A 40,411-nucleotide genomic window follows, 5' to 3' on the forward strand; every position below is an offset into this window, starting at 1 on the left:
CTACAACAAACTATCTGTTTTCTAAAAATTTAATGCTTCATAAACGTTTGTTTCTAAAGAATTAGAATTTTGTTCTATTTTTTAAGAATCCTTACAGTGTCAGCTTTCTTGCCTTTTCTACTCCCCGATTTGCATATCTTGTTCTGAAAATTTAGAATTCGTTTTGAACCCGGATATTTCCTCCACCCGTGTATCCATTGGGATTTCTAGCTTTTACAGCTTTTGTTTATGCTGCCTATTTTGGCATGCCGCTTGCTTCTGTTTCGGGTGTGTACACAAATTCCCGCTGTACGCAAACACGGTTGTTATACAAAGCGAGAGGGTATGCAACGTGTGGCTAAACAGCGGGCCACCGCCACAACACATAATTTTGGGGAGGTAGACCATGAAAGCAGCGTTAATGTTCATCCTGATCGTAGTAATATGTCTCATCGGTATTTTGGCAGGCAGAAAGGTAAAAAGTGCCGCCCAATGGGCAAACGGCGGTAAGAATCTGAACTGGGTAACTGTAGGTATCCTGCTGGTTACATTTCAAATTGGCGGGACTTCTACTATTGGTGCGACCCAGAATGGGTATACCCTGGGTATCGGCGGTGCATGGTATGGCATTGCCGGCACTGTAGCCATGATTCTGTCTATGTTCTTCATTACCCACCTGCGTAAATACATTACAGAAGACACCATTTCCAACTTCATGAAGAACCGCTATTCCTCCGGCATTAGCAACCTCTACTCCTATTCCTATCTGATTATGGGTTTTATCTACATTCCCATTCAGCTTTTCACCGTTACCACTGTATTCCGCACCATTATTCCTGCTCTGGACCTGACCTGGGCCTGCATCATCGGCCTGGTGTTGGCCATTTCTTATACTGTGGTCTCTGGTGTCAACGGTGCTAACTACGTCAGCAAGGTGGGTTGTATCCTGATGTATGTCGCCATGGCCATCGGCTTGGTGCTGGTAATGAACCAGACCGGCGGCTTTGCCACACTGACCAACACCCTGGACGCAAGCTACTTCAACCTCTTTACCATGCCCCCCAAGACCTGGTTTAGCTGGTTTCTGACCTGTTTTGTGGCCTTCCTCACCATGCAGGCCGCCATTCAGCCTTCCCTCATCGCTAAGGATGACGCTTCCGCCAGAAAGGGTATCTTTTTTGGTGCCGTACTCAACCTTCCATGCGGTTTCATCTGCGCTCTGCTGGGTATGGTGTGTATCGCCATGAACCTGGACGTGGGCGGCAGCAGTTCTCTAGCTTTCGCCACCGTTATTAACACTTACTGCCCAAACTGGCTCACCGCACTTATTTTTGCGTCCATTGCCCTGATTGTTATCTGTACCCTGGCCGGACAGCTGCTGGCCATCTGCACCATCATACGTCAGCTACTGTTGCCTGTTTATGAGAAGAGGCAGGTCTCCGAACGCACCCAGCTGACCTATACCCGGCTCATCGCTTTTGCATACGGATTTATCACCATTATCCCAACCTTTATGATCCAACAGTCTTTCCTCAATGAGCTGGTCACGGTACTCATAGCCTGCGTTACCGGTCCCATGTTCTTTGCCTTAGTAGCCGGAATGTTCTGGAAGAAAATGAATGCGAGGGCCGCAGGCTGGAGCATCGTTTCTGGCATTCTGGTGGGTATTGTCTGGGTTCTCACTGGTATGAGCGTCTCCTGGCACCCTGTCTATATCATTCTGCCGGTTTCTTCTCTGGTAGGTTTTGTGGTATGTAAGCTCACTGCAGGAAACACCATCCAGAAGACCTAACTCGTCTCTGTTATCCACCTAAAACTGCTTATCTGAGAAGAAAGGACCGAAACACCCATGAAATATGTGCTCGATCATACTGACAAGCCCTATGCCAAGCTGTTTGAAGATATTTCCGCTATTCCTCGGGGTAGCTTTAAGGAAGAAAAAATTGCCGATTTTGTGTGCAGCTTTGCCGAGAATTTGGGACTGGAATATACCCGGGATAGTGCCAACAATGTTGTAGTACGTAAGCCCGCTACACCCGGCTACGAGGCCCATGAGGTAGTTATGCTCCAAGGGCACATGGACATGATCTGGAACAAGCGCCCGGACAGCACATTTGACTTTGAGCACGAAGGCATTAAACTAAAGGTCACTGACGACGGTTATCTGATGGCAGAGGAGACCACCTGCGGCTCCGATGATGGCGTAGCCGTGGCTTATATGCTGGCCATTTTGCAGGACAAGAGCCTGAAGCACCCGGAATTAGAGTGTGTCTTTACCACGGCGGAGGAACCCGGTCTGTACGGCGTTCAGAAATTTGATTGCTCCCAGCTGAAGGCCCGGAAGTATGTTAGCATGGATGGCAACCTAGAGGGTACCAGCCTGCTCATTGCTGCCGGTGCCGCCAACGCCCGCTTCACTAAGCGCTTCCAGCGGGAAGTTCTGAAGGATGCAGCGGAGCTGGCCATCCAGGTTCACGGACTAACTGGAGCCCACGTCCAGTTTCAGGAGCGTCAACTGGCCAACGCCATTAAGACGGTGGTACGTATTGTCTATTACATCCGCAAAGAGGTGCCCTGCCGACTCATCAGTCTGAACGGCGGCAGCCAGACCACCATTCCCGTAGACTGCACCGCCCGCATAGCCTTGGCCCTTGAACACATGGACAAGGCCCGGGAGGTTGCACAGCGGGTGCTAGAAGAGGTTAAGTTTGAGCACAAGGAGAGCGACCCCAACATGACCCTCTCCCTCAGCGAGAAGGCCCATGCATCCCCCGCCATGCCGGAAGATGTCACAGACAAGGTGGTCACCCTGCTTCGTCTGCTCCCCGCAGGCCTGGTGGATACCAGCCTGGTCTTCCCCGGCCTGCCCATCTCTTCTTTCAGCCTAGAGACCATTGAGACCACAGATAGCTCTATCGGCTGGTTCTACCGCCCCACCAGCGCCATTACCTCCAAGATGCTAGATATGGATGAGCAAAGCCGACTGTTGGCCCAACTATTTGACGTGGAGTATCATGTAGAAAACTACTTCTACGGCCACAATGTAGAGGCTGGGACTCCCCTTTACAATGTGTTTGACCAAGTATGGTTCGAGCAGAATGGCGAGCATATCCGCCCCATTGGTGCCCACTATGGTAATGAGATTGGCTTTTTCCTGCGCAATATGCCTTGGCTGGATATGATTCTGCTAGTGGCCACTCATTATCAGGCCCACACTCCAGACGAAAAGCTGGATATAGCTTCCTTTGACCGTTGCTATCGCTGCTTGGTGGAGATTCTGAGGCGAGTCTAAGGCTCCGCCGAAGCACACAGTATTTCCTTTTAACCGTAGACCTCAGTCCATTGTTGCCGCGACTTTCAACAAGAAGGAGCAATTACCATGAAAACCATCCGCATCGGCAGCGGCGCCGGTTATGCCGGCGACCGTTTGGAGCCCTCTCTGGAGCTCATTGAGAAGGGCAATCTGGACTACATCAGCTACGAGTGCCTGGCCGAGCGCACCATCGCCATCGGCCAGCAGGCCAAGCTGAAAGACCCCGCCAAGGGCTATAACGGCCTTTTGGAGCACCGTATGGAGAAGGCGCTTCCCCTGGCCTGGGAGCACAAGGTGAAGGTCATTACCAACATGGGCTCCGCCAACCCCCAGGCGGCGGCCCGAAAGTGTGTGGAGATCGCCCACCGGCACGGCCTGACCGGGATGAAGATCGCCTGCGTCACCGGAGACGACCTGCTGCCCGTCATCGACAAATACAGGGATGCCGAGGTGTGGGAGACCCATGAGCCCCTGTCCAAGCTGCCCGGCGAGATCGTCTCCGCCAACGCCTACATGGGCGTGGAGGGGATCCTGAAGGCGCTGAATATGGGCGCCGACGTGGTCATCACCGGCCGTGTGTCCGACCCGGCCATCTTCCTGGCGCCCATCATCCATGAATTCGGCTGGTCCCTGGAGGACTGGGACAAGCTGGGCAAGGGCACGATGATCGGCCACCTGCTGGAGTGCGGCGGGCAGGTCACCGGCGGCTACTACGCCGAGCCGGGCAAAAAGGACGTGCCCGGCGTGGGCCATCTGGGCTTCCCCATCATCGAGGTATCCGAGGACGCTTCCTTCTTCGTCACCAAGGTGCCCGGGGCGGGCGGCATGGTCACCCCCGACACCTGCGCCGAGCAGATCTGCTACGAGATCCACGACCCCGAGGTCTACCTGACCCCCGACGTGGTGGCCAACTTCAAGCAGGTCAAGTTCACCCAGACCGCTCCCGACGTGGTGAAGGCGGAAGGCGCCACCGGAAAACCCAAGACGGAGACCTTCAAATGCTCCATCGGGTATAAGGATTGTTTCATCGGCGACGGCGAGATCAGCTACGGCGGCCCCGGTTGTGTGGAGCGTGCCAAGCTGGCCCTGGAGATCGTCAAGGAGCGGCTGGAGCTGGTGGCCGCCGGTAAGTTCGACGAGCTGAAGTTCGACCTCATCGGCTGCAACAGCCTGTATTGGAACCCGGACTACAAGTATAACGAAGCGCCCTCCGAGGTGCGGGTCCGTGTGGCCGGCCGGGCCAAGACCAAAGCGGACGCCGATCTGATCGGCAACGAAGTGGAGGCGCTCTATACCAACGGCCCCGCAGGCGGCTGCGGCGCTGTGAAGCGGACCCGCGACATCGTCTCCGTGGCCTCCATCCTGGTCAGCCGCTACGATGTGAAGCCGCAGGCCGAGCTTTTTGAAGTCTGATCGGGACAGAAAGGAAGGATGCATCATGAAACTCTGGGATATCGCGCATTCCCGTACCGGTGACAAGGGCAACATCTCCAACGTGTCCCTGATCGCCTATGACGGCAAGGATTATGAGATGCTCAAGGAGAAGGTCACCGCCGAGCGGGTGAAGGAGCACTTCAAGGGCATCGTCAAGGGCGAAGTGGTCCGCTATGAGCTGCCCAACATCCACGCGCTCAACTTCGTCATGTACGCCGCCCTGGGCGGCGGCGTGACCCGCTCCCTGTCCGTGGATATGCACGGCAAGGGCCTGAGCTCGTACCTGCTGGATCTGGACATCTGAACGGGATCGGCTGCCCCTTCCCGCAGCCCTTCCCGATCCGCCCCAAACGATGGGCCGCAAGACCGCCGCGGGGCTCCGGAATCAATCCGGAGCCCCGCGGCGGTTTTGACCGATGGAGCAAACCTGAGCGGACGCTTATGCGTCCACCACTTCGCCCCGCAGCACGGTATGGGACGAAACGGTCAGCTGGCCGTCCACACAGTCTACGGTGAGGGTCTCGCCGGGAGCGGCCTCGTCGGCAATGATCCTGCGGCTGATGAGCGTCTCCACCGTATGCTGCACGAAGCGGCGCAGGGGCCGGGCACCGAAGGCGGGGTCGTAGGCGCTGTCGATGATGAAGCGCCGGGCGCTGTCGGTAAGGGTCACGGTGAGCTGTTTCTCCGCCAGGCGGCCGTTGAGCTCGGCTGTCAGCAGGTCGATGATGCGGGTGATGTTCTCCTTGGTCAGGGGTTTATAGAAAACGATCTCGTCCAACCGGTTCAAAAACTCGGGACGGAAGGAGTGATGCAGCAATTCCGTGACGGCCTTCCGGGCCGCTTCGGTAATTTCCCCGCCGGCGTCGATGCCGTCCAGCAGATACTGGGAGCCCAGGTTGGACGTCAGGATGATGATGGTATTCTTGAAGTCCACCGTGCGGCCCTGGCTGTCTGTGATACGCCCGTCGTCCAGGACCTGGAGCAGTACGTTGAACACGTCGGGGTGGGCCTTCTCCACTTCGTCGAACAGCACCACGGAATAGGGATGGCGGCGCACCGCCTCGGTGAGCTGGCCGCCCTCCTCGTAGCCCACGTATCCCGGAGGGGCGCCAATGAGCCGGGAGACGCTGAACTTCTCCATATATTCGCTCATGTCGATGCGCACCAGGTTCTTCTCACTGTCGAACAGAGCTTCGGCCAGAGCCTTGGCCAGTTCCGTCTTGCCTACGCCGGTAGGGCCCAGGAACAGGAAGGAGCCGATGGGGCGGTCCGGGTCGGCGATCCCCGCCCGGGAGCGGAGGATGGCCTCGCTGACCAGGCGCACGGCCTCGTCCTGACCCACGACCCGCCGGTGGAGGATGTCCTCCAGGTGGAGCAGCTTCTCCCGCTCGCCCTCCATCAGCTTGGCCACCGGGATGCCGGTCCAGCGCTCGATGATGCGGGCGATCTCTTCCTCCGTGACCTTATCCCGCAGCAGGGAGCGGGCTCTGCCCTCGTTGGCGATGGCCTCTTCGGCCTCCAGCTGCTTTTTCAGCTCGGGAATCCTGCCGTACTGCAGCTCCGCGGCCCGGTTCAGGTCGTACTCCCGCTGGGCCTTCTCCAGCGCGGCGTTGGCGGCCTCCAGCTCCTCGCGGAGCTTCTGGACCTTGCCGATGGCGTTTTTTTCGTTTTCCCACTGGGCCTTCTTGGCGTTGAACTCGTCCCGCAGTTCGGCCAGCTCCTTCCGGATCTCGGACAGATGCTCCTGGGACAGGGTATCATCCTCTTTTTTCAGGGCGGCCTCTTCGATTTCGTGCTGGATGATCTTCCGCTGGATCACGTCCAGCTCGGTGGGCATGGAGTCAATTTCGGTGCGGATCATGGCGCAGGCCTCATCGATCAGGTCAATGGCCTTATCGGGCAGGAAGCGGTCGGTGATATAGCGGTTGGAGAGGGTGGCGGCGGCGATGATGGCGCCGTCCTGGATCTTCACGCCGTGATAGACCTCGTAGCGCTCCTTCAGGCCGCGGAGGATGGCGATGGTGTCCTCCACCGTGGGCTCGTTCACCAGGACGGGCTGGAAGCGCCGCTCCAGCGCCGCGTCCTTCTCGATATACTGGCGGTATTCGTTGAGGGTGGTGGCGCCGATGCAGTGCAGCTCGCCCCGGGCCAGCATGGGCTTGAGCAGATTGCCCGCGTCCATGGCGCCCTCGGTCTTGCCGGCCCCCACGATGGTGTGCAGCTCGTCGATGAACAGGACGATGCGGCCTTCCGATTTTTTGACCTCGTTCAAAACGGCCTTCAGGCGCTCTTCAAACTCGCCCCGGTACTTGGCGCCCGCAATCAGGGAGCCCATATCCAGGGCAAAGATGGTCTTGTCCTTCAAAGAAGCGGGCACGTCGCCCTTCACGATGCGCTGGGCCAGCCCTTCGGCGATGGCGGTCTTGCCGACGCCGGGCTCGCCGATGAGCACGGGGTTGTTCTTGCTCTTGCGGGAGAGGATGCGGATGACGTTACGGATCTCGTCGTCCCGGCCGATGACCGGGTCCAGCTTGCTGCTCCGGGCCCGCTCCACCAGGTCGGAACCGTACTTTTTCAGCGCGTCATAGGTCTCCTCCGGATGGTCGGAAGTGACCCGCTGGTTGCCCCGGACATTGGTCAGCGCCTGAAGGACGCCCTCCCGGGTGACGTTATAGGTGCGGAAGAGCTCCTTGAGCGCCCGGTCGGCGGTATCGACCAGCGCCAGCAGCAAATGCTCCACCGAGACGTATTCATCCTTCATGCCGGCGGCGATGGACTCGGCCGTGCTCAAAGCTTTGTCGACCCCGGCGGAGACGTAGAGCTTGCCCTGCTCCCGGCCGGAACCGGAGACCCGGGGCAGTTTTTCCACCTCCGCTTTGACCGCGGCGGTGAGGGAGGGGACCGTGAGGCCCAGATTGCCCAGCAGCTGCGGGATCAGGCCGCCCTCATCGGCGAGCAGCGCGAGCAGAAGATGCGCCTGCTCGATCTGCTGGTTGCCGTATTCGGTGGTCAGAGCCTGGGCGTTCTGTACGGCCTCCAGGGATTTTTGGGTATAGTTCTGCGCGTTCATATCGCGTCACGTCCTTTCGAAAAACGAAATTGAAAAAACCGGAAACGGGGCGCCGGCCCCCCGCCGGCGCCCCGTTTCCGTAAGGTTCCGGTTGGGGATAGCGCGCAACAGGTTACTCGATGGCGATCCGGCGGCTTTCCGGCACGGCGGGAACCGTCTTGGGCAGGGTCAGCTCCAGAATGCCGCTTTTATAGGCGGCGGTGATGGCGGTCTCATCGATGCCGGTGATATCGAAGGAACGGGTGAAGCAGCCGTACCGGCGCTCCCGGCGGATGTAGCTGCCCTTGCCGTCCTTCTGGTCGCTGTGCTCCTGATGGGCGGCGGTGATGGTCAGGATACCGTCCTTCACGTCCAGGGAGATATCCTCCTTCTCAAAGCCGGGCAGCTCCGCCTCCAGGACGAATTTGTCGCCGTCGTCGCGGATGTCGGTGCGGAAGGCGGGCAGACTGGCATTGCTGCTGCGGAAGAAATTGCGGGTGAAGTTATCAAAGGTGTCAAACAGATTGTCGTCGCTGCGTTCGAAAGGAAGCATACCAAACATAAAAAACTCTCCTTTTCCAGTTGATTTGTTGGGAAAATAGATTAGCAAATAATTGAATCAAGTGCTAAACACGAAACAAAAGCATGGCGTTCAACCTCTTTCCGGGGCCATACGGCCCGCTGAATCTCTTTTTCTGATGTTTAGTATAGGGCCGTTTTGTGAACAAATATACACGTAATTGTGGCCAAATTGTAAACATTAGCACTCGTAGTTGAAGAGTGCTAACGGAAAGACGCCCTTTACGCGGCGAAGGAAAAGGGGTATAATCGGCTGGACTGCGTACAAAAGGTGGCGAATCATGCGATGAAACGAACCAATGACCTGGGCCGTGATCCTGTGTTCCCGCTGGTGTGCCGGCTGGCCATTCCAACCATGCTGGCCCAGCTGGTCAGCGTGCTTTACAGCATCGTGGACCGGATCTACATCGGCAATCTCCCGGTCATCGGGGACCTGGCCCTGGCAGGCGTGGGGGTATGCGGCCCCATCGTGACCCTGCTCTCCTCCTTTGCCACCCTGGTGGGGCTGGGAGGCGCGCCCATTCTGGCCATGCGTATGGGGGAGGGCAATCCCAAACAGGCGGGGCGGGTCCTGTCCAACTGCTTTTTGATGCTTCTGGCGCTCTCCGGCGCCCTCACGGCCCTGTTCCTGCTGAGCAAGGAGCAGCTGCTGCTGTGGTTCGGGGCCAGCGCGGATACCTTCGGCTATGCGGACACCTATCTGACGATCTACACCGCAGGCACCTTTTTTGCCCTGATGGCGGCGGGGATGAACAGCTTCCTCATCGCCCAGGGGTTCTCCGGTCTTGGGATGGCCACAGTGGTGCTGGGGGCGGTGCTCAATATCGTACTGGACCCGCTCTTTATGTTTGGACTGGATTTGGGCGTGGCCGGTGCGGCCCTGGCCACGGTGCTCTCCCAGATGGCCTCCTGCGGTTTCGTGCTGACCGCCCTGCTGCGGCCGAAGATGCCCGTCCCCCTGCGCTGGGGGGGCTTTTCCCGGTCCATCATGCTGCGTGTGCTGGCGTTCGGATTGTCGCCCTTCCTCATCATCGCCACCGACAGCATCCTGCTCATCGTCCTGAATACGGTGCTCCAGCGCTACGGCGGGGCCGAGCTGGGGGACGCCCTTATTACCTGCGCCACCATCGTGCAGAGCTATCTGCTGCTCATCACCATGCCCATGGGCGGCCTGACCCTGGGCACCCAGCCGGTGATCAGCTTCAACTACGGCGCGGCCAGAGCCGACCGGATCCGGCAGGCAATGAAGTCGATCGTGGGGCTGTGCCTGGCATTCTGTGTGGGGATGACGCTTGTGACCCACACGCTGTCCCCGTATTTTGTCCGGCTGTTTACCCAAAGCCCGGAGCTGATCGAACGCTCGGTGCGGTATATCAAGATGTTCACCGCCATGATCATCCCGCTGGCCGTCCAGTATCCTCTGGTGGATGAGACCACCGCTCTGGGCCAGGTACGGCTGGCCCTGTTCTGCTCCCTGTTCCGCAAGTCGGTCTTCCTGGCGGGGCTGCTGCTGCTGCCCGCCCTGTTTTCGGCGGAAGCGACCTTCCTGTCCGAGCCCATTGCCGACGCTGTGGCCGCGAGCGTCACCACCTGCCTGTTCCTGCGCATCATCCCCAAGGTGCTGGAGCGGCGCGTCCGTGAAGCCGGGGCAGACCCGGCGCCCCGGCCCTGAAATGAGACAAGCGGCCCGGCGCATCAGCGCCGGGCCGCTTTCCAATGGATGTAACAGGGATCAGGGTTCTTTCCGCTGGCACTTCTTGGGCGTTACGCAGGTGCCCTCAGCAATGGCCACTACGATGGGCTCGTCCAGGAAATCGGCGGCGGAGTCGCTGATGTCGGGGCGGGGAACGGCCACCTTGCGGGCCTCGAACTTCATCTTGCGGGAGGTATTGCCGATGTGGGTGATCTCGCCGTAGGCCTCGATAAAATCACCGGCATACACGGGCGCCTTGAACTCGATGTTGTTATATGCGCAGAACAGGCCCTCGTCGCCGTCGCACTTGATCAGCAGCTCGGTGGCTACATCGCCGAACAGGTGCACCATGTGGGCACCGTCCACCAGATTGCCGCCGTAGTGGGCGTCCTTTGCAGACATGCGCAGACGAATCATAGAGGTGTATTTCTTCTCATCCATGTCGATCCACTCCTACTAAAATATTTTTTGCAGGAATTCTTGCCTTCCCTATTCTACGTCTTTCCGAAGGGGTTGTCAACCGGGGAAATTCGTGCTACAATGCGCTTATCCGCTTTAAAGCGCAAAAGCGCCTGAGGGGAAAGAGAAGCAAGGGAGCTTAAAGTATGGTTTCGGAACATATGGTAAAGCTGGGGATGAACCGCAACATCATGCGGGAGATCTTCGAGCATGGAAAGCGCCGGGCCAAGGTCGTGGGCGCGGGGAACGTATTGGACTTTTCCCTGGGCAACCCCAGCGTGCCGCCCCCGGCCAAGGTGAACGACACCATCCGGGCCGTGTTGGACGGGCCGTTGCACGACAGTGTCCACGCCTATACCAGCGCCCCTGGCGACCAGGGCTGCCGGGACGCGATCGCCGCCTCGCTGACCCACCGCTTCGGGGTGTTCTGCACGGGGGACGAGCTGTATCTGACCGTGGGCGCCGCCGCCGCCCTGTGCTGCTGCCTGTTCGGCCTGCATACGCCGGGGGATGAGTTTATCGTCATCGTGCCTTATTTCACCGAATACCGGGTATTCATCGAGAGCGCCGGGGCGAAAGCGGTGGAGGTTCCCGCCGCGCCCGGCACCTTTGATCTGGACCTGGCCGCCATCGAGGCCGCCATCGGGCCCAATACGAAAGGCATCCTGATCAATTCGCCCAATAACCCCGCGGGCGTGGTCTATCCCGCCGCCACCATCCGGGGGCTGGCTGATCTGCTGCACCGCAAAAGCAGCGAGTTTGGAAATCCCATTTACCTGATCTCCGACGAACCCTACCGGGAGGTGGTCTACGACGGGGTGGAGGTACCCTGGCTGCCCGCCTATTATGAGAACACTCTGGTGTGCTACTCCTACAGCAAGTGCCTCTCCCTGCCCGGCGAACGCATCGGCTATGTGCTGGTGCCCCAGAGCGTGGAGGACTGGGCCCGCGTGTACGCCGCCGTGGCCGGCGCCGGGCGGGGCATTGGGTACATCAACGCGCCCAGCCTGTTCCAGCATGTGGCGGCCGCCTGTGACGGCCTGACCGCCGATCTGAGCGTCTATGAGACCAACCGCAACCGGCTCTACCGCGGGCTGACGGAGATGGGGTATACCTGCGTCAAGCCGGACGGCACCTTCTATTTGATCTTCCAGGCCCCGGACCTGGATTCCATGGCCTTTTCCAAGCGGGCCATGAAGTATGACCTGCTGGTGGCGCCGACCGACACCTTCGGCTGCCCCGGTTATCTTCGGGTGGCCTTCTGCGTGGATACCGGACGGGTGGAAAAGGCCCTGCCGGTCTTCCGCAGGCTGGCCCAGGAGTACGGATTGTGCAAATGAGCAGAGAACTCCCCGCGGGCGGCGCCAGCCGCCCGCGGGGAGTTCTCTGCCTTCAGGCGATTTTCAGGTGCGCACGCTTGAGGGCGGCGCGGATGACCAGGCACAGGGGCGGGGCGATGAGGATGGCCACGGCGGCGTTGAACAGGGAGGCGGGGACCTTCAGCGGCAGGATGCCCACGGCAACGGCAGGCGGAAGCCCCTCCACCAGCAGGCCGTCGTATGCGAAGCACTTGAAAAAGTAGAGCACGTAATAGGCGATGCAGCCGCATACCGCGCCGGCCAGACAACGGGGATAGCGGGGAGCCTCCCGATGGGCGGCGCTGCGCAGGACCCAACCGGCCGCCAGGCCCATGATCCCCTTGGTGAGAAAGGTGATCCAGCACTCGGCGGCAAAAAGAGGGTTGGTCAGGTCGTACAGGGCGGAGCCCAGACCGGAGGCCAGCCCGCCTGCAGGGCCCAGCAGCAGGCCGGACAGACAGCACATGATATTGGCCAGGGTAAAAGAGGTTTTGCCGCCGATGGCAATGGGCAGGATGATGCGCAGATAATTGCTGACAAAGACCAGAGCGGTCATCATTCCCAGGACAGCCAGAGAAACGGCGCTCATGCGGCGATTTTTCATGACGAAGCACTTCCCATCTCAATTCTTCGGACCCCATTATATCCGGGAACTGACTATACTTCAAATGCCAGATTTTAAAAATATAATAAGGTCAGAAAAGGTTGGAATGCGGAAGAAGCGACCGGCGTGCGGAGGAACACAGCGAGTGCCCTGCCTGTACAGGCAGGGCACTCGCTGAAAACCGGAAGCGCGCGGCCGCCGCTTTGGGCCGGGCCGGATCAATACCGTCCAAAGTCGCCGGAGCGGCCCTCGGTCACGTCGGCGCCGAACTCGTAATCCTTGCCGGGCAGGATGGCGTTGAGCGCGATGCCGGCAATGGCGGCGATGGCCAGGTTGGTCAGGGTCACATGGGCCTCGCCGATGGAGAAGGTGATACCGCTGGAAAAGCCCAGACCGCACACCAGGATGACGGCGGCGATGATCAGGTTGCGGGAGTTGGTGAAGTCCACCCGGTTTTCCACCACGTTGCGTACGCCGATGGCGGAGATCATGCCGTAGAGGATGAAGGATACGCCGCCGATGATGGCGGTGGGGATGGAGTTGACCAGGGCGGCGAAGGCGGGGGAGAAGGACAGGATCACCGCGTAAAGGGCGGCCAGACGGACCACCTTGGGATCATACACGCGGGAGAGGACCAGAACACCGGTGTTTTCCCCGTAAGTGGTGTTGGCGGGGCCGCCGAACAGGCCGGCCAGGGAGGTGGCGATACCGTCCCCGATGAGGGTGCGGTGCAGGCCGGGGTCCTGAATGAAGTTTTGGCCCACGGTGGCGGAGATGGCGGACATATCGCCGATGTGCTCCATCATGGCGGCGATGGCGATGGGAGCCATGACCAGGATGGAGGTCACGTCAAACTTGGCGATCGAGCCGCCGAAGTCGGTGATGAAGGGCTGGAAGCCAAGGATCCGGGAGGCCGCCACGGAGGAGAAGTCCATCAGAGGCACCACCTCGCCGGCGGCATTGAGGGCGGTGGCGCCCATGGCGCTGGCGATCACGGCCACGAGATAGGGGACCACCACACCCAGGAGGATGGGGATGATCTTGATCATGCCGCGGCCCCAGATGTTGCAGACCACGATGACCGCGATGGACAGGATGGCCAGCCACCAGCAGGAGGAGGCGTTGGTCACGGCGGAGGGGGCCAGGTTCAGGCCGATGAGGATGATGATGGGGCCGGTGACCACAGGGGGGAGAAAGCGCATGACCCGCTTGACGCCCACCAGCTTGATAATGGCGGCCAGGATGACGTACAGCAATCCGGCGACCACGATGCCGCCGCAGGCATATTGAAGCTTGACGGCCGGGTCCATTCCGGCGTATTTGCCGGTGTCCAGGGCCGCCACGGCGGCAAAGCCGCCCAGATAGGCGAAGGAGGAGCCCAAGAAGGCGGGCACCTTCATTTTCGTGCAGACGTGGAAGAACAGAGTGCCGATTCCGGCGAAGAACAGAGTGGTCTGGATGGACAGGGGCAGGCCGTAGCCCTGGACCAGAATGGGGACCAGGACGGTGGCGCCGAACATGGCGAACATGTGCTGAAGGCCCAGAATGAGCATCCTGGGCAGGCCCAGCCGGCGGGCGTCATAGATCGGTTCGCTTCCGGTGATGTGTTTCTTTCCCATAGTTTTCTCCTCTCTCATATCCCGTGGACGGCGCTTGTGCAGAAAAAAAGCAATCACCCTTCCCAAAGGAAAAGCAATTGCCCATCAAACGGAACAAAACGCGGGGAAAACGGGAAACAGTTTCATACACACTGCAGTCCTGTTCACGTCTGCCCGCCTCCGTCCACTCTAAAGTCTGCTCTATACTAGCAGAAATCGCGCGATATGGCAAGGGGAAATTTGCGGGATTTGTTACTTTACCAAAAGAAAGCGCGAAAGCGGGGGCGGGGTTGGAGCTTCTGCGGATTGACAGGGTCCGTGCCGGTCCGGTAAAATTGAATTTACCATTTGTTTTACTAAGGTAAGGTGAACGCCCTATGAAAAAGCCCTTCGTTACGCTGGAGCAGCTCCAAGGCATCACGCAGGCCTATCCCACGCCCTTTCACCTCTATGATGAGAAGGGAATCCGGGAGAACGCCCGACGGCTGAAGGAAGCGTTTGCGTGGAACCCGGGGTACCGGGAGTATTTTGCCGTCAAGGCCACGCCCACCCCCGCGATCCTGAAGCTGCTGCGGGAGGAGGGGTGCGGCGTGGACTGCTCCTCGCTCACCGAACTGATGCTGGCGGAGAAATGCGGCTTTTCCGGCCGTGAGATCATGTTCTCCTCCAATGAGACCCCGGCGGAGGAGTTTGCGCTGGCGGCCCGGCTGGGCGCCACCATCAATCTGGACGATTTCACCCACATCGACTTTTTGAAGCAGACCATCGGCTTTATCCCGGAGACCATCTCCTGCCGCTTTAATCCGGGCGGCGTGTTCCGCCTGGGGGAGAGCAAGGAGGGCTTCCAGGTCATGGATACGCCGGGGGATTCCAAGTACGGTTTTACCCGGGAACAGCTCTTTGAGGGATTTCGAACGCTCAGGAGCATGGGGGCCAAGCGCTTCGGGCTCCATGCGTTTCTGGCCTCCAATACCTTGTCCAACGAGTATTACCCGGCCCTGGCCGCCATCCTGTTCCGGCTGGCGGTGGAGCTGCGGGATCAGACGGGGGCCGACGTGAGGTTCATCAACCTCTCCGGCGGCGTGGGCATTCCGTACCGCCCCGACCAGAGCGAGAACGACATTGCGGTCATTGGCGCAGGCGTGCGGAAGGCCTATGAAGAGATCCTGGTGCCTGCGGGGATGGGGGACGTGGCCCTCTGCACCGAACTGGGCCGCTTCCTGCTGGGGCCCTACGGGTGCCTGGTCACCCGCGCGATCCACGCCAAGCACACCTATAAGGAGTATATCGGCGTGGACGCCTGCGCCGCCAACCTGATGCGCCCCGCCATTTACGGGGCGTACCACCACATCACCGTCATGGGCAAGGAGGACGCGCCCTGCGACCATAAGTACGACGTGGTGGGCTCCCTGTGTGAAAACTGCGACAAATTCGCCGTGGACCGTATGCTCCCCCGGATCGACAGGGGGGATCTGCTGGTCATCCATGATACCGGCGCGCACGGATTTTCCATGGGCTATAACTACAACGGCAAGCTCCGCTCGGCGGAGCTTCTGCTCCAGGCCGGCGGCGGGGTACGGCTGATCCGCCGGGCCGAGACTCCGGAGGACTATTTTGCCACGATGGTGTTTGAATGAGTGACGGGCAGCAGCGCCGGGAAGGGCGATGCCGCCCGGCGGGAACAGGGGCGCCGGCAGGCGTGCCGCCCCTGTTCTTACCGATTTCTGTGGACGCAAGGGCGGGCGGGGAGACCTGCCTGAAAGGGTGGGCTATGGGCGCATGACTCTTATTTCAGCCGTGCCAGCAGCCGTTCCAGCAGGCCGCGGCGGCGCTCTTGGGAAACAGGCGGGTGGGCGGCGGCCTCTTGAGCCTGCGTCACGGCCTCGGCCATCATGGTCGCCTGAGCGTCCAGGACGGGCGCTGCTTCGGGTCTCGGGATGGGGGAATAGCTCCCGTCGGGACCCAGCAGCCGGGCTTTTGCATTGTCGGTACAGAGCAGGGTGATATAATGGGCGATCTGCCGCCGGATGGCCGGGTCGAGGACGGGGCAGGCGATCTCCACCCGCCGTTCGGTATTGCGGGTCATAAAATCGGCCGAGCCGATATACATACTGGCGTCCTCGCCCGTACCGAAGGCAAACACGCGGGGATGCTCCAGAAAGCGCCCCACGACGGAAAAGATCCGGATATGGTCGGTCAGGCCGCTCACGCCGGGGCGCAGACAGCAGATGCCCCGTACGTTCATCACCACCTCTACGCCCGCCTGGCTGGCTTCGGCCAGCTTGTCGATGAGCTGGCGGTCGGTCACGGAGTTGACCTTGATGAAAATGTGGGCGGGGATCCCCTGACGGGCCTTGGCGATCTCCTCCTCCATCTTTTCCAGCAGCCTGGGCTTGAGGCTGCTGGGCGCCGCCAACAGGTGGTGATACGTGCCCTCCAGGTTGGATGTGGCCATGTTCTGGAAGAAGGACGCCGCGTCGGCGCCGACGGCGCTCTGGGCGGTCATCAGACAGAAGTCGGTGTAGAGCCTGGCCGTCTTCTCATTGTAGTTGCCCGTACCGATCTGAGTGATGTATTGGATGTGGGAGCGCTCCCGCCGGGTGATCAGACAGATCTTGGAGTGGACCTTGTATCCCTCAAAGCCGTAGAGCACCGTGCACCCGGCCTCCTCCAGCCGCTCTGCCCAGGCGATGTTGTTCTGCTCATCGAACCGTGCCCGCAGCTCCATGAGGACCGTCACATCCTTCCCGTTCTCTGCGGCGGCGGCCAGGTACTCCACCAGCTTGGCGGTAGAAGAGAGCCGGTAGATGGTGATCTTGATGGAGAGCACCGCGGGGTCGGCGGCGGCTTCCTTTACCAGCTTTAAAAAGGGCTCCATCGTATGGAAGGGGTAGTAGAGCAGCACGTCCCGCCGGAGGATCTGCGGGATCAGCGGCTCGCCCTTCACCAGCTCCCGGGGCCACTGGGGCGTGTACTTGGGATAGCACAGCGCGGCGACGGTCTCCGGCGGCAGGAGCGTCTCCAGCGCGTACACGTAGCCCAGCGCCAAAGGGGCGCGGGAGGAGAAGACCTGGGCGGGGGACAGCTCCAGCCGGCGGCAGAGGAAGTCGGTCAGGGCCTGGCCCGCTTCGCCCTGGATCTCCAGACGGACGGGGGAGAGGCGTGCGCGCTTTTTCAGCACCTTCTGCATGTGTACCCGAAAGTCCTCGCCCACGTCGTAATCCTCGTCCTCCGGGCTGATATCGGCGTTGCGGGTAACGGCCACGACGCATTTGGACTCCACCTCGTAGGTATCAAAGAGCGTTTCGGCATAAAACAGGACCACCTGCTCCGTAAGCACATAGCGTACGCCCCGCTCCTCCAGACGCAGGAAGGGAGGAAGCGCCCTCGGTATGGGCACCAGCCCGAAGCAGGACTGACCCTCCCGCCGGAGGGAGAGCGCCACCGTCAGGGCCTTGGAAGGCAGGTGGGGGAAGGGATGATGGGCGTCCACCACCATGGGAGAGAGCACCGGAGCCACATAATCCCGAAACCAGCGCTCCACCTGCTTGCGGCCCTTCACGTCCAGTTCCTCCACGCCCAGGCTGCAGATATTGCAGGAGCGCAGGCGCGTCTCCAGCTGTGCGAAGGTCTTGTCCCGGCGCTTGTAAAGGGGCGGTACCGCCCGGCACACAGCCTGGAGCTGTTCGGTGGGGGTCAGGCCGCTCTTGCTGTCCACATGCGCCTGCCTGGAAAGGGTCATGTCGTAAATGGAGCCGACCCGGATCATGAAAAATTCGTCCAGATTGCTGGTAAAGATGGCGGCGAACTTCAGCCGTTCAAACAGCGGCACGGATTCGTCGGTGGCCTCTTCCAGCACGCGTTCGTTGAATTTCAGCCAGGAGAGCTCCCGCTCCTGGGTATAGCGCGTATCCACGGCTTTAGTCATGCTGCGTTACCCCCATCACACGGTTCATAAGATAACCCTCCCGCACGCCGCAGGCGCTCACCGAGACGGTCTCGACCCCATAGGACTTCATCACGGCGTTGAGAATGATGAGGCCCGGCAGAATGGTATGCACCCGGTCGGGCGCGGAGCGCAGGATCTGCCGAAGCGTGTCCCGGTCCCCTTTTTTCAGCCCCTTGTAAAGGGTCTGCAGCTCTCCGGCGGGGATGATCCGGTTGTCCGGGTCCGTTCCGGCCAGGTCGTTGCACAGCTTGGCGGCGGCCCGTATGGTGCCGCCCACGCCGGTCAGGTGCCTGCACCGGACCTTGGCGGTCCTGGCGCGCTCCAGCTCGGCCTCCACCTGCTCCCGAATGGCGCGGCGCTCCTCCCGGGTGGGGAAGAGGCCCGCCACATACCTGGTGTACAGGGACAAGGAACCCATGGGAAGCGAGCAGCCGGAAGAGATGCGTCCGCCGTCATAGGCCACAAGCTCCGTCGAGCCGCCGCCGATGTCGGTCAGCAGGCCGGAAGAAGCGCCGCCTCCCGCGGCGGCGCCCTGGAAGGAAAGCGCGGCCTCGTCCGCGCCGGAGAGGACCTCCACGGTCAGGCCGGTCACCTCCCGTATGGTCTGCACAGCGTCCTCGGTGTTGACAATGTTGCGCAGAGAGGCGGTGCCGAAGACGTACAGGTCATGGAGGCCGAAGTTATCCAGCAGGGCGCGGAACCCGGCCAGCGTCCGGCAGGCCACCAGGATGCCGCTGTCGGAGAGCGCGCCGTCCTTGATATAGCCTGCCAGCCCGGCCATCACTTTTTTGTTCAGCAGCAGCTTGAACTGCGTCCCCTCCCAGCGGTAGATGGACAGCCGGATGGTGTTGGAGCCTACGTCCGCAATGCCGCATTTCATGGAAAGCACCTCGCTTTGTTCGGATTGGTTTGCATTCGCCTTAGTTTACGCGCTTTCCGGGCGGATATCAATGGGATTTACGAAAGCTTTACATGGGATCCGTGTCCGTATCCGCCGCGGCGCCGGCCTCCAGGCAGCAGGCTTCCTGTGCCGCGCGCCGGGCGGCGATCAGCGCCAGATTGTCCCCCAGCACGGTGAAAAAGGCCGCCAGTACGCCCAGCTCATCGTTGGACCGGTCCTGGGCCAGCTGGAAGGATACCAGCGCGGCGATGACCAGAAGCGCTTCTCCGGAAGGGCCCGATGTACATGCCATTTCGCCACCTCCTCTGCCCATTTTACGGCGAAAGCCGCCAAAGGTGCCGGTGGACGGGCGGGAAGCGCTGTGGTATAATAGCCGCGATACGGCTGCTATACCGCTTTGACCGGCACGGTTCGCGCCCGCCCTGCGGCCTTCCGCCGCGAAGGGGGCCGGATACCGAGAAGCGCCCCGCATTTCGCGGTATCCCGGCGGCGTTAGCGCCTGTTTCAAAACCGAAACGGCGTCGGATGACGGCCGTTTTGCCGTTGTGCGCCCCAATGGCCGCCGGTTTGGCGGACGACGAAGACGAGCGGGAGGAGTTTTTATGGAATACCGTACTTGGCCGGCGCTGGATGCCAGGGTCTCCCTGTTGGGCTTCGGCTGCATGCGCTTTCCCACGGACGATGCGGGATGCGTACAGGAGGACGCTGCCGCCGCCATGCTCCGCCGGGCGCTGGAGGCGGGGGTCAATTACATCGACACCGCCTATTTTTATCATGAGGAGCAGAGCGAGCGCGTCCTGGGCCGCGTCCTGGCGGACGTGCCCCGGGAGCGCTATTACCTGGCCACCAAGCTGCCTACCTGGAAGGTGGAGTCCCTGGAGGACGCACAGCGCTTCTTCACCACTCAGCTGGAGCGGCTGAATACGGATCACTTTGACTTCTATTTGCTGCATACCCTCAACCGGGACCGCTGGCGAGCGATGGTGGAGCTGGGCGTGGTGGACTGGTGTGTCCAAAAGCAGCGGGAAGGGGCGATCTGCCGCTTCGGGTTTTCGTTCCACGACGGGTATGACGTCTTCGAGGAGATCCTGAGTTTCCGGAAATGGGATTTCTGCCAGATCCAGTTCAACTATCTGGATACGGATATCCAGGCGGGCGAGCGGGGATATGCGCTGGCGGAGCAGCTGGGGGTGCCGCTGGTGATCATGGAGCCGGTGAAAGGGGGCGCGCTGGCCGATCTGCCGGAGGATCTGGCCGCCCGGCTGCGGCGGGCGCGTCCGGGCGCGTCGATGGCCTCCTGGGCCCTGCGCTGGGCGGCCGGCCGCGCCAATGTGCTCACCGTTCTCAGCGGGATGAGCACCCTGGAACAGGTGGAGGACAATGCGGCCACCTTTACCCGGTTCCAGCCCCTGACGCAGGCGGAACTGGCCTTGGTGGAGGAGACGGCCGCGGCCCTGCGCGCGCGGGTGAAAAACGGCTGCACCGGCTGCCGCTACTGCATGCCCTGCCCTGCCGGAGTGAATATCCCGGAAAATTTCCGACTGTGGAATCAGACGGCCAAGACCCAAAACGGCGCCTCCGCCTGGCGGCCCTGGCATGTGAATTTCGGGGAGGAGGACAAGGCAAAAAACTGCGTGCGCTGCGGCAGGTGCGTTCCGCTCTGCCCCCAGGGCATCCCCATCCCGGACGATCTGGCCCGCGCCCAGGCGGAGCTGGACGCCATCCCCAAACCGTAGAAGCGCTCGGGACCGCGTTGACGCCCTGCCGCGGCCGGAACGCCTGAAAAGCGCCCCGCCCCCTTTCCTCCGCTTCGGTTCGGAGGATGGGGGCGGGGCGCTTTTACGATCTTTTGGCAGGGGAAAACGGGCGCCTTGGCAGATCGGAACAGGGCCGGGCGCCGTTTCCGGCCCGCGTGCATATTACCGCGGGCCTTCCTCAAAGACCTCGATCAGGTTGCCGGCGTTGTCGGTGATGAATACGTCGTACGTGCCGTCGATCTCGGCGACCTTGACGATGGATACGCCCAGCGCCTCCAGCTCGGCCTTGGCTTTGGGGCCGTCCACAACGCCCAGGGCCATGTGCTTGTTTCCGTGGGTCATCAGATCCGCATTGGGAACGCTGCGCCCGGCGGGCAGAGGATGGGCGCCGGGGACCTGGAAAAGCTCCAGCTGAAAGCCGGGGCCCTGCATATGGCTGACCTTCGCGTCGATGCCGGGGATCACGGAGCGTTGGATGACGGTAAAGCCAAAGATCCGCTCATACCAGGCGATGCTCGCCTCCAGATCGGGCACGCTGATGGCAAAATGGTTGATGCCGTTGACGGCGATGGGCATAGTACCCCTCCTGTCCAGCTTACTATGGAGGTATGCTGATGCATACGGAACAAAGCCAATTGGCTTTGTTCCGGTGCAGGGTTTTTGGCAGATGAGCCGGAAAACCTTGCACCTTCCGCTGGAGCAATACGGCGCTCCAGTGGAAACACGAATAAATCGCTTGGCGGTTTATTCAGCAGACATTATTATAGCGGATCTGGGGGAAAATGTACAGAAAAAAGCGCGGCGCAGCGAGGGCGTCCCCCAAGGCCCCGGCCTTTTCCAGACGTCCCGCTGCGCCGCCCCGCTGGGGCGTCAGAAATCATACTGCCCGCCCGTCAGGCTGCGGACAAAGGCCTGCATCTCGTCCTTGGAGTTGATGGTGTGGGTATGCTCGATCAAATCCCGCTGCCGGTCGGGGGAGAGCTCGGAAAAGTAGGCCATGGCCTGGGGATACTGGGCCAGCGCCATTCCGAAGCCCATGGGCAGTTCCGCAATGGGGTTGAAGCCTTCCTGATACATAAGCAGTCTCCTTTCCTTCAGCGCTTAGTATGCGCAGAAAGGCGCGGGAGTAACCGCTATGGCGGAGGAATTGATCAAATACCCGCCCCGCCGTTCCATTTCCAGTCCCGGATCTCGGGCATGTCCTCGCCGTGGGCGGTGATATACTGCTTGTGCTCCACCAGCTTGTCCCGCATGAGCTGGATCAGGAACGCGCCCCGGTTGCCCAGCTGGGGCAGACGCTTGACGGTGTCGATGACCAGATCGAAGCGGTCGATGTTGTTCTGCACCCGCATGTCGAAGGGGGTGGTGATGGCCCCCTCCTCCTTGTAGCCCCGCACGTGCAGGTTTTTATTGCGGCGGCGGTAGGTCAGCTCATGGACCAGGGTGGGGTAGCCGTGAAACGCGAAGATGATCGGCTTATCGGCGGTGAAGATGGCGTCGTAATCCTCGTCCCGCAGGCCGTGGGGATGCTCGGTATGGGGCTGGAGCTTCATCAGGTCCACCACGTTGACGACCCGCAGCTTGATCTCGGGCAGATACTTGCGCAGGATCGTCACGGCCGCCAGGGTCTCCAGCGTGGGAGTCTCCCCGCAGCAGGCCAGCACGGCGTCGGGCTCGGCGCCCTGGTCGTTGGAGGCCCACTGCCAGATACCGATGCCGTGGGTGCAGTGCTTGACCGCCTGGTCCATCGTCAGCCACTGGGGGCGCGGGTGCTTGGAGGTGATCATGACATTGACGTAATTCCGGCTTTTGATGCAGTGGTCGAAGATCCACAGCAGGCAGTTGGCGTCGGGGGGCAGATAGAGACGCACCACGTCGGCCTTTTTGTTGGCCACATGGTCCAGAAAGCCCGGGTCCTGGTGCGTGAAACCGTTGTGGTCCTGCTGCCAGACGTTGGAGGAGAGCACATAGTTCAGCGATGCCACATCCTGCCGCCAGGGCAGCTGGGAGGCCACCTTCAGCCATTTGGCGTGCTGGGAGACCATAGAGTCCACGATGCGGATAAAGGCCTCATAGCTGTTGAAAAACCCGTGCCGCCCGGTGAGCAGATAGCCTTCCAGCCAGCCCTGACACAGGTGTTCGGAGAGCATGGCGTCCATAATGCGCCCGTCGGGGGAAAGCAGCTCGTCCCCCTCCAGCTGCTGGGCGTCCCAACGGCGGGGGCTGGCCTGGAAGGCGGCCTCCAGCCGGTTGCTCAGGGCTTCGTCCGGGGCAAAGACCCGGAAGTTCCGGGCCTTGGCGTTGAGTTTGAGCACGTCCCGCACATAGGGGCCCAACTGGGCCATATCCTCCGTCTCCACCGCGCCGGGGGCGGGCACGTCCAGAGCGTATTTGGTGAAATCCGGGGTGCGCAGGTCCCGCAGCAGCAGTCCGCCGTTGGCGTGGGGGTTGGCCCCCATGCGGCGTTCCCCATCAGGCATCAGTGCGCGGAGGATAGGGGCGGGCGCGCCGTTTGCATCGAAGAGCTCCTCCGGATGGTAGCTGTGCAGCCAGTCCTCCAGCATCTGCAGATGCTCCGGGTGGTCCTGGTCGATGGGCAGGGGGATCTGGTGGGAACGGAAGGTACCCTCTACCGGTATGCCGTCCACCCGGGCGGGGCAGGTCCAGCCCTTGGGCGAGCAAAAAACGATCATGGGCCAGCGGGGGCGCTCGGTCTCCCCGTTTTCCCGGGCGCTGACCTGGATGCGCTGGATCTCACGGATCGACCAGTCCACAGCCGCGGCCATCCTCTGGTGCATCTGCTCCGGGCTGCCGCCCTCCACAAAGCGGGGCGTCCAGCCGCAGCCTTTGAAGAAGTCCTCTGCCTCGTCCCGCGTGATGCGGGCAAAGACGGAAGGACTTGCCATCTTATAGCCGTTCAGATGCAGGATGGGCAGCACGGCGCCGTCGGTGACGGGATTCAAAAACTTGTTGGAGTGCCACGCAGCGGCCAGAGGAGCGGTCTCCGCCTCTCCGTCGCCCACCACGCAGGCGGCGATCAGGTCGGGGTTGTCCATCACCGCGCCGAACGCATGGGAAAGGGAATACCCCAGCTCGCCCCCCTCGTTAATGGAACCGGGGGTCTCGGGAGCACACTGGCAGCCCACGCCGCCGGGGAAGGAGAACTGCTTGAACAGACGGCGCATTCCCTCCTCGTCCTGGCTCACATTGGGATAGAGCTCGCTGTAGGTCCCCTCCAGGTAGGTCTGGGCCACCGCGGCGTTTCCGCCATGGCCGGGACCGCAGACGTAGATCATGTCCAGGTCATAGCGGAGGATGGCCCGGTTCAGGTGGGTGTAGATGAAATTCTGCCCCGGCACGGTGCCCCAATGCCCCACGATGTGCTTTTTCAAATGCGCGGGCTTGAGTGGTTCCCGAAGCAGGGGGTTATCCAGCAGGTAGAGCTGGCCTGCGGAGAGATAGTTGGCCGCACGCCAGTATGCGTCGATCTTTTTGAGCATGTCCTGGGTCAAGGGCCCCTTCTTAGACATGCGGGTAGAAGTTTTAGTGGTGAGCTTGGCCTTGTTGATGGCAGGTTTGGCCAAAGTAACGACCCCCTTAACCGAGATTATCATGCTGCTTATTATACATCGGGAGGATGGAAAAAGAAAGAGCCGGCTTTTGAAAAAAGGCTTGACGTGGAGTGCGCTCTAAGTGATAAGGTATTTGTATCCGGAAACTGGAGGCGGCGCCATGGAAGAGGGCGGCGGCGGCGCGATGTTTCCCCAGGGAGAGCCAAACCCCTTCGGGGGGGTTACAGGCCGGGGCGATCTGAATATGCTGGCGGAGCAGGGCGTAGCCATCGGCAGCGTGACCTTTGAGCCTGGCTGCCGTAACCACTGGCACATCTGTCATGCGCAGCGGGACGGAGGACAGATCCTGCTGTGCACCGGCGGACAGGGCTGGTATCAGGCGTGAAACGGCCGCAAAACGGGACGGATAAAACAGAGAAGGAGCAATCATAATGTCGGAAAGCGTATTACTGCTGTCGGCCAGCCCCCGCAGGGGCGGAGCAGCGGAACCAACTGGCGGCACATATGGCCGATCTGCAGGCGTCCCTGGACCGGCTCAATGATAAGATCGAGCGCTGCGAGCAGGGGCGGATGACCGGGGAGAAGCAGCTTCTGCGGCAGAATCGAACGGACTGAGGCTGAGAAAAGGCGCGGCATTGCCGCGCCTTTTCTGCCGCTTATACGCCGCCTAAGGCGGTGAGATGTAAGTGCTCCAGAGAAACAGAGGCCCCGTCGTAGCGCACGTCGGCCGTAACGGAGGCAAAATAGCACGGAGTACCCAGCCCCTGAAGGAGCACCCCCGTCCCATACACGCCGGTAAAGCTTCCGTCCCGGTAGCGATAGAAGGTCCGGTCGAGAAAACAGAGCGGAGCATCCCCGGCGGGCTCCGGATCCTGGTCTCCCAGACGGTAGGAGACGCGCTCATCCGGTAAGGCGGCGGTGACGGTACGGCTGCCGGGATCGTAGGCGTACGCCACTTGTTGGGCCAGCAGCGCGTCCGCATCGGAGTCGGTGAGTCCGCAGTCGGTCCAGCCGCCGCCCTCCTCCGGCGCATAGAAGTGCAGCTCGAACACATGGCTGCGGGTGTGGTTGCGTATCATGTACTTGACGGCCAGCTCCGATGCGCCGTCTCCGTCAAAATCCGCCCACCAGAGCTCCGGAAGAACGGGTTCCACCGCGGGGAGGTACGCCTGGTCGAAGGGGGTCAGGGTATCGCCCCGGCGCAGAAGTACGCCGGAGAAGTCGGCGTCCTCCAGGACGCTCCCGCCATAGCCATACAGGGCGATGTCCTGTTCCGGCAGTTCCGAGAGCAGATAAAACGCCTGAGCGCCTGCAAGGATCTCCTCCGGCGCGGCGGGTACGGCGGGAAGGTCGTCCACGGTGACGCCCTCCCACCAAAGCGGCTCGGGCGCGGCGGTGGGAAGCGGCGGCTCCACAGGCGCGGGGCCTGGCGTGTCCGGCGCGGGGACCGGCTGAACCGGAGACCGCGCGCAGCCGAAGAGAAGCAGGGACAGCAAAAGCAGTGGAAGCAGCAGCTTTTTCATGGCTTATTCCTCCAATCGGGCAAGCTTGGTGCGGTAGAGGCGGCGGTAAAGGACCAGGGCCAGCAGACTGGAAAAACCTTCGGCCAGGAGGAAGGACAGCCAGATCAGGCGGGGGGCGAGCAGACCCAGCACCAGCGCTGCGGGCAGGAGAAGGACCACCTGCCGCAGCAGGGAGAGGATCAGACTGAGCATGGGACAGCCCAGGGCCTGGAAGGAGGAGCTGAAGATGATGCCTACCGCCGCAAACACGAAGGAAAGGGATACCAGCCGCAGGGCGGGCACGCCGTCGGCCAGGACGGCGGCGTCGGCGTTGAACAGGCCCAACAGCGGGCCGGGAACGAGCAGGAGCAGCAGCGTGCCCGCCGCCAGGAGACCTGCGGCGATGATCAGGGCAAAGTGGATCAGGCCTGTAATCCGTTCGCGCTTTTTGGCGCCGTAATTGAAGCTGACCACCGGGATCAGGCCGTTGTTGAGGCCGTAGACCGGCATGAAAAGGAAGGACTGGAGCTTAAAATAGGCGCCCAGGATAAACACGCCGGTGGCGGAGAAAAAGGACAGGAGCTTATTCATCCCCAGGGTCATGACGGTGGCCAGAGACTGCATGACCATGGCGGGAAAGCCGATTTTCAGGATCTCCAGAATGACGGAACGCGAGGGGCGGAAACCGCGCGCCTGGAGGACGAGCACCCGGCTGCGGCGCACCAGAAGCAGACCTACGGTCATACCGACCAGCTGTCCGATCACGGTGGCCAGGGCGGCCCCGGCCACCTCCAGGCGGGGGAACGGCCCCAGACCGAAAATGAGCAGGGGGTCCAGGAGCAGATTGACCACCGCGCCGATGCCCTGGATGCACATGGGCCCCACCGCGTCTCCGCTGGCCTGGAGCACCCGCTCCCCCGAAAACTGCATACACACGCCGAGCGAGCCCGCGGTGACGATGGCAAGGTACTGACTGCCGTAGTCGACGACCTGCGGTACGTCGGAGAACAGCGCCAGAAAGGGGCGGCTGAACAGCACGCCCGGAATCAGAAAGATCAGCCAGCAGCACAGGTAGAGGAAGTAGCCGTTCATTGCCACGGCGCTGGCCTCGGCGGGGCGGCGTTCCCCCAAGCGGCGGGAGAGTATGGTGTTTACGCCGACGCCGGTCCCCACGCAGATGGAAATCATCAGGGTCTGTACCGGATAGGCCAGGGACAGCGCCACAAATCCGTCGGTGCTGAGCTGGGCCACGAACATGCTGTCCACCAGATTATACAGGGCCTGGATCAGCATGGAGAGCATCATGGGCCATGACATATGCAGCAGCAGCCTGCGTACCGGCATGACCGCCATTTTGTTTTCTTCCAAAGGAATCCCTCCGTAAAACCGGTCCGCCCCAAAGAAACATCGGGGCGCATCCATGCGCCCCGATTCCAGCCCCCGGGCGGCGTGGCGGCCCGCCCGGGGCGAACGCGTTACAGCGCTCTGGTATAGCGAAGGTCCACACAGACGGTGTCGTGGGGAAAAACGATATCCTCCCGGGTGCCGTTCCAGGAGAAGCCGTGGCGCGCATAGAAACGGCGCGCACCCTCGTTTTCCCGCAGCACCATCAGATAGACGCCGGGAAAGCCGTGTTCCCTCAGCCGCCGCAGGACCTCATCCATCAGCAGGGAACCATAGCCCCTGCGTTTCTCATCCGGGTGGGTGTAAAAAGAGATGATCTCGCCCCAGCCCTCATATCCCTCCGAACGGAAGGATACCAGGCTGTTCTGCGCAGGCCCCGGACCCATGCGGGCCGGGCCGTAGGTAGCGCAGGCCACTGGGGTATCGTCCCGGCAGAGAAGAAGGCCGCGGCAGCGGCCAGTCTCGTAATCCGCATGAAAAAAGGGGATCCAGCGCTCATCGGTGATCTCGTCGGCGATGTAGTCCGCGGGGATCGCGTCCGAATATGTGCTCCGCCAGCCCAAGGCGTGGAGCAGGCTCATGGCCGCGAAGTGCTCCCCAGTGCAGGCGTCCGTAAAATGCAGATGGTCCATAGGGATCTCCTCCTCCGCCCGGCCCAGGGCGGGCGCGCGGCTGCGCCGGGACCCTCCGCGCAGACGCCGGTGAAGCGAAACTCAGACCGGGGCGCGCTCCGCCCCGGCCTGCCGCTGAGGCTCCTGTTTGGCCAGCCCCCGGGCATTGGCCAGCATCAGCTTAATGCGGTTTTCCTGGTTGATCTTGGTGGCGCCGGGGTCGTAATCGATGGCAACGATATTGGAATTGGGGTAATCGTCCTTGAGCTTGCGGATCATGCCCTTGCCTACGATGTGATTGGGCAGGCAGCCGAAGGGCTGGGTGCAGACGATGTTGGGCGTTCCGGAGTGGATGAGCTCCAGCATCTCGGCGGTGAGCAGCCAGCCCTCGCCCATCTTGTTGCCCTCGCCCAGGTAGCCCTGGATCAGGCGGCGCAGGTCCTCAAAGGTACCGGGCGCCCGGAAGCCGCCCTTCTCCATGGCGGCGATCATGGCCCGCTGGCACTTTTCGACATAGCCCTTAAAAATCTGGCAGACCTTCTTTTTCAGCCAAAGGCCGCCGTAAATGCCCACGTCCACCTCGCGGTTATAGATCTTGAAGATGATAAAGTCGGTCAGACCGGGCACCACCGGCTCAGCTCCCTCGGAAAGGAGAAACTGCTCCAGGTTATTGTTGCCCAAAGGGGAATATTTGATGTAGATCTCGCCCACCACGCCGACCCGGGGCTTGGCCTCGCCCGCCACAGGGATCGCCTGGAAGGCGGCCACCAGCTTGTCGAAGTTTTCCACCATGCTCTGGAAGGAAAGACCCTCGCCCCGGTTCATCGCCTCCAGAAGGGCTTTTTCGCAGGCGTCGATGGTCTGGTCGGTCTGCCCGGAGGCGACCTCGTAGGGCCGCACCTGGTTGGCGCACTGGACGATGAGATCCCCGTACATCATGGCGAAGATGGCCTTGCGCAGAGTGCCAAGGCCCAGCTTGAAGCCGGGGTTGGGCTCCAGGCCGGAGAGATTGATGGAAATGACGGGGATGAAGCTCAGATCGGCTTTTTCCAAAGCCTTGCGCAGCAGATGGATGTAGTTGGACGCGCGGCAGCCGCCGCCGGTCTGGGTGATCAGCAGAGCCACCTTATGCAGGTCGTACTTGCCGCTTTTCACCGCGTCGATGAGCTGGCCGATGACCAGCAGGGCGGGATAACAGGTGTCGTTATGGACGTATTTGAGGCCCTCGTCCACGATGCCCCGATGATTGGTGGTGAGCATCTCCACCCGGAAGCCTTCGGTCTCCAGGATGCGGGCCATCAGGCCAAAGTGTACGGGCAGCATGGTGGGGAAGAGCAGGGTATATTCCCGCTTCATCTCCTTCGTGAACAGGAGGCGCCCGTTCTTGTCGTATACTAACTCAGCCATGTTTCAGGTTCCTTTCGGTATTGCGTATAAATATCCAAAGGCGGGGCGAAAACCCGCTCCGATGGCTACGTTTTGAGAAAGAATATGGCTCTGGCCGTGCGGTAAAAGGGTACGATCTCCCGGCGGAGCAATTCATCCTTCAAAAGCGCGGTGAGGTTGACCGCCAGCCCCCAGCGGCACGGTCTCCGGGCAGGGGAGAGACGGAAGGCAGAAGTGACGGGCGTCTCCGATCTCGTAGCCGAAGGGGGCCAGGCCCGCCTCGATCCGCCGGCAGTTCTGGGGGAGAAAGAGCCATTCGGCCTGTCGGGGCAGCAGGGTTTCCCCGGCCCGGGGGAGCAGACGCTCCCGGCAGGCTGCCGCCAGCTTGCCGTTTAGAACGGCGATCTCCCCAAAAGGCGTGCCGCCGCTGTACGCCCGCATTCCGGACCGATCCTGCCCGGGGAGCGCCACATTTCCCGGGCAATCAAGAAGTTCTGCGCTGCACCCGAGATCCAACGCCAGCTGTTCCCTTGCGGCGGCCCAAACGGTATCCCTATCCGTCCCTGTGTTTCCTGGCGTCCATGGCGGCCATCAGGGAGCGTACCCGGATCTTGACCGCGCCCAGGTTGCTGATGTCGTCGATCTTGAGCTGGGTGTACAGCTTGCCGCCGTTCTCCAGGATGGAGCGCATCTCGTCGGTGGTGATGGCGTCGGTACCGCAGCCGAAGCTCACCAGCTGCACCACCTGCATATCCGGCTGGGTGCAGACATACCGGGCGGCGTTGTACATGCGGGACTGGAAGGTCCACTGGTTGAGCACCTTCCGGGGGGCGTAGCCCTCCAGATAGCTCAGCGCATCCTCTGTGACCAGCACGAAACCGAACGATGTGATGAGGTCGTTGATGCCGTGGTTGATCTCCGGGTCGATGTGATAGGGCCGTCCGCAGGCCACGATGATGGGCATATCATGGGCCCGGGCGTATGCGATGTACTGCTTGCCGGTCTCCCGCACGTCATGGACATAGGCGTCGTATGCCTCATAGGCCGCCCTGGCCGCGGCGGCGGTCTCCCGCTTGGGGATGTCGAACGTATCATACATCATCTGGGCCACGCGTTTTTCAAAGTCTTTATGCCGCCACAGTCCTACATAGGGGTCCAGGAACCGGGTCTGCTTCAGGGCGGGCACATTGGCCGCCAGCAGCTCGGGATAGTAAGCCACCACAGGACAGTTGTAGTGGTTGTCTCCGATGCCCTCGTCGTTGTTGTAGGACATGCAGGGGTACCACACGGCGTCCACGCCCGCGTCCACCAGAGCCTCCACGTGGCCGTGGAGCAGCTTGGCCGGATAGCACACGGTATCCGAGGGGATGGTGTGCTGGCCCTTCAGATAGAGCTTGCGGGAAGATTCGGGAGAGAGGACCACCTCAAAGTTCAGCCGGGTGAAGAAGGCGAACCAGAAGGGCAGGTTCTCGTACATGTTCAGACCGAAGGGAATGCCGATCCGGCCGCGGACGCCGCTGCCGTTCCCCTTGCCCTGCATGGCGCGGAGCTTTTTGTACTTGTAATTCATCAGGTCGGGGTTTTCCGCCTTTTCCTTGCCCAGGGGGCGGGAGCAGCGGTTGCCCGAAAGGAAGCGCCGCCCGCCGTCGAAGGTGTTGACCGTGAGGGAGCAGTGGTTGGTGCACAGGTTGCAGGTGGCGGGCCTGGCCGTGTGGGAGAAGGTCTCCAGCGCCTGCGCGTCCAGCAGGGCGCTCTTGTCCAGGCGCAGGTCCCGGGCGGCCAGGGCGGCCCCGAAGGCCCCCATGATGCCCGCGATGGTGGGGCGGGTCACGTCCCGGCCCAGCTCCTGTTCAAAGGCCCGGAGCACCGCGTCGTTGTGGAAGGTGCCGCCCTGGACCACGATGTGCCGGCCCAGATCATCCGCGCTGGCGGCCCGGATGACCTTGTACACCGCGTTTTTGACGATGGAGATGGACAGTCCTGCCGAGATGTCCTCCACGCTGGCGCCGTCCTTTTGGGCCTGCTTGACGCTGGAGTTCATAAATACGGTGCAGCGGGAACCCAGGTTCACCGGGTGCTGAGCCAGCAGGCCCAGCTTGGCGAACTCCGCGATGTTGTAGCCCAGGGCTTTGGCAAAGGTCTCGATAAAGGAGCCGCAGCCGGAGGAGCAGGCCTCGTTGAGCAGGATGGAGTCCACCGCTCCGTTGCGGACCTTAAAGCACTTCATATCCTGGCCGCCGATGTCGATGATGAAATCCACGTCCGGGTTGAAGTGCCGGGCGGCGTTGTAGTGGGCCACCGTCTCCACCAGGCCCGCGTCGCAGGAGAAGGCGTTTTTGATCAGGTCCTCCCCATAGCCGGTGACCGCCGCACCCCGGATGGCGATCCGATTCCCGCAGAGCCGGTAGATCTCCTTGAGCTGCTCCAATACGATGGCCACGGGGTTGCCCAGATTGGAGTGGTAATAGGTATACAGCAGCCCGCCGTCGTTGGTGATGAGGGCCATCTTGGTGGTGGTGGAGCCGGCGTCGATGCCCAGCCAGGCGTCGCCCGTATAGGCGCTCACGTCCACCTCGGGGGGGTGCATGGCGTTATGGCGCGCCAAAAAGGCGTCGTATTCCGCGGGGTCGGTGAAGAGGGGAGGCATCGTGTCCACCAGGCCCACGTGGTCCACGCTCTCCTCCAGCTTTTTCAGCAGCGCGTCAAAGGGATGCTCGGCGTAATCGGAGGCGCACAGGGCCGCGCCGATGCCTGCGAAGCAGTCGCCGTCCTCCGGAAAAATCGCGTGCTCGCCGTCCAGCTGCAGGGTCTCCACAAAGCGTTCCCGCAGACCCATGAGAAAGTGCAGCGGCCCGCCCAGAAAGACGATCTTGCCCTTGAGCTGGCGGCCCTGGGTCAGGCCGGCCACCGTCTGGTCCACCACGGCCTGGAAAATGGAGGCCGCCACGTCCTCCTTCCGTCCGCCCTGGTTGAGGATGGGCTGGATGTCGCTCTTGGCGAACACGCCGCAGCGGGAGGCGATGGGGTAGATCTTCTCGTGCTTCAGGCTCAGCGCGTCCAGCTCGTTCACGCTTACGTTCATCAGGGTGGCCATCTGGTCGATGAACGCCCCGGTGCCGCCGGCGCAGGAGCCGTTCATCCGCTCCTCCAGCGCGCCGCCGAAAAAGATGATCTTGGCATCCTCGCCGCCCAGCTCGATGACGGCGTCGGTGCCCGGTATGTACTGGTTGACAGCAGCGGCGGTGGCGTACACCTCCTGCACAAAGTCGATGCCCGCCGCCTTGGCCACGCCCAGACCGGCGGAACCGGTAATGACCATGCGCACCTGCTGCCCGGCCAGCTTGTCCCGGATGGAGCGCAGGGTCTCGACGGAGCGCTCCCGGGCCTTGGAGTAATGCCGCTCATAGGAGCGGAACAGCAGCTTGTTCTGCTCGTCCAGCACCACCACCTTCACGGTGGTGGAGCCGATATCAATTCCAATGCGAAGGCTCATAGGTTCACCTTATATCCTTACAGAATTTCGTACCCCACATAATATATCAAAATCTGATTTTTTACAACCCCAAAGCCGAGAAATGCAGGAAGTTCCGCAGTCGGAAGCAATATCCGGAAAAGAGAAGGCAGACGGCTGAGCAAGCGGCGGGCCATCCGGCCCACTGGGCGTGCAAAGCGCGCAAGCGTTGCCTATGAAGTCCAAAGCGAGGCCGCGTAAGCGGCCTCCCGCGGCGAAGCGCGCCGCGGACTTCAAAGGAATTGATTTCTTCCTTTTGAAGTGCTTTGACTATAAACGGGCCCGCGCCGATTTGACGCGGGCCCAGCCAAAGCGGAGATTATTTCATTTCAACAAATTCGATTTTTACGCTGACCTGTTTTGCCCCGTTGATCACATGGAAGACGGTGGATTTGGAAACGTAGGCTACCCGCGAAACATCGCAGATCGTACTCCCGCCCGCCCGCTCCGCTGCGCCGGCTTTTTTCTCCAAGGAAAGCCCTCCTTCTCTTTGGAGAAACGTTTCTCCTTTTGCCGCAAGGCCTCTGCGGCGTGCTGCTGCATCAAACCGTAAGGAAGCGGGAGACACGGGGAAGAGCCCCGTGTGCCTCCCTTACCGTTCTGCCCAAATCAAGGTTGAGGCGGTAATTTTGAAAACGGGTAAAACAGCGGGGATGGACGCGGACGAAACGCGGAGAGCATGTGCAAGCGTCTGGATGGCCCCGGATATCCGGGAGATCCGTTCGCAGCGCAGCATGCGGGCAAGAAACGACCGGGAGGAGCGGTCTGCGGTCCTGCGGAATGCAAAAGCCCGGTCTGACATAAGGCCCAACGGAGCCCCAGACGTATGGCGTTCTGTGCCGCCGCTTTTCCATGACGGATACAGGGGATGTACAGGGGCGTTTTTACCCAATTTTAATGATTCTTGTATTTTCACCTTAAGAAAGGTGTGGTAATATCAGGATATCGTAAGAGAGCGGGAGGAAGCCATGACCGGAGAGGATTATCTGAAGCAGCTGCGCGCGCGTTTGACGGGGCGGACGGACCCGGCGGAACTGGAGCGGCTGATGTGCTACTATACGGACTATTTCGAGGAAGCGGGACCGGAAGGCGCGGATGCGGTCATCCGGGAGCTGGGGACCCCGGCGGAGCTGACCGGGCGCATCCTGGGGGAGCGGCACGGCCGGTACGAGGGGAATACCGGAGCGGCCGCCCAGCCTGCGGCGGGGCACCGGCGGGGACCGCTGGCGTGGGCGCTGGGCCTGTTGGGCGCAGTGCTGATCGGCATCCCCCTGATCGCACTGCTGGCGGGGCTGACCATCGGCCTGGCGGCGGGCGGCTTTGTGTGCGTGGCAATGGGCGTTTTTGTCCTTTTTTCCGGCTTTTCCGCCCTGTTCACCGGGGGGCTGGCCACCACCATGTACGCTGCCGGCGTAGGCCTGGCGACCTGCGGAGGCGGCGTTATGCTCCTGGCGGCGGTGGTCGCGCTGGCGTTGGGCGGCTTCCGGGGCGCGGGCCGTCTGATGCGCAATTTCTTCTGCGGAAGGAGGACGGCGGTATGAACCGGCTGACCAAGGGACTTTTGGGCGTGGGCGCGCTGCTGCTCCTGTCCGGCGGCCTGCTGGCCCTGTCCGGCTGGACCATGGGGGGACAGACGGAGCTGGACCTGAGCTGGAACGGCCATGGGGTCCGCATCGGGCCGCTGGGCATTGTCAGCCGGGACAGCGCCGCGCAGACGGAAACGGCTGCCCGCGACGGGCGGGAGGAGCTGCACCTGCAAGCCTTCCGCCGGGTGGATGTAGACGTGGATCTGGGCGATGTGACGGTAACGCAGGGGGGCGATTATGGCGTGTCCCTGAATTGGAAGGGGAAACACTACGCCCTGGAATATGAGCTGGACGGCGATACCTTGCGTGTGCGCAGCAGCGCCCAGGGGGGCCGCTTCGGCCTGGACGGCTATGGCGGGACGGTGACGGTCTATGTGCCGCAGCATCTCCGGCTGGAACAGCTGGAGGTCCGCTCTGATCTGGGCGATATATGCCTGGAGGGGATCGCCGCCGATACGGCGACGGTCACCGGAGACCTGGGCGATCTCACGTTGAGGCAGGTGCGGGCGGGAGCGCTGGAGCTGCACGAGAGTATGGGAACGATCGACGGCGCGGGCCTGACGGTGGAACGCTCCCTGAGTGTGGAAAACGATATGGGGGATGTCCGGCTGGAGGGAGATCTCCAAGGAGAACTGGAGGTCGCCGACAGCATGGGAGAGATCGAGCTGACGCTCAGCGGTCCCGTGGAGGATTACCGCTACGAGCTGAACGTGGACATGGGCGAGATCTGCGTTAACGGCGAGACGTACCGCAGTGAGGCCAGCCGGTCGGGCGGACGCCACAGCCTGAACGTGGAAAACAGCATGGGCGATATCAGCGTGACCTTCGGATAAATCAGACGGACCTCTTTCCCGCTGAGCGGGAAAGAGGTCCGTCTGATTCTTACAGCAGCTTTTTCAGTTCGGAGAGCAGCGCGTCCACGTCCTCCTGGGTGGTGTGGAAGCAGGTGACAAAGCGGATCACGGTATGCTCCGCGTCAAAGGGGCACCAGTCCTCAAAGGCGCAGACCTGCTCCAGCCTGGGCCGCAGCTCATTTTTCACGATGGGAAAGATCTGGTTGGTGCACGATTCGGTCATCAGCGGCAGGCCCAGGGCCTTGACGCCCTCCTGCAGCCGTCCGGCCAGCACGTTGGCGTGGCGGGCCATGTCAAAATAGAGGTTGTCCTTCAAAATGGCCTCAAACTGCACACCCTGGAGCCAGCCCTTTTCCATCACGGCCCCCATGCGCTTTTTCATGCGGAAAAAGTCGTGTGTCAGCTCCGGACGGGTGATGACCAGCGCCTCTCCGAACAGCGTGCCGTTTTTGGTGCCGCCCAGATAGAAGGCGTCCACCAGGCGGGCAAATTCGGGCAGGGTCAGGTCGTTGGCGTCGGAGGTCAGGGCGGCGGCCAGCCGGGCGCCGTCCACAAAAAGCAGCAGGTCGTTGGCGCGGCAGAAGTCCGACAGGGCGGTCAGCTCCGCTTTGGTATAGACGGTGCCGTTTTCCGTGGCGTTGGAGATGTAGACCAGGGCGGGACGGGTCAGGTGGGGGTCTTTGTGCCACTCCAGCACGGCCGGCAGCATCTCAGGGGTCAGCTTGCCGTCGGGCCCCACCTCCACAGGGATGATCTTGTGGCCAGTGGCCTCGAAGGCGCCCACCTCGTGGCCGTTCAGGTGGCCGGTGGCGGGGGAGATGACCGCTTCCCAGGGTTTGGTCAGAAAGGCGCAGGCCGTCACGTTGGTCTGGGTGCCGCCAATGAGAAATTCCACCATGGCGTCGGGGCACTGGCACAGCTGGCGGATCCGGTCCTTGGCCCGGTCGGAATACACATCCCCGCCGTAGCCGATGTTGCCCTCCAGGTTGGTGGCGCACAGGGCCTCCAGGACCTTGGGATGGGCGCCGAAGGAGTAATCGTTGCGGAACAGCAGCATAAGAATTCCCTCCTTATTCAATGGAAGGGGCCGCCGGAGCGGCGGCCCCTTCGTGTATCACTTGGTGACCTTGAAGCTGTCCTTGAGTCCCACGGAGCGGTTGAAGACCAGGTGCCCCGGCGCGGAATCCCGGTTGTCCACGCAGAAGTAGCCCTGGCGCAGGAACTGGAAGGAAGCGGGGGCCCGGACGTCGGCCAGACCGGCCTCCACCTTGGAACCGGTGAGGATCTCCAGGGAGTCGGGGTTCAGGCAGTCCAGAAAGCTGTTCGCGCCTGCGTCCGGGTCGGCGTCCAGGAACAGGTTGTCGTAGAGCCGTACCTCGGCATCCACGGCGGTGGCGGCGTCCACCCAGTGGATGGTGGCGCCCTTCACCTTGCGCCCGTCGGCGGGATCGCCGCCCCGGCTGTCGGGATCGTATTCGCAGAGGATCTCGGTGACGGCTCCGGAGGCGTCCTTGACGCAGCCGGTGCAGCGGATCAGATACGCGCCCTTCAGGCGGCATTCCGGGCCGTCCGGGTAGAGGCGCTTGTATTTGGGGACTGGAGTTTCCAGAAAATCCTCCGCTTCGATATACAGGTTTCGGGAGAAGGTCACGGCGCGGACGCCGTCCTCAGGGCGGTTGGGGTTGTTTTCCACCGTGACGGTCTCGCTCTGTCCCTCGGGGTAATTGATGATGGTCAGCTTTATGGGGCGCAGCACCGCCATAACGCGCCGGGCGGTCTCGTTCAGGTCTTCCCGCAGGCAATACTCCAAAAAACCATACTCCACCGTGGAAGCCGCCTTGCTCACGCCGTTGCGCTCGGAGAAATTGCGGATGGAGCGGGGGGTGTAGCCCCGGCGGCGCAGACCGCAGAGGGTGGGCATACGGGGATCGTCCCAGCCGGATACCCGGCCCTCCTCCACCAGCGCGCGCAGCTTGCGCTTGCTCATGACGGTGTAGTTGATGCCCAGACGGGCAAACTCGATCTGCCGGGGCTTGGCGGGCACGGAGCAGTTCTGGATGACCCAGTCGTACAGAGGACGGTGATCCTCAAACTCCAGGGAGCAGAGGGAGTGGGTGATCCCCTCCAGAGCGTCCTCCAGGGGGTGGGCGAAGTCGTACATGGGGTAGATGCACCATTTATCCCCCTGCCGGTGGTGGTGCATGTGGTTGATCCGATAGAGCACAGGGTCGCGCATATTGAAATTACCGCTGGCCAGGTCGATCTTGGCCCGCAGGGTGTACGTGCCGTTGGGGAATTCGCCCGCGCGCATCCGCTCGAACAGAGCGAGGGATTCCTCCGCGGGCCGGTCCCGCCAGGGGGAACGGGCGGGGGTGTTCACGTCCCCCCGGTAATCCCGGAACTGCTCGGGCGTCAGTTCGCACACGTAGGCCAGGCCCTTTTGGATGAGCTCCACGGCATAGGCGTACATCTGTTCAAAATAATCGGAGGCAAAATAGAAGCGGTCCCCCCAGTCATAGCCCAGCCAGCGGATGTCCTCCTGGATGGCCTGGACGTACTCCACGTCCTCCTTGGTGGGGTTTGTATCGTCCATACGCAGATTACACACCCCGCCATACTTTTCGGCGGTGCCGAAGTCCACGAAAATGGCCTTGGCGTGGCCGATGTGGAGGTAGCCGTTGGGCTCGGGCGGAAAGCGGGTGTGGACGGTCATGCCCTGGAACTGACCACCCTGGGCGATATCCTCATCGATGAAATCATGGATAAAGTTCTGGGTCATGACTGGATTCAGTTCGTCCGGCATGTGGTTTCACTCCTTCATATTGATACAGATAGCTATTTTAACCCGAACGCCCGGAAAAAGCAAGAGCGAGAACACCGGGTTTGACAGGGGAATGGGAGATATTTATAATTAGGGCATCACCGCACAATTCCCCACGCACGTCTTGACGGCCAATTTGCCCCACAAATGCGTTGCAAAACCTTGCAATACGCAAAGTATTCCTGCGGTTTTGCGCCTTTTTGCGGCACAAATTTTCGCGCCAATCCGCACGCGTTGAATGATGCGGTAATGCCTAAGGTCTGTAAAACAGAGCGCTCTGCGGTTCCTCCCGGCGCGCATTCGAAGCACGCGGCTTCGCATGATTTCCGCGCAGCGGGCGGCGTTTTCAGGGGCCTGAGCCCGGCGTTTTGGCCTGCGGGAATCGCAGGGAGGACAGAAACAGAAGAGGAGGCGGCGTACATGACCACGGCCCAGATGCGCTACTTCATTACGGTGGCGGAATGCCTGAGCGTTACGGAGGCCGCCGACCGGCTGTATCTCTCTCAGCCCGCCCTGAGCCGCCATATCGCGCAGATGGAGGCGGAGCTCAACGTTCCGCTTTTTCTGCGCACCCGCAATACCATCCGGCTCACGCCTGCGGGGCAGGTGCTGCTGGAGGGGCTGCGGCAGATCTATGGGGACTACCGGGGCCTTCTGGAGCGGGTGGAGGCCGTCAACGCAGGGGTGCGGGGGGAGCTGCGGCTGGGCCTTTTGGAGGAGCAGCTTCTGCCCGCGCCGGTGCGCCGGGCGCTGCGGCACATCGAGACGGAGTACCCCAACATGAAGGTGCGCCTGTCCCGGCACAGCTTCCGGGCGCTGCGGGAGGGGCTGCTGGACGGCAGCCTGGATTGTATCCTTTCCCTCGCCACGGATCTGAGGAGCCTCCCGGAGCTTACTGCCCTGGTGGTGGAACGCGCGCCGCTCTACCTGGTGGTGGGGGCGGACAGCGCGCTGGCGGCGCGGACGGAGCTGGCTCCGGCGGAGTTTCCGAGCGCACTGGGGGACCAGACCTTCATTTTTATGGCGCCGGAAGATTCGCAGGCGGCGGCGGAAGCGGCCGTGAACGCCTTTGCACGCCATGGCTTCCGGCCCCGGTATATCTGCGCGCCCAACGCCGAACTGCTTGCCCTTTGGGTGGCGGCCGGACAGGGCGTGGGGCTGCTCAACGGAAACCACGTCCTGATCCACGATCCGGAGGTGCGCTTTGTTCCCCTGCGGGGGATGGCGGTGACGGAAATGGTCCTGGCCTGGTCTGAGGGAGAAGGAAATCCGGTTGGGGGAACCTTTCTGGAGCAGGTGAGAGAGCAGCTGCAGCGGGATGGGGTTATGGCCCCATGCGAAAATACGTTTGTCTCCCCGGGACAAGGCGGTTAAACTGAAGGTAAAACAGGGACCGACAGGAGGAGACGGACATGACCGAAAAGGAGAACGCCCTGCGGGTATTTCGGAGGGAGAAGCCGGAGTGGCTTCCCCGCTTTGAAAAGTGTATGAAAGGATACTTTCCCAAGAGCATCAACGAGCGCCCTCTCAACTGGGAGGGGGACGACTGGTTCGGCATCCACTGGGTGCCCGACGCGAGCACCAACGGTCTGACCGCGCCCGCGCCGGGCCAGGCGGTGATCCGGGACCCGGAGCGTTGGCGGGAGCAGCTGGCGCTTCCGGACCTGGAGGCCATCGACTGGGCGGCGGAGGCCGAGGGGTTCCGGGCGGCCCAGAGCCCGGAGCGGCTGTCCATGATTATGATGGAGATGGGGATTTTCGAGCGCTACCAACTCCTGCTGGGCTTTGAGGACGCCCTGTGCTCCTTTTACGAATACCCCGACGAGGCCGGGGAGATTTTGGAGGCGCTGACCCAGTTCAAACTGCAGCTGGTGGATCGGATCATGGAGCATCTGAAGCCGGACGTAGTGATGTATATGGATGATCTGGGGACCCAGAACGCTCCGCTGGTGGCCCCTGCTCTGTGGGCGGAATTCATCCGGGCGCGGGATATGCGTATATTCCGTGCGATCCACGATGCGGGCGCGCTGGTGGTCTACCACTGCTGCGGCAAGATCGACACCTTTTTTGATCAGATCGTTACCATGGGGGCGGACGCCTACCACTCGGTACAGCCCGCCAACGACACTGCGATGCTCAAGCGGGTCTATGGGGATCAGATCGTCCTGATCGGCGGCATCGACAACCAGGGGATCACCAATCAGCCCGGCGCCTCCGAGGCGGATATACGGGCGGAGGTGCGCCGGGCGATTGACGCATTTGCTCCCGGCGGCGGATATATCTGCGGCGATACCGACGGTATTTGTGTGGTGAAGCGGGCTCTGGACATCATACAGGATGAGTACGAGGTCTATGGGCGGCACTATTACGAGCGCCACCCCCTATAAGCAGGGATGCCCTCCGGCAGCGCCGGAGGGCATCCCTGCTGTCCGACCCGCCCGCGCCTCACCGCGCGGGCGGGTGGCGGGGGGTTTTTTGGGGTGGTTTTGAA

Annotated in this window: 34 protein-coding genes (1 of these 34 cut by a window edge); 14 read left to right on the forward strand and 20 right to left on the reverse strand. The window is 61.7% G+C overall.

Annotated features, from left to right (window positions below; translation table 11 throughout):
* From NE547_RS04285 to NE547_RS04305, 5 genes are all read left to right on the forward strand, one after another.
* A protein-coding gene (locus tag NE547_RS04285) for a sigma-54-dependent Fis family transcriptional regulator (RefSeq protein ID WP_186907643.1) crosses the window boundary here: on the forward strand, positions 1-25 show its 3' end. 1,322 nt of this gene lie to the left of the window's left edge; 25 of the gene's 1,347 nt are visible here — the last part of the coding sequence; the start codon falls outside the window, past its left edge; it ends in the stop codon at positions 23-25.
* 360 nt (positions 26-385) lie between these two features.
* On the forward strand, positions 386-1,771 hold the full coding sequence (locus tag NE547_RS04290) for a sodium:solute symporter family protein (protein ID WP_256174870.1): 1,386 nt from the start codon (positions 386-388) through the stop codon (positions 1,769-1,771).
* Positions 1,772-1,828: 57 nt separating this feature from the next.
* Positions 1,829-3,271, forward strand: coding sequence for a M20/M25/M40 family metallo-hydrolase (locus tag NE547_RS04295; RefSeq protein WP_186907645.1), 1,443 nt, complete (start codon positions 1,829-1,831; stop codon positions 3,269-3,271).
* An 87-nt stretch (positions 3,272-3,358) separates the two neighbouring features.
* Positions 3,359-4,705, forward strand: coding sequence for an acyclic terpene utilization AtuA family protein (locus NE547_RS04300; RefSeq protein ID WP_256174871.1), 1,347 nt, complete (start codon positions 3,359-3,361; stop codon positions 4,703-4,705).
* A gap of 25 nt (positions 4,706-4,730) precedes the next feature.
* On the forward strand, positions 4,731-5,030 hold the full coding sequence (locus tag NE547_RS04305) for a hypothetical protein (protein WP_186907647.1): 300 nt from the start codon (positions 4,731-4,733) through the stop codon (positions 5,028-5,030).
* Between the two features lie 135 nt (positions 5,031-5,165).
* Here NE547_RS04305 and clpB read toward each other — a convergent pair whose 3' ends face one another.
* On the reverse strand, positions 5,166-7,796 hold the full coding sequence (gene clpB / locus NE547_RS04310; RefSeq protein ID WP_186907648.1) for an ATP-dependent chaperone ClpB: 2,631 nt from the start codon (positions 7,794-7,796) through the stop codon (positions 5,166-5,168).
* A gap of 112 nt (positions 7,797-7,908) precedes the next feature.
* Entirely contained in the window at positions 7,909-8,337 is a 429-nt protein-coding gene (locus NE547_RS04315) for an Hsp20/alpha crystallin family protein (protein WP_186907649.1), read from the reverse strand.
* A gap of 303 nt (positions 8,338-8,640) precedes the next feature.
* Here NE547_RS04315 and NE547_RS04320 point away from each other — a divergent pair, with 303 nt between their 5' ends.
* Positions 8,641-10,026 carry an MATE family efflux transporter gene (locus NE547_RS04320; protein ID WP_256174872.1) on the forward strand — a complete coding sequence of 462 codons (1,386 nt, stop codon included), beginning with the start codon at positions 8,641-8,643 and terminating at the stop codon, positions 10,024-10,026.
* A 60-nt stretch (positions 10,027-10,086) separates the two neighbouring features.
* Here the strand turns inward: NE547_RS04320 and NE547_RS04325 are convergent, their stop codons facing one another.
* Positions 10,087-10,488: a hotdog fold domain-containing protein gene (locus tag NE547_RS04325; RefSeq protein WP_186907651.1), complete on the reverse strand. Its 402-nt coding sequence runs from the start codon at positions 10,486-10,488 to the stop codon at positions 10,087-10,089.
* A 164-nt stretch (positions 10,489-10,652) separates the two neighbouring features.
* Here NE547_RS04325 and NE547_RS04330 point away from each other — a divergent pair, with 164 nt between their 5' ends.
* Complete coding sequence (locus NE547_RS04330; RefSeq protein WP_256174873.1) at positions 10,653-11,846, forward strand: pyridoxal phosphate-dependent aminotransferase; 1,194 nt, start codon at positions 10,653-10,655, stop codon at positions 11,844-11,846.
* A 52-nt stretch (positions 11,847-11,898) separates the two neighbouring features.
* Here NE547_RS04330 and NE547_RS04335 read toward each other — a convergent pair whose 3' ends face one another.
* Both NE547_RS04335 and NE547_RS04340 read right to left on the reverse strand, forming a co-directional pair.
* Positions 11,899-12,468 carry an ECF transporter S component gene (locus tag NE547_RS04335; protein WP_186907653.1) on the reverse strand — a complete coding sequence of 190 codons (570 nt, stop codon included), beginning with the start codon at positions 12,466-12,468 and terminating at the stop codon, positions 11,899-11,901.
* 218 nt (positions 12,469-12,686) lie between these two features.
* Positions 12,687-14,087, reverse strand: a complete 1,401-nt coding sequence (locus tag NE547_RS04340; RefSeq protein ID WP_186907654.1) for a uracil-xanthine permease family protein — start codon at positions 14,085-14,087, stop codon at positions 12,687-12,689.
* Positions 14,088-14,443: 356 nt separating this feature from the next.
* On the opposite strand from NE547_RS04340, the gene NE547_RS04345 reads away from it, so the two are divergent.
* The gene (locus NE547_RS04345; RefSeq protein WP_186907655.1) at positions 14,444-15,703 is read left to right on the forward strand and encodes a diaminopimelate decarboxylase; all 1,260 of its coding nucleotides are present in this window, start codon (positions 14,444-14,446) and stop codon (positions 15,701-15,703) included.
* Positions 15,704-15,852: 149 nt separating this feature from the next.
* Here NE547_RS04345 and ppk1 read toward each other — a convergent pair whose 3' ends face one another.
* The 3 genes from ppk1 to NE547_RS04360 all read right to left on the reverse strand — a co-directional run bounded on the left by ppk1 (position 15,853) and on the right by NE547_RS04360 (position 19,208).
* Positions 15,853-17,994: a polyphosphate kinase 1 gene (gene ppk1 / locus NE547_RS04350; RefSeq protein WP_256174874.1), complete on the reverse strand. Its 2,142-nt coding sequence runs from the start codon at positions 17,992-17,994 to the stop codon at positions 15,853-15,855.
* Positions 17,987-18,895 carry a phosphatase gene (locus NE547_RS04355; protein ID WP_186907657.1) on the reverse strand — a complete coding sequence of 303 codons (909 nt, stop codon included), beginning with the start codon at positions 18,893-18,895 and terminating at the stop codon, positions 17,987-17,989. Before NE547_RS04355 ends, ppk1 begins: the two co-directional genes overlap by 8 nt.
* A gap of 88 nt (positions 18,896-18,983) precedes the next feature.
* A complete protein-coding gene (locus tag NE547_RS04360) occupies positions 18,984-19,208 on the reverse strand; it encodes a DUF6774 domain-containing protein (protein ID WP_186907658.1) in 225 nt (74 codons plus the stop codon).
* A 310-nt stretch (positions 19,209-19,518) separates the two neighbouring features.
* On the opposite strand from NE547_RS04360, the gene NE547_RS04365 reads away from it, so the two are divergent.
* Positions 19,519-20,652, forward strand: coding sequence for an aldo/keto reductase (locus tag NE547_RS04365; protein WP_256174875.1), 1,134 nt, complete (start codon positions 19,519-19,521; stop codon positions 20,650-20,652).
* Between the two features lie 183 nt (positions 20,653-20,835).
* Here NE547_RS04365 and NE547_RS04370 read toward each other — a convergent pair whose 3' ends face one another.
* From NE547_RS04370 to NE547_RS04380, 3 genes are all read right to left on the reverse strand, one after another.
* Positions 20,836-21,249 carry a VOC family protein gene (locus NE547_RS04370; protein ID WP_256174876.1) on the reverse strand — a complete coding sequence of 138 codons (414 nt, stop codon included), beginning with the start codon at positions 21,247-21,249 and terminating at the stop codon, positions 20,836-20,838.
* 294 nt (positions 21,250-21,543) lie between these two features.
* Complete coding sequence (locus tag NE547_RS04375) at positions 21,544-21,750, reverse strand: YdeI/OmpD-associated family protein (RefSeq protein ID WP_256174877.1); 207 nt, start codon at positions 21,748-21,750, stop codon at positions 21,544-21,546.
* A gap of 74 nt (positions 21,751-21,824) precedes the next feature.
* Complete coding sequence (locus tag NE547_RS04380) at positions 21,825-24,203, reverse strand: phosphoketolase (protein ID WP_186907690.1); 2,379 nt, start codon at positions 24,201-24,203, stop codon at positions 21,825-21,827.
* A 202-nt stretch (positions 24,204-24,405) separates the two neighbouring features.
* Between NE547_RS04380 and NE547_RS04385 the strand changes: the two genes are divergently transcribed.
* Complete coding sequence (locus tag NE547_RS04385) at positions 24,406-24,630, forward strand: hypothetical protein (protein WP_256174878.1); 225 nt, start codon at positions 24,406-24,408, stop codon at positions 24,628-24,630.
* Between the two features lie 271 nt (positions 24,631-24,901).
* Here the strand turns inward: NE547_RS04385 and NE547_RS04390 are convergent, their stop codons facing one another.
* From NE547_RS04390 to NE547_RS04420, 7 genes are all read right to left on the reverse strand, one after another.
* Complete coding sequence (locus NE547_RS04390) at positions 24,902-25,768, reverse strand: hypothetical protein (RefSeq protein WP_256174879.1); 867 nt, start codon at positions 25,766-25,768, stop codon at positions 24,902-24,904.
* Positions 25,769-25,771: 3 nt separating this feature from the next.
* Positions 25,772-27,115: an MATE family efflux transporter gene (locus tag NE547_RS04395; protein WP_256174880.1), complete on the reverse strand. Its 1,344-nt coding sequence runs from the start codon at positions 27,113-27,115 to the stop codon at positions 25,772-25,774.
* A 107-nt stretch (positions 27,116-27,222) separates the two neighbouring features.
* The gene (locus NE547_RS04400) at positions 27,223-27,783 is read right to left on the reverse strand and encodes a GNAT family N-acetyltransferase (RefSeq protein WP_256174881.1); all 561 of its coding nucleotides are present in this window, start codon (positions 27,781-27,783) and stop codon (positions 27,223-27,225) included.
* An 81-nt stretch (positions 27,784-27,864) separates the two neighbouring features.
* Positions 27,865-29,169 carry a 2-hydroxyacyl-CoA dehydratase gene (locus NE547_RS04405; RefSeq protein WP_186907664.1) on the reverse strand — a complete coding sequence of 435 codons (1,305 nt, stop codon included), beginning with the start codon at positions 29,167-29,169 and terminating at the stop codon, positions 27,865-27,867.
* Positions 29,170-29,301: 132 nt separating this feature from the next.
* Complete coding sequence (locus NE547_RS04410; protein WP_186907665.1) at positions 29,302-29,589, reverse strand: hypothetical protein; 288 nt, start codon at positions 29,587-29,589, stop codon at positions 29,302-29,304.
* A 112-nt stretch (positions 29,590-29,701) separates the two neighbouring features.
* Positions 29,702-32,641: an acyl-CoA dehydratase activase gene (locus tag NE547_RS04415; protein WP_256174882.1), complete on the reverse strand. Its 2,940-nt coding sequence runs from the start codon at positions 32,639-32,641 to the stop codon at positions 29,702-29,704.
* A 337-nt stretch (positions 32,642-32,978) separates the two neighbouring features.
* Positions 32,979-33,131: a LacI family DNA-binding transcriptional regulator gene (locus NE547_RS04420; RefSeq protein ID WP_186907667.1), complete on the reverse strand. Its 153-nt coding sequence runs from the start codon at positions 33,129-33,131 to the stop codon at positions 32,979-32,981.
* Positions 33,132-33,627: 496 nt separating this feature from the next.
* Here NE547_RS04420 and NE547_RS04425 point away from each other — a divergent pair, with 496 nt between their 5' ends.
* A complete protein-coding gene (locus tag NE547_RS04425) occupies positions 33,628-34,200 on the forward strand; it encodes a DUF1700 domain-containing protein (protein ID WP_186907668.1) in 573 nt (190 codons plus the stop codon).
* Positions 34,197-35,078, forward strand: a complete 882-nt coding sequence (locus NE547_RS04430) for a DUF4097 family beta strand repeat-containing protein (RefSeq protein WP_256174883.1) — start codon at positions 34,197-34,199, stop codon at positions 35,076-35,078. Before NE547_RS04425 ends, NE547_RS04430 begins: the two co-directional genes overlap by 4 nt.
* Positions 35,079-35,127: 49 nt before the next feature.
* Here the strand turns inward: NE547_RS04430 and NE547_RS04435 are convergent, their stop codons facing one another.
* Together NE547_RS04435 and NE547_RS04440 are read right to left on the reverse strand one after the other, a co-directional pair.
* Entirely contained in the window at positions 35,128-36,156 is a 1,029-nt protein-coding gene (locus tag NE547_RS04435; RefSeq protein WP_186907670.1) for a low specificity L-threonine aldolase, read from the reverse strand.
* A gap of 57 nt (positions 36,157-36,213) precedes the next feature.
* Positions 36,214-37,902, reverse strand: a complete 1,689-nt coding sequence (locus NE547_RS04440) for a glutamine--tRNA ligase/YqeY domain fusion protein (RefSeq protein ID WP_256174884.1) — start codon at positions 37,900-37,902, stop codon at positions 36,214-36,216.
* Positions 37,903-38,340: 438 nt separating this feature from the next.
* Here NE547_RS04440 and NE547_RS04445 point away from each other — a divergent pair, with 438 nt between their 5' ends.
* Together NE547_RS04445 and NE547_RS04450 are read left to right on the forward strand one after the other, a co-directional pair.
* Positions 38,341-39,294, forward strand: coding sequence for a LysR family transcriptional regulator (locus tag NE547_RS04445; RefSeq protein ID WP_186907672.1), 954 nt, complete (start codon positions 38,341-38,343; stop codon positions 39,292-39,294).
* Between the two features lie 38 nt (positions 39,295-39,332).
* Positions 39,333-40,307: a uroporphyrinogen decarboxylase family protein gene (locus NE547_RS04450; protein ID WP_186907673.1), complete on the forward strand. Its 975-nt coding sequence runs from the start codon at positions 39,333-39,335 to the stop codon at positions 40,305-40,307.
* The last annotated feature ends 104 nt before the right edge of the window (positions 40,308-40,411 follow it).

It is taken from the genome of Flavonifractor sp. DFI.6.63, from assembly GCF_024462255.1.
GTDB lineage: Bacteria > Bacillota > Clostridia > Oscillospirales > Oscillospiraceae > Lawsonibacter_A > Lawsonibacter_A hominis.

What these genes read in the sequence shown, in the direction of transcription:
- NE547_RS04290 (WP_256174870.1), top strand. Translation starts at nt 386, where the DNA reads ATGAAAGCAGCGTTAATGTTCATCCTGATCGTAGTAATATGTCTCATC.
- NE547_RS04295 (WP_186907645.1), top strand. Translation starts at nt 1,829, where the DNA reads ATGAAATATGTGCTCGATCATACTGACAAGCCCTATGCCAAGCTGTTT.
- NE547_RS04300 (WP_256174871.1), top strand. Translation starts at nt 3,359, where the DNA reads ATGAAAACCATCCGCATCGGCAGCGGCGCCGGTTATGCCGGCGACCGT.
- NE547_RS04305 (WP_186907647.1), top strand. Translation starts at nt 4,731, where the DNA reads ATGAAACTCTGGGATATCGCGCATTCCCGTACCGGTGACAAGGGCAAC.
- clpB (WP_186907648.1), bottom strand. Translation starts at nt 7,796, where the DNA reads ATGAACGCGCAGAACTATACCCAAAAATCCCTGGAGGCCGTACAGAAC.
- NE547_RS04315 (WP_186907649.1), bottom strand. Translation starts at nt 8,337, where the DNA reads ATGTTTGGTATGCTTCCTTTCGAACGCAGCGACGACAATCTGTTTGAC.
- NE547_RS04320 (WP_256174872.1), top strand. Translation starts at nt 8,641, where the DNA reads ATGAAACGAACCAATGACCTGGGCCGTGATCCTGTGTTCCCGCTGGTG.
- NE547_RS04325 (WP_186907651.1), bottom strand. Translation starts at nt 10,488, where the DNA reads ATGGATGAGAAGAAATACACCTCTATGATTCGTCTGCGCATGTCTGCA.
- NE547_RS04330 (WP_256174873.1), top strand. Translation starts at nt 10,653, where the DNA reads ATGGTTTCGGAACATATGGTAAAGCTGGGGATGAACCGCAACATCATG.
- NE547_RS04335 (WP_186907653.1), bottom strand. Translation starts at nt 12,468, where the DNA reads ATGAAAAATCGCCGCATGAGCGCCGTTTCTCTGGCTGTCCTGGGAATG.
- NE547_RS04340 (WP_186907654.1), bottom strand. Translation starts at nt 14,087, where the DNA reads ATGGGAAAGAAACACATCACCGGAAGCGAACCGATCTATGACGCCCGC.
- NE547_RS04345 (WP_186907655.1), top strand. Translation starts at nt 14,444, where the DNA reads ATGAAAAAGCCCTTCGTTACGCTGGAGCAGCTCCAAGGCATCACGCAG.
- ppk1 (WP_256174874.1), bottom strand. Translation starts at nt 17,994, where the DNA reads ATGACTAAAGCCGTGGATACGCGCTATACCCAGGAGCGGGAGCTCTCC.
- NE547_RS04355 (WP_186907657.1), bottom strand. Translation starts at nt 18,895, where the DNA reads ATGAAATGCGGCATTGCGGACGTAGGCTCCAACACCATCCGGCTGTCC.
- NE547_RS04360 (WP_186907658.1), bottom strand. Translation starts at nt 19,208, where the DNA reads ATGGCATGTACATCGGGCCCTTCCGGAGAAGCGCTTCTGGTCATCGCC.
- NE547_RS04365 (WP_256174875.1), top strand. Translation starts at nt 19,519, where the DNA reads ATGGAATACCGTACTTGGCCGGCGCTGGATGCCAGGGTCTCCCTGTTG.
- NE547_RS04370 (WP_256174876.1), bottom strand. Translation starts at nt 21,249, where the DNA reads ATGCCCATCGCCGTCAACGGCATCAACCATTTTGCCATCAGCGTGCCC.
- NE547_RS04375 (WP_256174877.1), bottom strand. Translation starts at nt 21,750, where the DNA reads ATGTATCAGGAAGGCTTCAACCCCATTGCGGAACTGCCCATGGGCTTC.
- NE547_RS04380 (WP_186907690.1), bottom strand. Translation starts at nt 24,203, where the DNA reads ATGTCTAAGAAGGGGCCCTTGACCCAGGACATGCTCAAAAAGATCGAC.
- NE547_RS04385 (WP_256174878.1), top strand. Translation starts at nt 24,406, where the DNA reads ATGGAAGAGGGCGGCGGCGGCGCGATGTTTCCCCAGGGAGAGCCAAAC.
- NE547_RS04390 (WP_256174879.1), bottom strand. Translation starts at nt 25,768, where the DNA reads ATGAAAAAGCTGCTGCTTCCACTGCTTTTGCTGTCCCTGCTTCTCTTC.
- NE547_RS04400 (WP_256174881.1), bottom strand. Translation starts at nt 27,783, where the DNA reads ATGGACCATCTGCATTTTACGGACGCCTGCACTGGGGAGCACTTCGCG.
- NE547_RS04405 (WP_186907664.1), bottom strand. Translation starts at nt 29,169, where the DNA reads ATGGCTGAGTTAGTATACGACAAGAACGGGCGCCTCCTGTTCACGAAG.
- NE547_RS04410 (WP_186907665.1), bottom strand. Translation starts at nt 29,589, where the DNA reads ATGCGGGCGTACAGCGGCGGCACGCCTTTTGGGGAGATCGCCGTTCTA.
- NE547_RS04415 (WP_256174882.1), bottom strand. Translation starts at nt 32,641, where the DNA reads ATGAGCCTTCGCATTGGAATTGATATCGGCTCCACCACCGTGAAGGTG.
- NE547_RS04425 (WP_186907668.1), top strand. Translation starts at nt 33,628, where the DNA reads ATGACCGGAGAGGATTATCTGAAGCAGCTGCGCGCGCGTTTGACGGGG.
- NE547_RS04430 (WP_256174883.1), top strand. Translation starts at nt 34,197, where the DNA reads ATGAACCGGCTGACCAAGGGACTTTTGGGCGTGGGCGCGCTGCTGCTC.
- NE547_RS04435 (WP_186907670.1), bottom strand. Translation starts at nt 36,156, where the DNA reads ATGCTGCTGTTCCGCAACGATTACTCCTTCGGCGCCCATCCCAAGGTC.
- NE547_RS04440 (WP_256174884.1), bottom strand. Translation starts at nt 37,902, where the DNA reads ATGCCGGACGAACTGAATCCAGTCATGACCCAGAACTTTATCCATGAT.
- NE547_RS04445 (WP_186907672.1), top strand. Translation starts at nt 38,341, where the DNA reads ATGACCACGGCCCAGATGCGCTACTTCATTACGGTGGCGGAATGCCTG.
- NE547_RS04450 (WP_186907673.1), top strand. Translation starts at nt 39,333, where the DNA reads ATGACCGAAAAGGAGAACGCCCTGCGGGTATTTCGGAGGGAGAAGCCG.